This is a genomic window from Sphingobacterium sp. Mn56C, assembly GCF_049319645.1.
Classification (GTDB): Bacteria; Bacteroidota; Bacteroidia; order Sphingobacteriales; family Sphingobacteriaceae; genus Sphingobacterium.
In genome coordinates this window covers 230,686-288,356 of sequence record NZ_JBMOUC010000003.1, presented here as the reverse complement: position 1 = coordinate 288,356, position 57,671 = coordinate 230,686, and the positions used below count along the sequence as shown (strand labels likewise).

The following is a 57,671-nucleotide window of genomic DNA, read 5'->3' as shown; positions in this document are numbered from 1 at the left end:
GTAGGCGTCGTAAAATTACTGCTGTTGATAAGGTACTTTTGCATGTAGGTAGTAAAGGTATAGAAAATTAAAGACCCCCCTGCCGTATACCCCAGAACGGTAAAAAATGCCGCGCTATGTTTTGTGAACAGCTCTTTCAACGTTCCTGCACCTTTATGTTTCTGTGCCTCCTTGGGGGCCGTTTCCTTAAGGTGTCGGCGAAGATAAAGCGATAGTAAGGCCGCCAGAGCGCCCAATACAAAGGGTATCCGCCATGCCCAGCTGTGCATGGCTTCAGAGCTTACGGTGAGCTCCATAATCAATAATACCAAGGATGCTAAAAGCTGTCCGCCAATAAGCGTTACATACTGAAAGGAGGAGAAAAAGCCCCGCTTTTTGGGCAAGGCTACTTCACTCATGTATGTTGCGGTAGCGCCATACTCGCCGCCAACGGATAAACCTTGGATAAGACGGGCGAGCAGAAGTAGAATAGGGGCAAAGACACCAATTTGTGCATGTGTAGGTAAGCACGCAATTAATAAAGAGCCAAAAAACATCATGATAATAGAAGTTACCATGGATTTTTTACGGCCATGCCTATCGGCAATACGTCCAAAAATCCAACCCCCAATTGGGCGCATCAGAAAGCCTACAGCAAAGATGGCGGCAGTCTTTATTAACTGTGAGGTGGAATCTCCTTCTGGAAAAAACAGGTGCGCAAAATATATGGAGGAAAAGGCGTAAATATAAAAGTCGAACCATTCGACAAGGTTTCCAGAAGATGCACTCACTATGGCTATAATACTCTTTTTGCGAAGCTCTTGATAGCTTTGATCAGAATCAGCTGATTTTTTCATCGATGTATAATTTAGTTATGTTGGTGATAAGGAATAGGTACAGAAGTACCAATGCCCGTTTGTGTTGGCAACAAAATTGTAAAAGTTTTGTTGCAAATACAAAGTAGCTAAAAAAAATTAAAACCCGAATACTAGGCCCTTAAAAAGTAATCGCATGCATCGTATGTGGGTTCATTTGTAGTTATTGTTCGGTTAATTATTGCTTCTAATACGATCAAAAATATTTCGGCCGGCTGATTTGTGGGGCTTAAAATCAACAAAATAGGCCTTATCTACGACTTTCCATTTGCGCATTGAACTGTCGACCTAGATATGCTTTTCTATTGGCAAACGGATCTTTTATGAGACTCTTTTTGCTGAACCTTTACATTGGTGCAATGTCTTTGTTGTCATACCTGACCCCTGGCTCAAATTCTATTTTTGCACGCGTTGATATTGTATCACCCGTTTAAATAATAACGGCAGTACTTCTCCAACTATTCGTGCATGTAAGTTAATCTCTCCTTGAAAAAGCTATCGAGGGAATAAATGAACTCGTATTTCTGTTGATCGAGTGTTTAAGGTATTCGAACAAGATGATGTTGTGTCCGTCAATTTTTATTGGATTTTGCCTAAGAAAGTTAGGATCGCAGGTTGCTGTGGTACCCGTTTTTTTTGACGGGTCTTGCTTGCTTTTTTTTCAGGTGACGCATTACAGGGTAAGCTATAAACCCTATCCAGACCAGTTTTCTCGGTCTAAGCTCCGAAATTGTATCGCCTCGGCAAGGTGTTCATTTTTGATGCGCTCAGAGCCGTCCAGGTCGGCAATGGTACGTGCCACTTTGAGGATGCGGTCATAGGCACGCGCTGATAGGTTCAGGCGCTGCATTGCATTTAAGAGCAGTGTTTTTCCCGTCTCCTCGATTTGGCATACCTCGCGTAATGATTTGCTGCTCATATGGGCGTTGCAGTGTACATGTTGCGACTGCTGAAAGCGGGTTTCCTGCATAAGGCGTGCCTGTATCACGCGTGTACGTATGGCCTCACTTCTTTCGGATGTACGGCTGCTGCTGAGCTCGGTAAAGGCTACCGGTGTAACTTCTACATGGAGGTCAATTCGATCCAATAAGGGGCCGGATATTTTGCTGAGGTACCGCTGTACCAACGTGGGGCCACAGACGCAAGAGATTTCCGGGTGGTTATGAAAACCACAAGGGCAGGGGTTCATCGATGCTATAAGCATAAAGCTAGCTGGATACTCGACACTGAATTTGGCTCTTGAAATATGGATATGCCTTGACTCCAGTGGCTGCCGCATCACCTCCAGTACGGTTCTTTTAAACTCGGGTAGCTCATCTAAAAATAAAACCCCATTATGTGCAAGCGATATTTCGCCAGGTTGTGGGTGGGTGCCGCCGCCAACAAGAGCGACATCTGAAATGGTATGGTGCGGCGACCGAAACGGCCTTCTGTGCATTAAAGATTCCGCCGCCGACAGGTATCCCGAAACGGAGTGGATCTTCGTTGTCTCCAGCGACTCTTCAAGTGTTAAGGGCGGTAGTATGGTCGGCAATCTTTTGGCGAGCATTGTTTTTCCGGCACCTGGAGGGCCTATTAATATCACATTATGCCCCCCAGCGGCAGCGATTTCCAAGGCACGTTTTATATTTTCCTGTCCTTTAACATCGGCAAAGTCTATATCATACTTATCAAAATGCTGCTGAAATTCAGCTTCAAGATCTACGATGGTAGGTGTTAATGCCTGCTCCTCCGTGAAAAACTGCACCACCTGTTTAATATGGTCTACCCCGTAAACCTCCATATCCGAAACTATGGCTGCCTCGCGGGCATTTTGTGTCGGTAAAATAATACCCTTAAAACCGTCGGTTTTGGCTTGCATCGTAATTGGCAGGACACCCCTTACAGGAAGTATGCTGCCATCTAAAGAGAGCTCCCCAAGGATAAGGTAATCTGCAGTCTTCGCGCAGGGAATCTGTGCAGAAGCCGCTAAAATCCCCACCGCAATGCCAAGGTCATAGGAAGACCCCTCTTTGCGGATATCTGCCGGGGCCAGATTAACGACAATTTTTTGTCGGGGCATACGGTGCTCTATATTAATTATGGCTGTTTCGATACGCCTTAAGCTTTCTTTTACCGCATTGTCGGGTAGTCCAACAATAAAATATTTTGTGCCAGTGGTGATATTTACTTCAATGGTAATGCTGTAGGCTTCGATACCCTGTACAGCACTGCTATAGGTTTTTACAAGCATAAGGTATATAATGGATGGTCTTTTAAATATAAAGGTATTGCCCTGTATAAAAAAATGACTTTCCTTAGGTGTTTTTGGCCTTAAGTCTTGCGTGAACGGCAGCTTCTAAACCTGTCAAAATGGCGTGCATTTATTCCGCCTTAGGGATATATAAATTGCAAATGTCAGTACTACGCTAAACTTTTACCCATTCCTGCACGCTAAAACTAGAATTATGCCTTCTTTTCTCAAATGCGGAGTTTGGACTTGTTTTTGCTGTTTATTAATAAATCGTTTCCGAAATATTGCAGATAAAGGCAAATTATTCTAAACGTTTTAGACCTTTAGCTGTTATTATAGTGACGCGTTTACTTAAGAAATCGTACATATTAAATTATAAAAAAATGAAGGATAGCGGAAAAATTGTAACAGCATTATTAGCTGGCTTGGCAGCAGGAGCTGTATTGGGGGTGTTGTTTGCTCCAGAAAAAGGAACTGAAACAAGAGAAAAGATCAATGATTCATTGGCTGATTTAGGTGATGCACTTAAAGAACGTGCAGAAGAGCAATTCGATCAGTTGAACGATTTTAAAGAAAAGATTGTTGCTACGTTAAAAGGAAAATTATCGCATGCAGAGTCGATCATCGAAGATGAAATTGAAGAGCATGCTTAACATGCGCTTGAATCTGTGTAATAGTTGTTTTAATATAGTATGCCACAGTACGGTATATAACGGTATTGTGGCATAATTTAAAGGCCTTTTGAATGGACGATAAAAAATTTTCATTATCCGGGAGTTTCCAAAAAACCAAGGAGTATTTAGATACCCAGCTGGAACTTATAAAACTTAAAGTTATTGCTAAAGGCTCGCGCTTAATCGGTGCCATAGTTTTGGATATAACCAAGTTGGTGTTATGCTTAGTGATTGTCTTTTTTCTTTCCCTAGCCTTAGGCTTTTTTCTAGGCGAATTATTGCATAGCAATGCTTTAGGATTCTTAGCTACTGCAGGAATATTTATGCTGCTTTTAGTTATCATTCGTGCTATAGAACCTAAATTGGAAGCTAAATTTATGGACCTTTCGATAAAAAAAATATTGCATAAATTGAGTGATGATGAAGCGGAATTAAATCCGCAAGATGCTAAGGCATCCGATGCCGATACTTCGGTCCATAATCATAACCATAACCCTAACCCTAACCCTACGCCTGAAGCGGCTAAAGAGAATACTGCACCCTAATTATTTTAAGATAGAGGATTTATTATTATGAAGGTTAAAGTTAATAACATGCGTGAGTTAAGAGCTGAAATTGCTCGGTTGAGTGTACTTAAGACACAGCAGGAGGCTTATCTTTCCGATCAATATAGACTATTGGCTGAAAAGGTGGAGACGCCGTGGCGTGTTGTTAATAATATACTATCTAATGTCCCTGGGGTGGGTATAGTACGCGGCATTGCTTCTTCCTTAGGGGCCATAAATAAGCCCACTGCTGGCGGTAAACGCGACTGGCTTACACGTATAATGCAACTGGGGCTGCCCTTGGTACTGAATAGAACCATGCTTAAAAATGCAGGCTGGTTAAAAAAATCACTTGTACTGCTGGCTTCCGAGAGTGCTGCAAGTCAAGTTACGACCGATCGGGTCGATTCGGTATTAAGTAAAGTCGCTAATTTTATTAGACCTAAAAAGAATAAAAAAAAGCATAAAGATATGGATGCTCTGAAAGATGAGGATGCTGCCTTTAACTTCGGTGTTACCCCCAACGAGAAATCTTAGCTTAGCTTAGCGCTGAAATCTAGCGCTATCGGGTCTTAAATCTCCTTTAGTTTTCTTATTTTTGCCTCATAAATTTTAGTATGGGTAAAGATAAATTAAGAAAATTTGCGGAGGTTTCTACGTTTAAAAATGTAGTTCAACTGGATGCCGGAAAAGAATATAAAGGCCAATGGTCGTCAAAATTTTTTGGAAACGATAAGCCTTTAATCTTAGAACTAGCCTGTGGTAAAGGCGAGTATACGGTAAACCTTGCCAAGCAATTTCCGGATTATAATTTTATTGGAATAGATTATAAGGGAAACAGAATTTGGCGTGGTGCCAAAACGGCCTTGGAAGAGGGCATTTCGAATGTTGGTTTTTTACGTATTCAGATTGAAACGATTTTGGAGCATTTTGCGGCACAAGAAATTGCTGAAATTTGGATTACCTTCCCGGATCCGCAGCCACAAGACAGTCGTGAGAAAAAAAGACTGACCAATCCTAAGTTTTTAGAGCGTTATAAATATATCTTAAAAGATAACGGTATTATGCACTTAAAAACCGATAGCGATGGTTTTTATGCCTACACCATGGAGCAGATTGAGGCCTTAAAGCTGCCTGTACGTAAACAAACAACAGACCTATATCATTCTGATCTGGTCGACGACGTGTTGTCCATAAAAACATATTACGAGAGAAAATACCTCGCCGTAGATAAAAATATAAATTACGTGTCTTTCACATTTTAAGCCAACTAAAAAGGAGCTTTGTATAGGATGAAGCTCCTTTTTAGTTATTTTATTGCCAGCCACCCCCTAAGGATCGATATAGGTTAACATACGCTTCCAATTGCTTTTGCTCCAACTCTACCAAAGCCAAATCACTGTTTAAGGCATTACTCTGTGCAGTTATAACCTCCAGGTAGGTTGCATAACCACTGCGAAATAAAAGGCCAGCATTGCGTACCGCCAGCTGTGCATTATTCACTCTTTTCTTGGCATAGTCTAATTGCTGATGCTGTTTGCTGACGGTGATAATCGCATTGGATACCTCGTTTACGGCTTCCAATACCGTTTGCTGCAAACCAAGCTCTGCCTTCTCCCGGTTTAATTTGGCAACCTCATAATTGGTTTTTAAGGTTCTATTTTTGAATATCGGAGCGGTAAGGCTTCCGGACACATTCCCTAAAAGCGCCCCCGGTATATTGAACCAATTTTTAGGAAGCATGGCATTGACACCCAATGCACCACCTAAGGCCAGTGTGGGGTAACGCAGGGCTTGATTGATATTGGCATCGGCATTTGCCGAAATTAGGGCCAGCTCAGCACTACGGATGTCAGGGCGATTGCGTACAATAGCCACAGGCGAGCCTAAGGAAAGGTCAAAATTTTCCTTATTGCCAAAGATGCCGTCAAAGTCTTTGATACGCGATACCCGGTCCGGTAGGCGGCCGGTTAACAGCTGTAAAGTATTTTCCTGTATCAGCATCTGTTTTTCCAGTTCAGGCACCAGCGACTCGGCTAATAAGCGCTGCGATTCAGTTTGTTGTATCGCCAAAGCCGATATTTCTCCTGATGCATATTGCAGCTGTATCATATGTAATGTACTGTCGTTCAACTGCACATTGCGTCGTGCTACCTCAATTTTAGCATCTAACATCAGCAGGTTAAAATAGCCCTGAGCAACCTCCGTAATCAGCTTTGTCTGTATGGCTTTCCGCGCTTCATGGGTATTTAAGTATGCCGCATTCAGCTTATCGCTGTTGTTGCTGATTTTGCCCCAGATATCCAGCTCCCAGCTAAAATTTAACTGCGTACCAAATTGCGATACATAGGTATACATATCCTCGGGAGCATCCTTTCCTTTATGCCCATACCAGCGCGTAGAAGGACCACTATTAAAATCAGACGACCGCCATTGCTTATTTGCCGAGGCGATATCAGCCGTCACCGTAGGGAAGTAATTGGCCTTATTCTGGAGCAACTGCCGTTGTGCAATAGTAATATTCAATAGCGCTGTTTTCATGTCGTAATTAAAATGTAGCGCCGAGTCGATAAGGGCTATTAAGGTACTATCCTGAAAAAAATCCCGCCATTTTATTTCCGCAATACCCAGCGTATCATCCGCGTTTGTTAGGGTACTATCCGTTCGAAAACGCTCGGGCAACTGTAGCTGCGGTTGTTTATATTTTTGCCCCACCTTACAACCATGTAATAGGATCAAAATGGTTAAAATACCCAAAAGGGGTAGTAATGTGTTATATTTTTTCATACGTTAATCCTCCTCCTCTTGTAATTTTTCTTTTATTTTTTCGTCCAACCCTTTAAATACGATAAACAGAACGGGGATAATAAAAATGCCAAAGGCGACGCCAAACAACATGCCTCCTGCGGCCGAGAAACTGATCGAGTGGTTACCAATGGCCGAAGGCCCTACAGTCCACATCAAAGGCACCAAACCCGCGATAAAGGCTAAACTTGTCATAAGAATAGGGCGCAAGCGCAGCCTGGCACCATTTAGGGCTGCATCTACCAATGAAGCGCCCTTCTGACGTTCCTGTAAGGCAAACTCAATAATTAAAATTGCATTTTTTGCCAATAGTCCAATCAGCATAATAAGGCCTACCTGCACATAAATATTATTTTGCAGTCCGACCAAGGCGATCGTCGTATATACCCCCAGCAAACCGACAGGTACCGATAATAAGATGGCCCAGGGTAAGATATAACTTTCATACTGCGCGGCCAATAAGAAATAAACAAACAAGATACTGAGCACAAATATTAAAGCCGTTTGCGATCCAGACTGGCTTTCTTCAAAACTCATACCCGTCCATTCGAAACCATAGTTTCCCGGTAGCTTCTCCTCGGCATGCTCCTGAATAGCCTGCATAGCATCGCCCGTACTAAAGCCCTTTGCCGGCGTAACATTTATCGCAATAGAATTATACAAATTATAACGCGTAATGGTTTCGGGGCCTACAACTTTTTCCAGCGTTAATACCGTGTTTATAGGTACCATTTTACCCTCATTGTTCCGTACAAAAATAGAATTAAAAGACTCCGGATCTTTTCTGTAATCGAAGTCCGATTGCACATACACACGGTACTGTCGGCCAAAGCGGCTGAAATCCCCCGCCTGCACACGCGCAAAATACGAACGTATGGTCGACATGAGCACATTAATACTTACGCCAAGGGACTTTGCTTTAACCACATCGATATTTACCTCATACTGCGGGAAGTTAGCCTTGAAAGAAGTATAGGCCGATTCAATCTGTGGGAGCTCATTCAATGCATTGATAAAGGTATCTGCGATGGTATTAAAGCTGCGGATATCGCCCCCCATACGATCTTGCAACACCATTTCTATGCCGGCGAAATCGCCAAAGCCCTGCACTGTTGGTCTCGGAAACACCGTAAACTTAGCTTCATTAATTTGCGCTAAATCCTGCCGTATGGTATCCATAAAGGCCTGAATATTTTTTATTTTCTTGCGGTCAGCATGCGGGTATAAATTAATATACCCGGCAGCAAAAGCAGGGCTCGAGCCACCATCAAGGGCGTTATAACCCGATACGGTGGTCATACCCATGATATCCTCCCGTTTTTTTAAGATGCTATCCGCACGGTGTAGTACCTCGGTGGTACGGGCCAGCGATGCGCCTGGCGGCATAGCCAATGCATACGTTACAAAACCATCATCCTCGGTAGGGATAAAACTCTTTGGCGAGCGCAGCATTAACAACACACCCAACGCCGTTAATACAAAGAGACCGGTCCAAGCATACGATTTGCGGGCTATTAAAAAACGGACCACAGAAATATACCTGTTGGTTAGTCTATCAAAGGAGGTATTGAAGTGTTGGAAAAAGCGGTCTTTAAACTGTGCAACCCTATTCTTTTTAGGTAGACCCGTAGCATCCAGCCCATGCCCATGGCCATGGGTTGGTGCTTTTAACAGCAAAGCACAGAGGGCAGGGCTCAGCGTTAAGGCATTGATAGCCGATATAAAAATCGCTGTCGCCAGGGTATACGCAAATTGGCGGTAAAATATTCCTGCCGGGCCCTCCATAAAGCCTACCGGCAAAAAGACAGCAGCCATAACCATCGTTATGGATAAAATAGCTCCTGTAATTTCCGACATTGTAGCTAATGTAGCCGCTTTAGCCTTCATGCCAGTATCGTGCATCTTTTGGTGTATGGCTTCGACCACGACAATGGCGTCATCCACCACAATACCGATGGCCAACACCAAGGCAAACATGGTTAATACATTTAAGGAAAAACCAAATAGCTGCAGGAAGAAAAACGTACCCACCAACGATACCGGAATGGCAATCGCGGGTATAAGTGTAGACCTAAAATCCTGTAAAAAGATAAAGACAATAATAAATACTAAGATAAATGCTTCAAATAAGGTATGTTTTACCTGACTGATGGAAGCATCGATCTGGTCGCGAACAGAATAGGTTACCTCATAATGAATACCCTCTGGAAATGTCTTCGCCTGCTCTTCCAATACCTTACGAACGGCTATATCAATATCATGCGCATTGGAACCACTCGTTTGAGTAAGATTTAGTGTAAGGCCTGGAAAGCCATTCACCTGGTTGTCGCTACTTAAATTAGTTGCACCAAACTCTACGCGGGCAATGTCGCGGAGGTACAATACCGATCCGTCTTTATTGGTTTTTATAACAATATTCTGAAACTCCTCGGGTTCACTTAAACGCCCTTTATGCTTAATAACTGTTTCAAAGGCCTCATCCGAAGTTTCGCCGAATTTTCCGGGAGCAATTTCAAAGTTCTGGTCCTTGATAGCATCCAGCACATCCTTAGGCACAAGATTATACAAAGCCAGCTTTTCGGGATTCAACCATAAACGCATGGCATAATCGCGGGCGCCAAGGCGCGACACCTGCGCGACACCGTCGACCCGCAGCAAGGGGCGCATTAAGTTAATCTGCGCATAAGCCTGCAGAAAGGTCTCGTCGTATGCGCTATCTTGATGGTCGGAGAATAGATTGATGGTCATAATAACACCACTCTGTCGCGGCATCACCGTAATTCCCGACTCGTTGACCTCGGCAGGAATGGAACTTATGGCCTTAGATATACGCGTTTGTACATTTACCGAGGCAATCTCTGGGTTTGTTCCCGTTTTAAAGAAAACTTGAACCGAACCCGCGCCAGAGTTGCTTGCCGACGACTTAATATAGGTCATATTTTCGACACCGTTTATGGCCTCTTCAATGGGCAGTAGCACCGACTTCGCTACTGTCTCGGCTGTTGCACCCGGGTAACTTAGCGACACGATAACACTCGGAGGTGCAATCTCGGGAAACCGGGTAACAGGCAACATCTTTAGGCCTACAATCCCTAACAATACCAAGAGTATGGATATTACGGTGGCGAGTACAGGTTTTTGTATAAACGTTTTAAGCATATGTATTTACGGTTTGTAGACAATATAAAGCCTTGCCACATCCATTGGGGATGCAGCAAAGCCGTGAAAACATGATTTAGCGATTAAATAGGAGTGATGGTCGAGCCATCGGTAAGTTTGTCAAAACCAGATGTGAGCACACGATCTCCTTCTTCCAAGCCCTCGGCCACGATATAGTTGGCCTGGCTTTTGCCCACGATACGGATATTCCGTCGTTGCACTTTATTGTTGGAATCTAGTATATATACAAACGTACGGTCTTGCAATTCATTGGTTGCAATCTGAGGAACCTGAATAACATCCTTCTTGATTTCGGTAACCTTTAACGTACCACTACTTCCGGAGCGAAGGATATTATCCCGATTCTGGAAGGTCGCCCGAAGCGATATAGCGCCTGTGGTGCGGTCTACCTGTCCGTTTACAGCATCGACGATCCCTTTTTTAGGATACTCCTCGCCATCGGCCAACACTAAGGTTACCTCTGGAAAGGTAAGTTTATTATGCTGGTTGTATACAATACCGGCAAGGCTGTCCTGTTTGGCTTTGGCCTTGGAGAAATACAGGTAGTCAGATTCGTTCATCGCAAAGTAAACATACACATCCTGTATATCGGATAAGAAGGTTAAAGGCTCCTTATCCCCTTTGCTGACTAAGTTTCCTATACGTTTCGGAATACGACCGATATAGCCACTAACTGGTGCTGTAATAATCGTGAAATCCTTGCTTATCTGGGCACTGCGCACTGCTGCCGACGCCTGATCTAGTGTAGCTTTCGCCACCTGGTAATCCGATTCTGCGGCGGCAAGTTTGACGCTGGAAATTACGTCATTTTCCACCAAAGGTTTTAAACGGTCGATTTCTAATTTTGCATTTTTTAGTTTAGCTTTTGCAACCTGCTCGGTGGCAATGGTATTGTTAAGGCTCTCCTGGTAAGTCGAAGGGTCAATCTTAAATAGCTTTTGCCCCTTCTGCACATAAGCACCCTCATCCACATAAATCTCCTGCAAAAGACCCTCCACCTGAGGACGTATCTCTACGTTTACTTTTCCTTCTATAGTGCCAATATAATCTTTTACCGTAACGGCATCTGTTCTTTTAACTTGGTATACGGGTAATGCCAAAGGTTTAACCTTATTTTCATGGTTCTTAGACAGCCCCGAAGAGCAGCCTATCTGGGCAATAGCGCTTCCTAAAATTGTCGATATAACAAGTATTCTAATAATTTTTTTCTGCAGTCTAAACATAGTGGTTATGTAATATGTAAACTTTGTTTTGTAACTCTTATGTTACATTGAGCTTCTTTATTACGTCATTTTAAACCAATTATTGTGCCATTCGCTTAATTTTAAGGTTTTTTCACACTTTGGCTGCGCAGGCAAATGGAATTTAAACCGCTTGTTTTTAGTGGTATAGGTCCATTTTTAAAGGCCGTGTAAAAATAAAAAACCAAACTCCGGTACGCGGGATTTAAAACATCAATACATCATAAAACAGGCAATTTATCCCTGAAAATCCTAAAAATTAGCGGTTTTGCTGGCGAAAAATATGTCCCGTAAATTAATTTAAAAGAAAATAACACTTGTTATTTGATTTCGTTACTAACGGATTAATTTATTTTTCAAGTTCTTTTATCCATTGAAGAACTAACAAAGAGCCTGCACCATAAATTGCGCCGTGATCAAATCCCTCAAGCTGTGCCAGTCTAGTTTGCCGATGTCCCACCTGTTTTAATACCGCGGCTAAGTGTGCATTCTCTTCATAGCGTGCGGGCAGTTCCAACAGCCGATCCCCAGTAATCAATAAAATCGGTGGGGCATCATTACGGGCATAAGTTATGGGGGCATACAGATCAATCTGCGGGATAGCTATATCCTGTCCGCGTTCCTTTTTAATGGTATAATGCGTGTTCGTTTGCCCACTAATTGGCGCCAGTCCCCTAATCTTATTCGCATCGACGCCATATTTTTGGAGGTACCGCTTATCTAAGCCCACCATTAGGGCTAAGTATCCTCCGGCAGAATGCCCTGATACATATATTTTGGACGCGTCGCCGCCGTAAAGGCTAATATGAGAAAATGCCCAGGCCACGGCTTCTGCCGCATCCTCCAAATATCCTGGTGCTTCAGTATGAGGACTAAGCCTATGATTTACGGCAATTACTGCAATGCCCTTTTCTTTAAGTTCTTCTGGTATATACTTATTCCCAGCTTCGAGGCCGCCGCCATGGAACCAAATAACTGTAGCGAAGCCTTTCTGCGCGGTAGGCATATACAAGTCAAGTTTGCATCGCTCTTTTTTGTAGGCATCTGTATCGCTTGCAGTGCCGTAATAGATATCGGTAATAGTTTGGTACGGCTGTGCAAAAGTCAGATACGGCGAAAGCCCCAAAAAGAGTACAAAGAGGAATTTGGCATACATAAAATAGCGTTTAGGTTTATTTCAGCTTAAATATAACAAAACTATGGTAAACTTATCCCCTTTGACTAAATTAAATAGTCCCCGATAAATTGGTGCAGTGGCTGAGGAGGGTTACGGTACCGGCGGTACCTAAAAAAAGGCTGTATCCAATTTACTTGCGGATACAGCCTCTATATTATGCTTCAGATTTTACAATCTTTTTATGCTTACGTTTCGAGATTTTATCTGCGTTTACCGGTTGCGGTACCTTAACATAGTATCCGGTACCATCATATGTACGGTTATTAGGGTTTTCTTTACAAGCATCCGAACAACAGCCTTGCATCTCCCAACCACATGCATCACATTGCGTGAAGTGCTCGTTACAAACGGGGTTGGCACAGTTAATCATTTTGGAGGTGGTTTTACCACAGTTTTTACAGGTTGAAACGATATTGGGGTTTACCGAATTAACGTCTACGGTAACGCGGTTGTCAAAGACATAACACTGCCCCTCAAAATCTTGTCCGCCAACCTCTTTGCCGTATTTAATAATACCGCCATGCAATTGGTAAACATCCTCAAAACCCTCTTTTAAAAGTAAGGCCGAAGCTTTTTCACATTTGATACCACCTGTACAGTACGTCAATATTTTTTTTCCTTTGTATTGTTCCAGCTCTTTAATCTTTTCTGGAAACTCCCGAAAATTATCGATATCAAGGGTAACGGCATTTTTAAAGTGCCCGACATTATGCTCGTAGTTTGATCGTACATCCAGAACAACAACGTCGTCGCTATCTTTCATCGCCAGAAACTCTTTCGGCTCCAGGTGTACACCTGTTTGAATATTCGGGTCGATAACCTTAGGATCGCGTAAACCAGAGTGTACAATTTCGGGTTTATAACGGCAGTGCATTTTTATAAATGACGGCTCTGCAACATCGTCGATTTTAAAATCAGTTTTAGCAAACCGTGGATCTGCATGTATGGCATCCATATAAGATTTGCAGGCATCTGCAGTACCTGAAACGGTGCCATTTAAACCTTCATCGGCAACGATAATACGGCCTAAAAGTCCTAGAGATTTACAAAATTCTAAATGATCTTCAGCAAATTTCTCTGCATTTTCGATAGGGCTGTAACAGTAGTACAGCAAAGTTTGATAGTGTGTCATATGTGCATTGATACCGCTGCAAACGGCGTTTAATGGTAAAATTATTCGACAAAGATAAGCAAATTGAAGAAATAAATATGGACGGCAATCACTTTTTGATTAAGGGGTTAAGCAGGTATTCCAAACCGTTCAGTTTTATTTCATATAATGTGGCCAACAGCATTCCTAATTTACCTGCCGGAAAGCCTTTCTGGTTAAACCATACCAGGTACGATTCGGGTAAACGGCATAATAACCAGCCCTGGTATTTGCCAAAAGGCATTTTGGTATTGGCTAAGGCTACCAATATTTCCGGATTTAAGCTGTTATTCTCTGGTTTTGCCATGACGTATGCGGTAAAAGAGTAAACGGAGGGCAATAATGCCGTGGTTAATGATATTGCGGAAACTGCCGTAATGTTTTTTGAAGATGCTGTACCGCTCCTGCAGACTTTGCTGATGTCTTTTTTGCGACATCCCTCCAACAAGGTATCGGGCCACATAATGGTCTACATATTGGCTACTTTTCGCAGCCTTGGCCGACCGTATTACCCAATCGATATCGGCGGACAGCTGATACTGTAGATCATAGGCAGGGGCAATATTGCGTTTAACATAAATTGCCTGGTGGCATATCGACATCCCATACTGAAAAGACTGCCAATTGAAATGCCGTGGTGCCTTATGTCTGCGGTCGCCGATAATGTTTCGGTTTTCATCGACTAATTTTGTTTCACCATAAATAATATCCGCCTGATTGCCGCGGGAAACCACCGTTGCTAGGGTGTCGCTATCGTATAAAGCATCGCCAGAATTTAGAAAAAGAACATAGTCGCCGGTAGCTAAAGCCAAGCCTTTGTTCATGGCATCATAGATGCCCTTATCCTTTTCAGAAATCAGGGTGGTAATATAGTTCTTATAGCGCGCTATAACCGCCATGGTGCCATCCGTAGAAGCGCCATCGATAATAATATATTCAATATTAGTGTAAGTCTGTTGCACAACAGACTGTAGGGTATATTCAATGTCGCGGACATTGTTGTATACAATGGTGATAATAGATATTTTGGGTTCCAACACAATTACATTCCAATATTTTTCAAGCGTTTTTTTGCATAACGGATACTACGCTCTAACAGCGAGCCCTTGCGATTTTTGTAAAAGTACTGAATCGCTTGATAAGCAGCGGTATTTTCTTCCAATTCTTTTGGGAAAGCAGTAAGTGCCTTGTTGGCAAGCTCCACCTGGTATACCGTGTCGGCGTCGGAGTGCGTGCCAGACCCATCGGTGCCCATATTCTGTATCATCGACTGCCGTGGGTATAAAACCAAACCCTGTTGGTTAAATATCGAAAGATACCATCGTATAGCCCAGGAGTTAATTTTACCGGCTTTAAACTGCTGCACCTGTTTCCAGAAGTTTTCGCTATGGTCTAGGGTAAAGCGTTTTATGTCTGCCTTGGTAAAATCTTTTGTCAGGGCTTCAATATCGGGGTTAAAGTGCTTCCATGCGCGGTCCCAGGTTGCCCAACCCCAGCTATTGGCGACGCGGAAAAAAAATGCTTCGGGCAGCTGATCTGCATCTTTTACCGGGTACATATACCCGCTGATCTCCATGACCTGCTCCTGTGTACGGTAGGTTTCCAACGCGTCGTTAAAGTACTGAAGGCCATAGGTGCTGATTTCTAAATCATCTTCTAATACAATGACCTGACCATACCTCTCGATAACCTGTGTTACCCCTGATATAATGTTTTGGGCAAGGCCAAAATTTCTCTCCCGTTCAATAATACTGACCTTTTGAAAGTGCCATGGTTCCGCGATTAGTGCCCTTACTTTATTTACGTTGTCGACATCAGACGCACTTTTTGCGCCATCAGAGAATATAATTACATGGCTGTCGGCAGCTAATATGGCACGCTCCAAAGCAGCTAATGTTTTGCGTGTATGTCTAGGTCGATTATATACAAATAATACAATAGGGGCGGTAGTGGGCATTTTAAATATTTAAAATATTATTGGATCTGTAAAAAACTGTCGTACATTTTCTATGTATAGCTCCGATGGCGATACCAGAAAAGGGCAGCTGTTTAAAACCTTCGGTATGCATAAACGTAAAGGCCTCGCCATACTTCGTTCTTTCCGAGTCGTCTAAAATAATAACCCCTTGCGGGCTTAATTTTTGTATGGCATTTTTAATACAAGCCACTCGGTTTCTGCCATCGATAAGGATGATATCAAAATAGCCCTCTTCGGCAAGGATAGCTTTTTCATAGACCTGATTTGTTAAGGGGAGCAAGGAAATATGCACATTTTCTGCGAAAGATGCTTTTACCTGCTCGTACCAAGCCTTATCATGCTCTATACTGCGTACAAAATTAACAATTTTAGAAAAATATAAGGTAGAATTTCCGGCGCCATATTCAAACAAGCGCATATTGGCCTTTAAGCGGCCATCTAGAAAATCCAAAAAAGAGTAGGTAAGCCAGGGAATAGGGCTGTTGTCTAGTGCTAATGCCTGCTTTTTTTTATAAGAGAGAAGCCATCCCGTCTGTATAAAATAACCTTTTGCACTTAAGGATAGCAGTCCTCGAAGTATGCGTGCGTTAAATAACGTTTGATAAGAACCCTGTTTTTTCATGCGTAATTGGTTAGTTACCTAAACTTAGCAATTATTTTGAAAAGGATTTTGTAAAAAAATTTAAAAAGTGAAATAAAAAGTAAAGCGCGTACTAACAGAAGCCCTTGATAGCGTGTAGGTTTGAAGAGCAATAGTGCAAAGGTCGACATAAACTGTGCCATAACATTGGCATAGGCTACACCCATAATACCGTAGCGCGGTATAAGGTAAATATTGAGCAAAATAATGGCTATGGCGCCAATGAGGGTGCGTAGCAGCGTAATGCGTGTTAGTCCTTCGGCAATAAGATACTGCCCACTGGCTAAGCCTAGAAATACGAAAACTCCAGCCCATACATTTACGGCCAAGGCGGATGCACCAATTAAAAATTCAGGCCTTGTGCTGTAGATAAAGTCGAACAGATGCGGTGCCAGGAGGGTGATACCTAAGGCGATGCAAACACTGATGCCAACCATTAGATCGTATAGATTTGCCATACGCTTTAGGTACAGGTCAGGCTGATTTTTACGGAAATTCATAATGGCCGGGAATAGGGACGTACATATAGCAACGCCCACAAAATACCAGCTTTCCGTATACTGTAATACCGTTGAGTAAACCCCAGAGCTACTATTGCCTTGGTAGGCATCCAGCATGGTTTGCCCAATGCGCATATACAAGCTTATAAAGATGGCCGAAAAGGCCAATGGCCAGCCCATCCGCAAAAGGTTGACCGCAATTTTGGGGTCGAATCTCCATCGTAGTATTGAAGAGCCATTTTTTTTGTAAAAGAAAATATAACCTAGCTGCAGCAAGGCGACATCGATAACCAGCATAAAGATGAGTGCTGTTAAGCCGGCGTCTAACCATACCAGGACAGCCTTTATCGCTGCCGACAGGAGGTTTGCAATTACCTGCACAAACATGATGTATTTGCCTTGGGCCTTACTTTGGAAGTAGGAGTCGATAATCTGCGTAGACTGCACCAAACATATTAAGGTCATGATGCAGACCTGATTAAATGAAGCTGCCGGAGCGTGGCTTGCGTACTGCGCAATAAGGGTGTAGGTAAGCAGTATAAGCGGTATAGCGACCAGGCCACCGTATAAGCGTAACCGGAAGGCAGAGCCCATAATCCTGTTTTCCTGCTCGGGATGCTGCAGCAGCTGCCGCGTAACAAGGCTGTCGGTACCGAGCGTACATATCCCGGTAAAGAAAAATATCAGCGGATAGTTTAGTGCTCCGGTTTGCTCGCCGCCAAGGTACAATGGAATAAGAATGGCAGACACCATCATCTTTATTCCCAAGGTACCGACACGTGCTAACAGCAGCCAGCCTGTATTTTTGAAATATTTCTGAAAGGCTTCTGTACTAAATCCGGGTAGTGATGGTATGCGCATGATATGGATACAAACGTAAGCAAAATTTCGACAGAAGAGCTCCGCTCTTTATAAAACTTTTAATTGTTCGGCGAAGGCTTTCAGGGAGGGGTCTGAAGGATGCAGATCCGTAACCAGGTACCCAACTTCCTTAAGTGGAGCGACGCGCATTTTTTGATTGGAGTTTAGTTTTTCCGCTATACTCAAGATCGCGAGATTTTTGGCACAGCGTATCATCGCTCGTTTTACTTGCACTACCTCCCAATCAGAATCGGTAATCCCTTCCTCCAAAGATAAGCTGTTGGTTCCGAGTAAGCATAAGTCTACGCGGATATCGGCCAATTCATTGATAACCTGTGCCCCTGTCACAATATTGGTGTTGCGCGCCAAACGGCCGCCCAATAAGATAACATCAACATTTTCTTTTTCCGTTAATTCCAAGGCAACTAGCGGACTGATGGTGAAGAAGGTGCACTGTAGATCATTTGGAATTAAACGGGCCAACTCAATCATGGTTGTACCTCCTCCAATCAGAATGGTCATGCCACTGCTTATTAGCGAAAGTGCTTTACTCGCAATCTCTTTCTTTGCCTCTTTTGCATACACATTGCCCTCCTGAAACGGAAACTGGAAAGACTTGGAAAGTGCTCCTCCATATACTTTTATGACCTGGCCATTTTCTGCCAATTCATTTAAATCCCTGCGGATAGTGTCTTCAGATACATTTAGCTGAATGCTAAGATCTGAGGATAACACTTTATTGTGCAGGTTTATCTGATGAACGATATAGGCTTGTCTTTCTTCTTTTAGCATAATTTGTTGGTTTATATTGGTTTATGTATTACGGTTGTTTTTAGTTTATTCTTCACCTGGAGTTTGGGAATCATTTTTTTTAACAGTTTTTGTTAAGCCCGCTTTAAAACGAGGTTTAAAACCCGTAGGTTTCGCTGCTGCAGGAGTTGTTGTAGCTGTTGTATCTGTTGTTTCCTGTGCTTCTGCTGCTGGCGTTGTAACTGGTGCAGGGTTAGTCGCATCAGGCGGGGCAGTTTTTGTTAAGCCCGCTTTAAAACGAGGTTTAAAACCCGTAGGTTTTGCTGCTGCAGGAGTTGTTGTAGCCGTTGTATCTGTTGTTTCCTGTGCTTCTGCTGCAGGCGTTGTAACTGGTGCAGGGTTAGTCGCATCAGGTTCTGCAGTTTTTGTGAGTCCCGCTTTAAAACGAGGTTTAAAACCCGCAGGTTTCGCTGCTGCAGGAGTTGTTGTAGCTGTTGTATCTGTTGTTTCCGGTGCTGCTGCTGCTGGCGTTGTAACTGGTGCAGGGGAGTTCGCATCAGGTTCGGCAGTTTTTGTTAAGCCCGCTTTAAAACGAGGTTTAAAACCCGCAGGTTTCGCTGCTGCAGGAGTTGTTGTAGCCGTTGTATCTGTTGTTTCCTGTGCTGCTGCTGGCGTTGTAACTGGTGCAGGGTTAGTCGCGTCAGGTTCTGCAGTTTTTGTTAAGCCCGCTTTAAAACGAGGTTTAAAACCCGCAGGTTTTGCTGCTGCAGGAGTTGTTGTAGCCGTTGTATCTGTTGTTTCCTGTGCTGCTGCTACTGGCGTTGTAACTGGCGCAGGGTTAGTCGCATCAGATTCGGCAGTTTTTGTTAAGCCCGCTTTAAAACGAGGTTTAAAACCCGCAGGTTTTGCTGCTGCATCTGCTGGAGCTGAGCTATCCGGTAGGATTGCTGATTTTCCTGACGAATCGTTATCGGCATTATTTTCTGTAATCGGCTTTGAGTCCTTGTATATGGCCGCTGTGGTTTTAAAACGAGGTTTGAAACCCGCAGGTTTCGCTGCTGCATCCACTGCAGCTGTGCTAATAGCTGCTTTTTCAGCAGCGGGAGAGCTACTACTACCAGATTTCACCTCTTCGGATAGCCTGTAATTTTTGCGTAAGCGATTGAACCAAAATTTTTTGGAATGGTCAAAACTTTTTTCACCCATTGCCTTATAATGCATTTCAAACTCCCGATAGAGGGATTCATCTGCTATTCGTAAGGCGGTGAGGTCTATTTTTTTCTTAATAAAAAAATCTTCAAAACTCAGCATTTTCAAATTTAATGAATTGTAAACACATAAACCTATTAATTTGCGCGAACATGTAAAGATGAACGATCTGGGCTGCAGCAGTGAGCTTTGGTTTATAGGCTAGGTTCTAAACAACGATAAGCTACCCCAAAAGGTAGCTTATCGTTGTTAGGAAGGGTATTACTTTTCTAACCTTATTTTTTAATCCATATTATGGTAAACCGCTTGAACGTCGTCGTCCTCCTCGATTTTATCAATCATCTTAAGAACATCAGCAGCCTGTTCTTCCGTTAGCGTGGTATGTGACAGGGAGATACGCTCTAATTTTGCAGATTTAAGATCTACACCTTTATCCTCAAGCAAACGTTGCATATTTCCGAAGTCTTCAAATGAAGTCTGTACCACAACAATATCGTTGCCTTCTTCATCTGCCTCCACATATAACTCTTCCAAACCAGCGTCGATAAGCTCTAATTCCAATTCCTCGACATCTAAATCCTCTGTTGCAGCAAAGCGGAAAATAGACTTACGTTGGAAAATAAAGTCTAAAGATCCTGTTTTTCCTAATGAACCGCCAGCCTTAGTAAAATAACTACGTACATTACCTACCGTACGGTTGGTGTTATCGGTTGCTGTTTCAATAAGTACTGGAACGCCATGTGGGCCATATCCTTCGTATACATATTCTTCATACCCCTTAGCATCTTTTTCTGAGGCTCTTTTAATCGCTGCTTCCACGCGATCTTTTGGCATGTTTACGGCCTTAGCATTTTGGATAGCCGTTCTCAGGCGGGAGTTGTTCTCAGGATGAGGACCACCTTCTTTTACCGCCATAGCAATCTCTTTTCCTAAGCGTGTAAACTGAACCGCCATTTTGGCCCAGCGCTTAAATTTTCTTTCTTTTCTAAATTCAAAAGCTCTACCCATTGTTTACGAGTTGTTATTTTTAAGATTTTCGATCATGTCCTTGGTCATTGCAGGCAGGTCAAAATGGAGACTCCAATCCCAATCTTGTTGGGCATAGGTATCGTCAATACTTTGCGGCCACGAGTCGGCAATAGCCTGTCTAGGGTCACCTTGTGCGTAGGACATGTCAAAATTAGGAAGAATTTTTTTAATTTCTTCAGCGATCTCTGCAGGGGTAAATGAAATTCCTGCTAAATTATAACTCGAGCGAATACGTAACTGTTCTGCTGGAGCATCCATCAGCTGCAATGTAGCCCGCACAGCGTCGTTCATATACATCATCGGCAAGGCTGTATTTTCCGACAGAAAGCTTTGGTAAGCACCCTTTGCCAGCGCTTCGAAAAAGATATGTACCGCATAATCTGTTGTTCCGCCACCAGGGGCCGTTTTCCAGGATATAATTCCGGGATAACGGATACTACGAATATCCAATCCATATTTAGCATGGTAATATTCGCATAAACGCTCGCCCGACAGTTTGCTGATACCGTAAATACTGTTGGGATCCATCACACAATACTGTGGGGTATTAACTTTTGGGGAGTGTGGGCCAAACACAGCAATTGAACTTGGCCAGAATATTTTTTTTATGCCCAACTCAACGGCTAAATCCAGCACATTTAGCAGGCCATTCATATTTAAATCCCATGCCTTTTGCGGATACTGCTCGCCAGTAGCCGAAAGCATCGCCGCCAATAAGTAAACTTGTGTAGGTTTATACGTTAGAAATAGCGCTTTTAAGGCCTCTTTATCCAATACATTTATGGGGTGGAAAATATCATGGGAACCTAAATTTTGAGGTTCTCTGATATCCGTTGTGACAACATTTTCTACGCCAAATTTTTCGCGTAGCGCAATAGCCAATTCTGTTCCGATTTGGCCATTTGAACCTAAAATAATAACGGTCTCTTTCATCGGTACAAAGATATATTTTTAAACCCTTTTTAGCAATTCCCTGGCATGGGTACAGATTTCATGTTGTCGGCGTTTCTGCGCCTTAAAAGCCACATTATCGGCTGTTTTTGCCCGCCATTTCGTCCCATTTTTGCCCCCTTTTTTGAGCGCTTAACGTCTTATTTTCTAAGCCCAATTTTTAGGGTCTTTTTTTTACGATTAAACTCACATGTGTGGTCCTAAGGAAGAGGTATGAAGAGGAAATGTTGGTTTTCTTCACATGAATATAGTTTTAGGGCATTTATTTCAACCAGCTATTGCAGCAGAATTACAAATGGGATTCAAAAGATACCTCCTAAAAAAATAAATTTTCAGGGCGTTTTTTATATATATTTTAATTCCAAAATTCACTTCTTCTGTAGATCCTATCTATGCCTGAATTATTGTTGCTCATTGCAGGTGTTGTGAATTGAAAATTCGGAATAAATAACTTTTATAATTAGTAAATTGTTAATCATATGGTTGTAAAAGGTGTGCTTGATGTAATATATAGGGGTAAAAATTAAGAAAAATATAATTTTTATATAAAAATATGTTGTTTATTTATTAAGTTTGAAAATCTTAAACGGATAAATTTAGAAAATCATATTAAATTAAATTTTAAAAACATGAAAGTAGCAGTAGTTGGCGCAACAGGTTTAGTTGGGTCCGAAATGTTAACAGTATTGGCGGAAAGAAACTTCCCCGTAACAGAATTAATTCCGGTAGCCTCAGCGAGAAGTAAAGGTAAGGAAATTGATTTCAAGGGTAAGAAGTATAAGGTAGTTACTGTTGATGAAGCTATTGCTTTAAAACCCGATGTAGCGTTGTTTTCTGCAGGCGGAAGTACGTCTACAACCTATGCACCTTTATTTGCTGAAGCTGGGATTACTGTTATCGATAATTCATCGGCATGGCGTATGGATCCGTCGAAAAAATTAATCGTCCCTGAGGTGAATGCAGATGTATTAACAGCCGACGATAAAATTATTGCCAACCCAAACTGTTCCACCATTCAAATGGTTGTGGTATTAAAGCCATTGCATGAGAAATATAAAATTAAACGTGTTGTAGTTTCTACCTACCAATCTGTAACCGGTACCGGTGTTAAAGCGGTGCAACAGTTACAAGACGAACGCGCAGGTATCGATGGCGAAAAAGCATACCCATATCAAATTGACTTAAACGTTATTCCACATATCGATGTTTTCCAGGATAATGGATACACCAAAGAGGAAATGAAAATGATTAAGGAAACGAATAAAATTATGCAAGACGACAGCATTAAAGTTACCGCCACTACCGTTCGTATTCCGGTAATGGGTGGACACTCTGAAGCTGTAAATATTGAGTTTGAAAACGATTTTGACCTTAACGAAGTACGCGAGATATTGGCGCAAAGTGAAGGTATTGTTGTGGTAGACGATCCGACAAATCTGAAATATCCTATGCCAAAAGATGCACACGGTAAAGACGAAGTTTTTGTTGGACGTATCCGCCGTGATGAGTCGCAAGCTAAAACCCTTAACCTTTGGATTGTGGCAGATAACCTTAGAAAAGGTGCCGCGACAAATGCTGTTCAGGTGGCAGAGGTGTTAGCTAAAAAAGGATTAATATAATCCGCATATACGTAAAATTTTATAACCTAAATTCTATACAAAGCCGCCCATTTTAGGGTGGCTTTTTTTATGCTGTCCTCGACGAGGATCGGTACTGAGCTTTAACTACCCTGTTGTGGGTAAATGGAAGGCTAGCAAAAAGCGGAGTCAGGTTCGTTAGAATGCTCTGGGGTTACTTCTAGCTTACTGCATTTCCTAGTATAGCCTTTACTAGCGACCTAAGGCCATCTCTTAATACAGGCTGTATTAAGAGATATGGACCACGAAAAAGGGCTGTTCTACATGTAGAACAGCCCTTTTTATTTAAAAAGTTTTATATATAGTTATTATCTAACTTGTGTAAATCTCCAAGTATCGTATAATTTACCTGCAGAAGTTTCACCTGTAGTAATAAATCCTTTACCATCGATAGAGAAGGCTACAGCACCTGTTCTAGCATTTTGTGGTAAAGCTTGGTGTTTATTGTCCCAAGAGTTCGCTGCGATATCATATTTCCACACATTAGCCAAGAAAGAACCTTTTCTTCCACTAACAACATAACCATAGTTGCCGATAACAAATGTTGAAGCACCCTCACGCGTGATATCGTAGGTATTATCCGTATCCTTTAAGTCAGCACCTCTAGACCATTTTGTACCATCAAAGATATAAAACTCCTTCGGGTAAGACTCGGCACCACCTAAGCTGTTACCGCCACCGATATACGCTTTACCATCTTTAACGAAAACAAATGCATTATACATTCTGTCTGTTAAGTCAGAGTTTATGGCTGTCCACGTGTTGGTTTTAGGGTCATAACGGTAAAAGTCTTTGTAAGGTGTTCTATCCTTGTCGGCACCTAAACCCACATAACCATAACCACCTAAAGAAAAGCCGATAGCACCATAGCGTGCAGACGCATTATCTGGAAGTGGTGCAATAGCAGTCCATTTTTTTGTTGCTGGATCATACTGGTAAAAATCTTTGAATACATCTGTACCGTTAGTACCTGTACCAACATAACCCTTGCCATCGATCTGGAAACCTACCGCTGCATATCTTGCATCCGGGAAGTCAGCACCTTGGATTCTAGACCAAGAGTTGCCATCGAATGTCCAAGTATCATTAACACGGTTATTATTGTTTGATAAGCCACCTACTAAATATCCAATTTTATCGATTTGAAAAGAGGCTGCGCCACTTCTAGCTGCACCGTCGAAACCAGAAACTTTTTCCCATTCTGTAGGTCCGTTGTCTACACCATCGGTATCGCTACTTTTTTTACATGAATTAAATGCACCTAACGTAATAACGGAGGCTACGATAAGGTATAGCCAATTTTTCTTATTCATAAATTATTTGAATTTAGTATATACAATGTTTAATTTAATTTTTGGTCTGTTTGCATCATCAACAGCAATCGCTGTTCTATTTAATGCATTAAATAAATCTGAATTTGAGGCTGAAATTAATAAACTTCTGTCAGCATTCGCTGGATTATTTACAGTTTTTAAGTACTCGATCAAATCAAAGGTATATGTCCCGGTAGTACCCAGCTGGTTTCCAGGGATAAAGTTTGCCGTTAATATAGCCCCTCTAAACGGGTCAACAACATAACTAACAGGAACATCCGATTTATTTGCAATCATCAGCGATAGCTGTGGAGCCGTTGGAAACGGTCCTTTATTTTCTGAGGTGGTCTCCACAATCAGCTGTGCCTTATTTATAGCCATATTTTCTTGCTCTATAAACTTGGATAACGATGGAATCACAATTTTTGCTACAACACCTGTACCCGATTGTATAAAAACCCTACCTGCAGTTTCTGCACTAGGAATGGTCCTTTTAGTTTCATTTAGTGTTGCATAAGGCGTTCCGGAACGATCGTAGGCAATATTATTATAGTTCATGCTATTAGAAGATACCGCAACAGTTTTAGCCTCTTTTTTTCTAAAACCATCGGCGCCAATATACGAGTAATGTAGACGTACGTTTATGGTATCATTAAGGCCAAGAATAATTTTATTCTTAGCATCTGGAATCAGGCTAAGCCCCTGGATATAACGTTGAAACTCGTCTTGCGTCTTCAGGCGGTAATCTCCAGTTTTGATTTTATCAAATAAATCCTTCCCAAAATTATCTTGTAGTCGAACCTTGATGGTATCGATTACCTGTAAACCCGCTTTTGCCGTCACCTTTCCTAATGCTGTTGCATTATAAGCAAAAGTGTCGTGGCTAAAAATGCCAGGTGCGGTAACATAAACAGGACGGTTATATTGGTCGATAGCCGTGGTTAAATCCGTTGTTTTAATCTCCTCGGTTACCTGATGCACCGAGAAACTTAAGGCCGTTGTAGTATCGCCAAAGTAGTAGCGAGAGTGTGCCGGTTTTATTTCCAGATTTACAGAGTCAAAAACTGCATCCGTAGGGAAGTCGTTGGTAACATTCTGTATCTGAAGTCTAAAATAAGCAGATGCTATGGCCGAGCCGATATCCTGTGGAGATGCTTTACCTACAAGCAGGACGCCTTTTCTGTCTGTTGGGAGATGAAGTAATTGATGCGTAGACGCATGTACTGTCATTGTGTCGTTTACCAGAATCCCCATATTCTCGTCCGGTGGATTTAAGGAAACACTTATATCTTTATTACAGCTTGTTATAGCAAATGCTGTAAGTAGCGTGAATGATAAAAGTAAAAAGTATCTTGTGCCTAATCGTATCCTCATATTTATTTGATAACATGCAAATTTAAGTAATAGCTATTGTTAATATGTGTTATAATATGTTAAATATAGCTTTGCTTAGTTTGAGTAGCAAATCTAAGCAATTAAATTTGTTTTAATCATGTTAAAAAAGTATAAAATATTGGTCTTTATGATCCTGCTTTCCATGCTTGGAATGCTGGCTATTGTAAGCCTATGGCTATATGACGGCTATGTGAATAAGCGTGAGGGCTTGGTGCTGGAAGTCGAGCGTAGTTTCTTCAATAGCATCCAGAGCTATTACGAAGACCACCAGGAAGCTATTGATGAAAAGCGGAAGCAATATTTTTCCCGCGAAGGGGATAAGTTTATTCAAGAGCTCAAGAAAGTGTACCCCCATATTAATGAGGAAGCCTATCAGTCGATTTGGGATAGCTTGATTTTGGAAAGAATGAAAAAATATCAAGTAAAAAGAGAAGCCAAAATTGAACCCACAGAACCTTCCACCCTAATACCTTCTTTTTTATTGCAAAACATTGATTTCACGCCGGAGACAATACAGCGGCTCGATGGTTTACTCCGCGAGTCTTTACGTAGAAAGGGTATTAATACCGATATATCCGTAGAATTGGTGGTGTTAACCGAAAAACCCAAACGCAAAGGATCTACCATTGTACAAATTGATGCCGATGGCTGTATGGTAACCCGTCCTGTCTTGGTAAATCCGATGCAGCAGCAGTACCTTCTGGCAAGATTTGATCAGCCTGTTTTGTATCTTTTAGGGAAGCTATGGACACAGCTGGCATTGGCTATGCTCTTGCTGCTGGCGCTGTTAGCGACATTTGTCTATGTGTTGTGGACCATACAGCGGCAGAATAAAATGGCCCTGTTGCGTAAGTCCTTTGTTAATAATATGACCCACGAGCTGAAGACCCCTGTGGCGACGGTAATGGCGGCCATTGAGTCGGTGCAACGTTATGGTGCTAAAAACGATAAGTTTAAGATGGAGCGTTATTTAGAAATCTCTAAACAGGAGCTCGAGCATCTAACGACTATGATAGAGAAAGTTCTGCAGCTTGATATAGATGAAATGAAGGGCATGGTATTACAGAAAGTGGATATAGACCTGATTCCATTGCTGCAGCAATGCCTGGAGACGGCCCAAATATCAGCGCGCAAGAAGACAAGCATAACCCTGGTCGACTCACCGGAGTCGGTGTATATCCATGCCGATGCAGCTCATTTAAAAAATGTGTTTAGCAATTTGTTGGATAATGCGTTAAAATATGCCAAGGAAGAGGTGCAGGTACAAATATCGGTAAAAGTAATCGGAAAGGCTGTAGAAATACGGGTGCAGGATAATGGCATTGGTATAGCGTCTACGTACCATAATGATATTTTTGATATGTTCTTTCGGGTGCCTAATGGTAACTTGTACGCTGTAAAAGGGTTTGGACTAGGCCTTGCCTATGTTAAACAGGTGATGTTACAACATCAGGGTAGCGTAAAGGTGAGCTCTGTTGTTGGCGAGGGAACTGTATTTATTCTTAACATTCCAATTCGGTAAGTATGATTAATGTGTTGTATGTTGAAGATGAACAGAGCTTGGCCTTAATTGTTGCCGATAGTCTCGAGGATCATGGTTTTCAGGTCGTGCACCGTGAAAATGGGCAGGATGCCTTAAAGTATTTTAAAAAAGAGAAGGTAGATGTTTTGGTGCTGGATATTATGATGCCGATAATGGATGGTTTTACCCTCGCCACGGAAATACGCAAGTTGGATGTTCAGGTGCCCATTTTATTTTTGTCGGCAATGACGCAGACAGACGATGTGGTAAAGGGTTTCCACCTGGGGGCAAACGATTATATCCGCAAGCCCTTTAAGATTGAAGAGTTAATTGTCCGTATCGAGGCTTTGGTGAAAAGGGTGAAGCGTGTGGGGCCACAGGTTTTCCATATTGGGGATTATATTTTTGATGCCAATAAAAACACGCTGCAATATAAGGATACCCTCGAAAAACTCTCCTACCGCGAAATGGAGCTTATCCGCCGTTTATTTGAAAATAAAGAACAGGTTGTGCCCAGGGAGGACATCATAAAAACCTACTGGGGCGATGATACCTATTTTACAGGGCGTAGTTTAGATGTTTTTATCAGTAGAATAAGAAAATACTTTATCCATGACGAGCGTATAAAAATTACCAATGTACGTGGTATTGGCTATGTAATGAATATTGGTTAATTTAAAGGCATGAAAGCACTAATTATTGTTGACTTACAAAAAGATTTCCTTCCCGGCGGTGCCTTAGAGGTGCCACAGGGAGACGAAATTATTCCCTTAATAAACGGCTTAATGCCGAAGTATGACCTGGTCGTGGCTACCCAAGATTGGCATCCGCTGAAACATCAGAGCTTTGCTGCGCAGCATCCCGAGCATAATGTTTTTGATGTTATCGCATGGCATGGGCTGGAGCAGACTTTATGGCCTAACCATTGTGTACAGGGTACGGTAGGTGCGGAGCTGTCTGAGGCTTTACATCAGGAGCGTATTGAAGCAATATTCCGCAAGGGTATGGATGTGGCGGTAGATAGCTACAGTGGGTTTTACGATAACGACCGTCGCAAGAATACCGGCCTGCATGGATATCTGCAGAATCGCGGTATTTCTGAAGTGCATATCTGCGGCCTGGCGGCCGACTTTTGTGTTTTCTTTACCGCCATGGATGCCTTAAGTTTGGGGTATAAGACAGCCATTGTTTCTCGTGCAACAAAGGCCATAGATAAGGATAGTTATATGTCGAAAAAAGAACGCTTTATTCATGGGGGTGGACTTTTTGTGTAAACGTCTGCAGCTATGTTTCCTAGATCACGGCTTTTCTATTGGATATTTATAATAAAATTTGCTGTTTTTTGATATTTATGAAGTATTGTGTAAAAAATAATACAAAATAGGCAATTTAAAAAAATGAATATATTTGTAGCTGTAATGATAGTCGCATGAAAGAATCCGCTTTGAGTAGAAAAGAAAAGATTATGCAAGCTGCTTTAAGTTTGTTTGCCGAGAAAGGGTATGGTGATACTTCAACCAAAGAAATTGCTGCGGAAGCAGGCGTCTCCGAGGCACTGATATTTAAACATTTTGGCAATAAGGATGCCCTGTTGTCGCATCTTATAAAATCAGGGTACAGACGTATTCTTCAACATCATCGCGGTATGATGACCTATGTTAATGCCAAGGATTTTCTCCGTAATATGATTGTGCTGCCCAGTAAGCTGGTGGCCGAAGAGCCCTTATTTTGGAAATTGCAGGAGCGGCTGTCTCATCTGCAATTTTCTAAACAACAGCATGAGCTGTTTATGAAGCCTGTGCAGCCAATTATTACACGTGCTTTTGCCGAGCTTGGGTATACTAACCCTGAAATTGAAACCCATTTTCTGCTTTTGTTAATCGATATGCTGTGGAAGAAAGAGGCCTGTGGGGAGCTCGATAATTCTTTAGATATCGCGCGCCTCTTGGAAGGGAAATACAATTTATTGTAGTGCGGTTTTATGCGGTTTGCTTTTTTGTTTTGAATAAAATATAAGGCTGATACCCTAAATATTTGTATTTTAGAGCACTAAATTACGATAATATGTTTAGAAATATGGTATTAGGTGCGCTTTTGTGCCTGTTTTCGGGGTCTGCATTGGCGCAGAAGCGTCCTGATTTTGTTCCCTTTATCAACCAGCAGCATGCATGGGTAGACTCTGTATTTAATAGCCTTACGCCAAAGGAACGTATCGGGCAGTTGTTTTTGGTGCGTGCGCATACCAATTTAGGGCCAGAATATATCGATTCAGTCGCTCGTGTTATTCAGGAAGAACAGTTGGGCGGGCTCGTGGTATTCCAAGGGGGCCCTGTGCGTCATGTGGATATGTTTAACCGGTACCAAAAGCTTAGTAAAGTGCCCTTATTAATTACCTTCGATGGCGAATGGGGCTTGGGAATGCGGCTTCCCGACTCTACGTTGTCGTTTCCTTATCAAATGACATTAGGTGCGATTCAGGATAATAGGCTGATTTACGACATGGGGCGTGAGGTGGCCAAAGACTTCTTACGCTTAGGGATGCATTTTAACTTTGCCCCTGTTGTTGATATTAATAATAACGCTAAAAACCCCGTTATTGGCTTCCGCTCCTTTGGCGATAATAAGTTTAATGTTACGCATAAGGCTAAGGCGTACATGCAGGGGATGGTGGATGGGGGCATTATTGCTTCCCTTAAACATTTCCCGGGGCATGGCGATACAGATGTGGATTCGCACCACGATTTGCCACAGCTTAATTTTACGAAGGAACGCTTGTATAATTTGGAGATGTATCCTTTTAAAACATTAATTCAGGAGGGTGCTCCGGCAATAATGGTCGCACATATGCATATTCCGGCATTGGATAATACCGCAAATATTCCCTCTTCAATTTCTAAAAAAGTCGTGACCGATGAATTGCGGACAGCTCTCGGTTTTAAGGGGCTTACCGTAACGGATGCCATGGATATGAAAGGGGTGAAGAAATTTTTTCCCAACGGTGAGGCTGATGTTATGGCAATTGAAGCGGGTCATGATTTGTTGGAAGTTTCAGAAAATAGTGCCCGGGCTATTGCACTTGTTGAGCAGTCTATTGCCTCAGGAAGACTATTGCAAGGAGATATTGACCAGCGTGTAAAGCGGGTGCTGGCAGCCAAATATTGGTTGGGCCTGGATAATTACCAACCTACACCTGTACCTCATCTTTTTGACGACTTAAACCGCCCTTCCAGCATGTCGCTGATACAACGGTTGGCAGATGCTTCTGTTACGCTGTTAAAATCCAAAAAAAGGATCCATAGTTTTGATACCAAAGTGGCAACAGCGGTCGTAAGTATCGGCATAACGGAGCCACAGGATTTCGAACTGGGCTTGGCGCAACAATTGCATCAGGGTACTGCTTTCTATATCAGTGGTTTGGAAACGCCGGATGAACTTAAGGCCCTGGTAAAGCAGATTCGTGCCCATAAACAGATTGTCCTGGCCATACATGATAACCGTTCGCGTCCGCGTAGTGAGCTTCCGCTAAACGATGCTGTTAAAGGTTTTATGGATGCTATCGCTGGGCGAAAGACCATCACCTGTATGTTTACGACCCCTTATGTGCTGAATACGGTGCCGGTAGGGCATAGTGCAAGCCTTATTATGGCCTACCAAAATGAGGCATTTATGCAGCGTGCTGCCTTAAAGGTGCTGCTGAAACAGATTAAACCTACAGGTAAGCTGCCGGTTACGGTATCAAAGACATATGCCTACGGGAAAGGTCTTTAGGCCCTGATATGGGTTTTTCCGTTGTCCTGCGCGGGGATGTGGTCTGCTCTTATAGGTGGGGGCAATATCCCCGCCTAGCCGCTGCAATGTAGGCTTGCTTTCATTGGGGTATTCCGGGTAATAATCACGTTTATAAGGTATAAAATATAGGCGCTATTTTAGGTGGCTTCTTCTTTTCGTTTGCAATTTGCTTTGCTATGAAATAGTGATAACTTTGACTCAAATAATTTAGACTTAAATCGTAATGGCTAAAGAGCAGATTTCAATATTCGATATGTTTAAGATTGGTATCGGACCGTCGAGTTCGCATACCTTAGGCCCTTGGCGTGCCGCACAGCGTTTTGTGGAGGTATTAAAAAATAAGGGGGAACTGGCTCAGGTTGAGCAGGTGAATATTCTGCTATATGGATCTTTAGCAAAAACAGGCGTTGGCCACGGAACTGATATTGCCGTACTTTTAGGTCTTAGTGGCGATGACCCGGTGACCTTTGATGTGTATCAGGTTATGCCAAAGGTGGAGCAGATTAAAAGGCAGCAGCAGCTGACCTTGGGCGGCGTGCATGAAATTTCTTTTTCCTATAGCGAGCAGCTGATGTTTTTGTTTGATCAGAGCTTACCTTACCATCCTAATGCGGTTACTTTCCAGGCTTTTATGCATAATGGTACGGCCGTTAGTGAAACCTATTATTCTATTGGTGGTGGGTTCGTTGTGCAGGAGCATGAGGAGGCCGGGGCCTTGTCGGAAATCGATCTCCCTTTTCCGGTAGATACCGCAACCGAACTCATGAAGTGGTGTATGCGAACGGGGTTGAAAATATCGGAATTGGTATTGGAGAACGAGCTTTCCTGGAGACCTGAAGCGGAAACGCGCGCGGGTATAATGGCTATTTTCAATGCCATTAAAGCGTGTATATATAAAGGCTGCCATAGCCAAGGCGTGCTGCCGGGTGGTTTACATGTGGAGCGTAGGGCCGCGAAATTGAATAAACGTATGCTGCAGGGGAGAGCCTATCAGGATTACGATACCTGGGTGGAGGCGGTATGCGCGGGGGGCAAAGACTTTGGCTATATCCTTGATTGTGTGAGTTGCTTTGCGCTTGCCGTAAATGAGGAGAATGCCTCCTTTGGTCGTGTGGTTACGGCGCCGACGAATGGCGCTGCCGGCGTTATACCGGCAGTATTGCAGTATTTTATAACTTTCTACGATTGTTATAATGAGGAGAAGATCATACAATTTATCGCAACGGCGTCGGAAATAGGCTCGATTTTTAAAAAAGGAGCTACCATCTCTGCCGCAATGGGGGGCTGCCAGGCAGAAATCGGTGTGTCGTCGGCAATGGCGGCGGGGGCATTAACAGAATGCTTGGGCGGTTCGCAACGGCAGGTGCTGATGGCTGCAGAAATCGCTATGGAGCATCACCTGGGCCTTACCTGTGACCCCATAGGTGGTTTGGTGCAGATCCCTTGTATTGAGCGCAATACAATGGGCGCTATCAAGGCCATTACAGCGGCGCAGCTGGCTTTGCAATCGAACCCTGATAAGGCGAAGGTTAGCCTAGATGCTGTGGTTAGCACCATGTGGGATACCGCACAGGATATGAACGTTAAATACAAGGAAACTGCCGATGGTGGCTTGGCCATTAAGGTACCCTTAAGTTTGCCAGAATGTTAGTTTTTTTATCTTTGCCTTTATGATGAATTATTGTGCTTTGGCATCGGGCAGTAACGGCAATAGTTATTATATCAGTACAGCAAATACAGCGGTATTAATTGATGTAGGTATAAATAGCAAACATATGCACCTGCGTATGCACAAGCTGGGCTTAGCGCCTGAGGCTGTACGTGCCATTTTTATTACCCACGAGCATACCGATCATATTCGGGGCCTTTCGGTTTTCGCCAAGAAATATAATATTCCTGTGTACATAACGCAAGGGAGTTATGCGGGTAGCAGGCTGCACCTGCCTCCACATCTAGTGCATATTATTGCGGTAGATCAGGTGGTGCAGGTAGATGATCTGACGGTTACGGCATTTCCTAAGGTGCACGATGCGAAGGAGCCTTGTAGTTTTATGGTGACCGATGGGATTACAAATTTGGGTATCCTAACCGATGTTGGGCATGGTTGTGAGCAAGTGAAGTCGGCAATAGCGCAATCGGATGTTTTATTGCTCGAGAGTAATTACGACGAACAGCTGCTGCAGACCGGGAGGTATTCCTATTATTTGAAGAATAGAATCAGCGGTGGCTTCGGGCATATTTCTAATGCAGCAGCATTAGAGCTTTTTGTAACACACCGTACGCCACGGTTAAAACACCTGATTTTAGGGCATTTATCGGGGGAGAATAATTCGGTGGATCTGGTGCGTGAAACCTTTGAGCTACATTGTACGGATATTCGGTTATCTATTGCCACACGCGAGCAGGAAACGGAGCTTTTTACGGTATAGCCGATTCCCTATTTATGGGGATATTAATTTTCGAAAAACTGGTATAATTTTGGTGAAATCTTTCAACAGATTTTACCTTTTTTTATTTTACTATGAAACATAAGCTTTTTATATGGCTATTTGCGGTATTGGGATTGACGTTAAACACTGCTGCTTGGGCACAAACTGTCGACTGGTCGCCGCAATACAGCACGCGTTGGGGTTACTTGTATAAGAATCGGGATGCTAAGACAGAAAAACTCGGCGTCTTTAGTACCGAAGCTTCCCTGATGCTACTGGATTCCACAAAAACACAGTATTTCGTGCGGGTAAGCAATGGGGATGAGGGATATATCGATAAACAGAGGCTTACAAAAGCTATGTTTGGTAAAACTTCTCCCGGCGAGCCTCAGCAATATTTTTATCGCGGTAAGGCAGGCCAACAAGGGGCACATTTGTATGTACAGGCTACCGAGCTGCGTATACGTTCGGCACCGACCACCGCAAGTAACGCCGTAGGGAAGCTAAGCTTGAATGCTATGGTACTGTACGACTATATGCCGCTATATCCGGAGGGATGGGTTTATGTAGGCGATCACTTTCATGAGGATGAGCAGTTTATTATGGCAAAGTTTCTCGGTCCTGAACTAACCTATGATGATTTGTATAAAGCGTACCTAGACGTTAAGGATGGAGATAGGACGCAAGCCCTGGTGCAGGTAGGTAGGTTGCGCGATTTAGCTTGGCAGAACGAAAAGTTCGATAAGCTACAGCAGAGCCTAACGTTGTGGAAAGAGGCCCATGTTAAGGCCGGTGAGACCAATGCAAAAGTCGACATTGAATTGGAGCTCCTATTGGCAAAAAAGTTGGCCCAGAAGCCATCTTTTGCGGTTATAGAAAAATCCGTGAAGGCCTTGAATATCCGTTATCAGCTTGGCGACCTAACCTTAATAGATGGTAAAATCACGGAAAAACAAGCACAACAGCTGCAATGGAAGCGGGTGAAAAATATCCCCGATTTCCCGGAATGCGGCTGGGATCCTGTATTCTATTACAGCGCTGATGCTGGGGTTATTGCATTCGAAGCTTTCGGCCGCAGTGTGTTGGGCACAGTCGAGACCCTGAAAATTAAGGAGCAGCAGTTGCTAATTTTTGGGGACCAAAAAATGGATAATAACTATACGGAAGAACAGTTTATTCGTCAATTTGGCCATTTGGCGGAGGTGTCGTGGATAAGTAGCCCGCATGCCTACCGAATCCCAGTCGGCGATGCTGGCTTTTACCAACTGGTTTTTAAATCGGGCCTGCTGGTCGAAGTAAAAATGATCTATTACTGCTAGCAGCAATAGGTCATTTTTAGCCAAAAAAAGGTTACACTGCAAAAGCCAAAACCTATATACCTAATTACAGCAATTCCATGTGGAACAACGCTGCGATATGGTTTTTAAGTTTTGTCTTTACCTCCTCGATATCGACCTTAAACCCCAGTTCGCGTTCTAAGGACGTCACATCTTTGTCGTCTATGCCACAGGGTACAATATGCCCGAAATAACTGAGGTCCGCGTTAACATTAAAAGCGAAACCATGCATCGTTACCCAACGGGAGGCACGAACGCCCATAGCGCAAATCTTGCGCGCCGTTTCCTTATCGGCATCAATCCAAACGCCTGTGAACCCCGGGTATCGGCCGGCTATAACACCATAATCTGCCAAGGTTAAGATAACCGCTTCCTCTAGGGTACGTAGGTATAAATGTATATCGGTAAAAAAATTGTCCAAGTCTAAAATTGGATACCCCACAATCTGGCCAGGGCCATGGTAGGTAATATCGCCACCACGATTTATTTTGTAGTAAGTAGCCTCCTTTTCTTTAAGCCCTTCCTCATCCAACAGCAGGTACTCCTCATGTCCACTTTTCCCTAAGGTATATACATGTGGGTGCTCGGTAAAAATAAGATAATTGGGGGTAGGTAAAGCCGTTTGATTGATTCTGTTCTCCTGCTTTAAGGCCAGGATAGCAGCAAAAACCTCCTCTTGTCGGCGCCAGGCATCCTGGTAGTCCAGCAATCCCCAGTCCATGAAATTAACATGTTTATTCATTCGATCTATTGTTATGGGCAGCAAGGGGCTGCAGCCACATTTTGTACGCTACTGCCCTTTGATGCCATCCTGATAGTCTGATACTCTGATAGTTTTATGCTTTGTTATGCTTTCTGCTGTTAGTACAATAGGTTGTTATACGGGTAACGTGCATTGTGCAGCTTCGAGATTATGGCATATAATTTCTCCTTAAACTCTTCCACATTTGTTTTTTCGGTAGCGGAGAGAAAAATTGCCGGATCCGCATTTTTTGCCATCCACGATTTACGGAAGTCCTCCAAAGTAACCTTAACTTCTTCGCCCTCCTCATCGACTTCTACCGGTGGTTTATAGGCGTCGATTTTATTAAATACCGTGATAATAGGTTTATCCAAAGCATTAATATCTTTTAAAGTTTCGTTTACGGCAAGGATATGGTCCTCAAAGTTGGGATGTGAGATATCAACCACATGGATTAATACATCTGCCTCGCGAACCTCATCCAAAGTAGATTTAAAGGACTCTACCAAATGATGCGGTAGCTTACGGATAAACCCTACCGTGTCTGACAGTAGAAAGGGAAGGTTATCGATAACCACTTTTCTTACGGTAGTATCTAAAGTAGCAAACAGCTTATTCTCAATTAAAACATCCGACTTAGAAATCATATTCAATAGGGTTGATTTCCCGACATTCGTATAGCCCACTAAAGCGACACGAATCATCTCGCCCCGGTTTTTACGCTGCGTCTCGTTTTGCTTGTCGATAACCTTCAAGCGCTCCTTCAACAAGGAAATTTTGTTCAGAATTATACGCCTATCGGTTTCAATTTGCGATTCTCCCGGGCCGCGCATACCAATCCCCCCGCGTTGCCGCTCCAAGTGGGTCCATAAACGCGTTAAGCGCGGCAATAGGTACTGTAACTGTGCCAGCTCGACCTGCGTTTTTGCCTGTGCCGTCTGCGCATGCTTAGCAAAAATATCCAATATAAGGCTAGAGCGGTCTAATATTTTCCGCTTCAGCTCACGTTCAATATTTCGAAGTTGAGAAGGCGACAGCTCGTCGTCGAAGACCACCATATCAATCTCTTCAGCCTCCACATACTCCTTTATTTCCTGTAATTTCCCTGTACCCACAAAAGTGGCATGCTCAGGTTTCGCCATTTTCTGTGTAAAAATTCCTTTGGTTTCTCCCCCTGCGGTTTGCACCAAAAACTCCAATTCTACCAAGTAATCTTTGGCCATCTGCTCCGAAATATCCGGTGTAATAACGGATACCAAAATAGCAGTTTCTGGCTTTACGGCGGTTTCGTATATTTTAGTTTTTCCCATTTGTATGCAATAGTTTATTCCTGTTATTTTACAAATAACAAGCCAACAAAGGTAATGGTTTTTTTGTAAGGCTAACTAATCTTATCCCAGGATATTCCTGGCGACCGTTGGTTGAGGTACTGCAGCAACAATGCATTCTCCGGCGTACTTAAGGAAGCATCTTTTTTGAAAATTGCAATAACAGTCTCGCGCGCTTCCGCAAGGATCTGCTGATCCTTGGCGATATCGGCAATCTTCATATCCAGCACCCCCGATTGTTGTGTCCCAGAGATATCACCAGGGCCACGAAGCTGCAGGTCAACCTCTGCAATTTCGAAGCCATCGTTTGTGCGTACCATGGTTTCCAAACGCGTGCGCCCCTCTCTACTTAATTTGCTGCCCGACATTAACACACAGAAAGACTGCTCGGCACCACGGCCAACACGACCACGCAGCTGGTGCAGCTGCGACAGGCCAAAGCGTTCTGCATTTTCAATAACCATGACCGAGGCATTCGGCACATTAACGCCAACCTCAATAACCGTGGTGGCGACCATAATCTGCGTTTCGCCTTTTACAAAGCGCTGCATCTCAAAATCCTTTTCCTTTACCGGCATTTTTCCATGTACAATAGAAATTTTAAACTGCGGCAGCGGAAATTCGCGCTGTAAGCTCTCTAAACCCGCCTCTAAGTAGAGAAGGTCCATCTTTTCACTTTCCTTAATCAGGGGGTACACAATATAAACCTGACGGCCTTTGGCAATCTCTTCCCGCATAAATCCAAAAACCCGTAACCGCTGGTTTTCGAAAAAATGTACCGTTTTAATGGGTTTACGTCCTGCAGGAAGTTCATCGATAACAGAAATATCCAAATCTCCGTACATAGTCATAGCCAGTGTGCGCGGAATTGGGGTTGCCGTCATCACCAACATATGCGGCGGAATAGTGTTTTTACGCCATAACTTAGCACGTTGTTCAACGCCAAAACGATGCTGCTCATCGATGACGACAAAACCAATATTTTTAAACCTTACTTTATCTTCAATTAAAGCATGCGTACCGATAAGTATATCCAGGGAGCCATCCTCCAGCTGTTGGTGTATGATACGGCGTTCCTTGGCAGAGGTAGATCCGGTAAGCAGTTTTATGCTGCACACCGCATCGCCCAACAGCGCTTTTAAACCGATATAATGCTGGGTGGCAAGAATTTCTGTCGGCGCCATCATACAAGCCTGAAAGCCATTGTCGACCGCCAGCAGCATACTCATCAAGGCCACAACCGTTTTCCCCGAGCCAACATCACCCTGCACCAAGCGGTTCATCTGTGCACCGGTATTGGTATCGATACGGATCTCTTTAATAACCCTTTTTTGTGCACCCGTTAAAGGAAAAGGAAGCTTGTCATTGAAGAAAGTAAGGAATTTCTCGCCAACAGCCCTAAACCGATGGCCACGGTATTTCTGCGTGTTTAGCTGCTTATTGCGCAAAAGACGCAGCTGAATAAAAAACAGCTCCTCGAATTTTAAACGCCTTACTGCGGCATTTAAATCCATAACATGCTGCGGGAAATGGATCGTTAATAGCGCGGTTTTATAATCCATAAGGTCATGCTGCGCTATAATATAAGGCGGTAGCGTTTCTTGCAGGTTGTTGTATAAGGTCTCTAAAGCAGTTTGCTGCAGCTTTTGTATACCCTTGGAATCGAGGTTGAACTTTTTAAGCTTCTCGGTTGATGAATACACCGGTTGCATCGTCATATTGCCGACCCTTTTTTCGCCGCTATTATACAAATCCATCTCGGGGTGGGTCATAGAAATCTGACCGTTAAATTCTGTCGGCTTTCCGTATATAATATATGGAGCCCCTACCTTAAGACTCTTCTTTAGCCAGGCAACCGATTGGAACCATACCAACTCCATACTACCCGTTTCATCGCGGAAGGTGCCGACAAGGCGTTTGGCCCTTTTGTCGCCAACCTCCTGCAGCGACAGGAGCCGCCCTATTACCTGAGCGCCGACCATATCGCTATGCAGCTGCCGGATTTTATGAAACTGTGTACGATCGATATATCGGAAAGGGTAGTACTGCAAAAGGTCTAGCATCGTAAAGAGCTGCAGCTCTTTTTTGAGCACATCGGCCTTTTGCGGACCTACGCCTTTCAAGTATTCTATAGGAGTTATTGTCGTAATCGTTGCCATTCCTTATAAACGGCTAATTTACATAAATTATACTGTTTTACTGAAATGGACATCGAATTCACGGCGGTATTACTTCGCCAGGCGCTTATTTTTAGTTTTGCTTTTGAACAGCGAAAGAATAGGTTTAGCGTTAAATAAGGCGATGGCAAAAAATAATAAGGTATAGGCCATGTATTTCTGTGGCGATACCGGTTCATGGAAGTAAAATATAGCCAGTACAAAGGCTATAATGGGGTTCACATAGAGCAGCACACCGGTCGTGCTCGACGAGATACCTGTAAGGGCATACATGCTTAAAAATAATGGGATAATGGTAAACAGCACCGCAATAAGCACAATGGTAGACCAGAAAATATAACCCTGAGGAACGGGATGCCCCTGGATAAATAATATAGGAATTATAAAAATGCTACAAATAGTTAACTGCACCGCTAGGCTATTGAGTTTGTCATACCCTTGTACACTACGCTGGATAATAAGATATAAGGCATACAAAAGCGCAATAGCAAACGACCAGGCAACCTCAATAAGGGAACCAGTAGCCAAGAGGCAGGCGCTGATAAAAGCAATCCCTAAGGCTAGCCATTTTAACGGTGTAAGGGCTTCTTTTAAGATGACGCGTGCAGCAAATGTGGTTATTAAGGGGCAGATAAGATAACCAAATGCTGCCGATTGTACGCTGATATTGTTTATTGCATAGATATAGGTATACCAATTGCCGAAAATAAATACCGAGCATAAAAATGTCAAGACCAATACCCTGCGGCGTTGTTGCGGTTTTTGGCTCGTAAAAGTGTTTATATCTTGCTTTACTTTGTGTATTCTGAACAACAGAATAAATACCCACAAAGACACTAATGCCGATAGTATTCGGAAGTTTAAGATATCATCGGCTGGCCATCCCTTAATCCAGCGTACAGGAATAGACATAAAGCCCCAGATAAAAGGGGCTAAAAAAGCCGCAAGAAAATAATCTCTGCGGCTTTGATGTTGTGCTGTTTGCTGTTCCACAGATTAGGCTTTCCAAGCGATTACCGAAATCTCCACATTTACCTGTTTAGGCAGCGTTTTTACTGCGACACATTCACGTGCAGGTTGGTTTTCAGTAAAATATTGGGCATAAATTTCATTTACTGTAGCAAAATCGTCCATATTACTTAAGAATATAGTAGCTTTTACCACATCCGAAAAGCCGTATCCTGCATGTGTAAGTATGGCTTCTAGGTTTTTTAGTACCTGCTGTGTCTCGTCGGCCACCCCCGTAGTAACGAGGTCTGTCGTGCCTGGAATCAAAGGAATCTGTCCGGAGACATATAATGTTTTTTCTACTTTAACGGCTTGATTGTAAGGGCCTATTGCGGCTGGAGCGTTGTCGGTGTTTAGAATTTCTTTTTGTGACATAATATATTATTGCGGTATAGTGGTATGTTAATTATTTTAAACGCTGTGTATACGATAAACGATAAACTTTTGGTATAGTGGCTTCCTACATTCCTGCTGTAGCTGAGGACAGCTTCAGCGTTCCTGTGAAGTTAATAACGAAGTTACGACGCAGGCTTTAGATATGCAAAAATTGAGGCGATAAATTATTTACCCCAAGAATGGAGCACACAAAAACGTACTTTACCCCAGGAAAATGCAGGGCAGGTGTGTGGGCTAGATAAGCAAAGCGAGAGGGCCTGCATATGGCGTCTTTATACCCGGTATATATATATACAGCAATAGCAGGCTAGGGCAAGTCTGGGAGCCCCGGTTTGAGGTAATATAGTTATCTTCAAAGAAACTTTTTTTACTGGTATGGTTTTTTGAAGGTAGATGCGGTTTAGAAGCTCCTTTTTGTAAAAAAGTTAAGATTCATACAATCTTTATGCGACTATCTCTTTAAGATTTAACGAAATAACGTAGTTTTGCAAACTATGAGATTAAATGCAATAAGAGTTTTTGCCCTTTTGGGAGTGTTTTCTTTCGTGTTTTTTGGCTGTTCATCGAAGCGCAGCAAAGAAGCGAAGCGGTCTACTACGGCTGCCGTTTTGGTAAACCCTGTACACAACGAAGTTCCGGAACAGGTGTACGACCGACAAAAGCGTTCTGCAGTGGACGATACTAAAATTCAAGTTACGGCGGCAAAAGAAGAGCCCAAAGAAGAAAGCATTCGTGTAGACTTGCCTCTTGTAAAGCGGGAGTTTCGTGCAGCTTGGGTAGCTACCGTTGCAAATATCAATTGGCCCTCCAAACGTAATTTAAGTACAGAACAGCAGAAGCAGGAGGCAATAGCGTTATTAGATTTGCTGAAGAACAATAATTTTAATGCCGTTATTTTCCAAGTCCGCCCTTCGGCCGATGCGATGTACAAAAGTACATTCGAGCCCTGGTCGGTATTCTTGAATGGCGAAATCGGCCGTCAACCTTATCCATACTATGACCCTTTAGAATTTTGGGTTGACGAGGCACATAAGCGAGGGTTAGAGTTACATGTTTGGTTAAATCCGTACCGGGCGCATCACTCCAATGGGGGCACGGTAACGTCGGAATCTATGGTACGTAAAGCATCGGATTATGTGGTACGTCTAAAAAATGGTATGTACTGGTTTGACCCGGCCGATCCGCGTACGCAAGACCATGCCTCACGCGTGGTGAATGATATTGTAAAACGTTATGATATTGACGGGGTGCACTTCGATGATTATTTTTACCCTTATGCAACCTACAATGGCGGAGCAGATTTTCCTGACGATAAAACGTGGAATGCCTACCGCAATGCAGGCGGGAAGCTGTCGCGTGCAGATTGGCGTAGGGATCATGTAAATAATTTTATAAAACGAATTTATACCGAAATCAAAGCCGAGAAAAATTTCGTCAAATTTGGATTAAGTCCGTTTGGCATATGGAAGCCCGGTTATCCAGCAGGTATAACAGGCTCTTCCCAATACGATGAGTTATATGCCGATGCCAAACTCTGGTTAAATGAAGGCTGGGTAGACTATTTTACCCCCCAGCTATACTGGCCTATCAGTCCGGCAAAGCAGAGTTTTACCGCCTTGTTAAAATGGTGGCAGTCGGAAAATACCTACAACAGGCATCTATGGCCTGGCCTAAATACGGTGGAGGTACGCACGGCAGATCGCCCTACAGAAATTGTAAATCAGGTTAATGCAACCCGAGAACTCGTACCCAATAGTCCGGGCGAAGTACATTGGAGTATTGCCGGTTTAACGAAGAGTCCCGCCATGTTACAGGCCTTGGTCGATGGTCCCTATAAAGAGGAAGCGCTGGTGCCTAAAAGTTTGTGGTTAAACGCCAACCCACTGCTTAAACCTACCTTGTTATTGACGACAGAGAAAAACGCAGTCTTTGCCAAATGGTTACATAAGCAGCCCGATCAAATCAGACATTGGGTATTATATGTGCGCTATGGCGATGAATGGAGTACCGAGATTCTAACCAAGGATATTACCTCGAAAGAACTTCCTCGAATGAAGAACAATAAAACACTATACGATGTTGCCGTGCGTGGTGTTGACCGTTTAGGTAATGAAAGTGACTATATTGCAAAGCGTGTTCAGCGCAAATAAAATTTTAACCGTTTGGGTTTTAGTTTGTGTTTTTGTAGGTACCCTACGGGCACAAACTAAGCCTGATATGGTACAGATGCCTATACAGTGGGATGCAGACCGCGAGCGACTGTCGTTGGAGTATATGCTAAAACGACATAACGTAAGCATGGACTCGGCTGTTATAGCGCCCCGTATTATTGTGGTACACTACACCGAAAATAATAGCGTACGGGCAACATTCAAAACCTTCGATCCTGTTTTTCTTCCCGGGCGCCGAGATTTGCAGTCGGCCAGCTCATTAAATGTTTCTGCACAATATGTCGTTGGCCGCGAGGGTACCATCTATCAACTAATGCCTGAAAATCGTTTTGCGCGACATACCATAGGTTTAAATTACTGTGCCATTGGTATCGAGAACATCGGGTCGTTAAAAAAACCACTTACAGCGGCACAACTGCAGGCAAATTATCTCCTAATAGCCTATTTGCGTGCTAAATATCCGATTGCATATGTTATAGGGCACCATGAATATACGGTATTTCGTAAAACGAAGTGGTGGAAGGAAACCAACCCAACCTATATAACCCGCAAACGCGATCCAGGCGATACGTTTATGCAGGCTTTGCGTAAAAAATTGGGCCTTCCGGAAAGACTTACAATTTCGCAACTTCCTTAAATTCAGCTTGCCGTATTAAGAAGCCTATGCAGCCAATGTTTGCGAGCGTATGCGCTTTGTTGCTTATTTTCAATACCATTTCTTAATTGTAACAAAAATATTGCAATAAAATCTTTTACGCGCACAAGGCGAGACTTTGGCTGCTGTTTTGTGCGTTTAATTAATTTCCACTTTCATTTTATCGTTTCTTAACGGGAATTTTATTCAGCTTTCTGCGTTTCCTTTTTTTAAAGATGCTAGAATTTGGGCTTTTTACGCTTGTTTATGCTGTATTGTGCGGTTTTTGTATTATTTTTAGCTCACATCTAAATTTGTGATAACTAATTAAAGATTAACGTATGAAAAAAGCTTTACAATTGCTTATGGCCATGCTATTGTTTATGGGGGTAAATGTTTACGCCCAAGAACAATTGGTGGTAACTGGGCTGGTTCTTTCTGCTGCAGATAAACTGCCTATTGTCGGGGCTTCTGTCCGCGTAGAGGGGACGATCAGCAGCAGCACCACCAACGCAAACGGTAAATATGAAATCAAAGTATTGAAAGGTCAATCTTTGGTCTTTTCGTATATCGGTATGGTGCCTATGAAGAAGCTTGTGGAGGGGCAAACATCAATTGATGTAAATTTGGAACCCGAGGAATCGTCGATTGGTGAGGTGGTTGTAACGGCATTGGGTATTGCTCGAAACAAGAAAAATTTATCGTATGCTGTACAGCGCGTTAGTGGCGACGATTTAAGGTCTTCCAATCAGGGAAATATCTTAAATGCATTGCAGGGGCAGGTTGCTGGGGCACAAATTTCTTCTTCTGGTGGGTCACCAGGGTTGCCGACGGAGATTATTTTAAGAGGCTCAACAACATTGTCGGGGGATAATCAGCCGTTAATGATTGTAGATGGTATCCGCGTAAACAATGCATCTACCAATGGAACAGTAAATCGTATTGCGGATATTAATCCGCAGGATATTGAGGATATTTCAATCCTGAAGGGAGCGGCGGCGGCGGCGCTTTATGGTATTGACGCGGCCTCGGGTGCAATTATTATAACCACAAAAAAGGGGAAATCTGGGGTTATGCAAATTGATGGTTCGTATAAGGCATTTGTGGAAACTGTAGGTCGCCTGCCACGCCAGCAGATGGTGTATACTACCGGTACCGGAGGGACGTATGATGAATCTTCGGGCTCTTCGTGGGGCAGAAAATTTAGATTCGATGAGGAGATCTACAATAATCTAGCGCGTTTTTTCCAAACGGGAGTTTCGCATGATGCGAATGTCAACATAAACGGCGGGTCTGAAAAGCTACAGTATTATATGTCTGGAGGTTACCGTAAGGGAGGCTCTATGATTCCGAATACCAAGCAGGATAAAATAAACTTCTTAATGAAGGGGACGGCAAAATTATCCGATAAAATTAGTGTTACCGCCTCTGCCAATTATATTCAGAATAATATACAAGAAGGTTTAGCGGGTGCGGCTGAGGGTGGATGGATTAACCGTATTTTAAACTATCCTTTGCGTTATGATATCCGTGCCTATGAAAAACCAAACGGCGAGCCACTTTATGTTTATAAGGAACAGGAGGATGATGGCCGTAATGCCCGTATTTCTCCGATGTGGGGGGTAATGCGGAACCCTAGAAATAATAATGTAGATCGTTTTGTGGTTAATGGGAATATTGACTATAAACCGGCAGACTGGGTTACCTTATCGTATCGCTTGGGGCAAGACTTAACGGCATCTACATACCGTACTGTCGTAACACCAGGTACTCCGGGTTCCTTTTTTGAAGGTCGGGTATCTCAATCAAATTCCACTTCGAAGTATATCACCTCGACTTTTAACGCTACCATGCAGCAGAAGCTGTACAACGATTTTAACCTTTCCTTGATACTGGGGGCGAATAGTGACTATTATACCTCGGATGGACACGCTTATTTCGGGGAGGGTTTTTTAGTGCCCGATATTCCATCGCCAAATGTTATTGATCGGAATAACATTTTTTTAACAGAAAATAAATCTGCACGTCAACGCTATGCTGTTTACGGTGATTTTAGCGTAACCTACAAAAATATTGCGTCTTTGGGTGTTACCGGGCGTAATGATTGGACCTCAACATTATCTCCGCAACATCGCCAGTTCTTTTCTCCTTCGTTTTCGGGAAGTTTTACATTCAGTGAACTTATTGCTCCGGAAAGCTGGTATGGAAAACTAAGAGCCAGTTATGCTAAAGTGGGTAAGGATGCGCCGATCTACCGTACCAATACAAATCTGGTGCGGACATTTACGCCGGGGGCTGGTTTTGTCGTTAGTTCCACCGGAGGAAATCCAAATTTAAAACCCGAGCGTACCGCAGAGTTTGAGGTGGGCACGGAATTGGGTTTCTTGAAGCGCCGCTTGAATATCGATCTTACCTATTACGAGCGTAAAAGTGAGGATATGATTATGACACCGCGTGTGCCCTTACCTTCGGGTTTTGTTATCATGACTTTTAATGCGGGGTCTTTGCGCAATAGAGGCTATGAGGCTTCTATAAATGCTATACCAGTAAAAACGGACCATTTTACCTGGAATACAACGGTTAATGCTTGGAAAAATACTTCCAAGATGCTTGCTTTCGCCGGCGATATTGTAACCTTTAAGTATTCCAATGCACAATTAAATGCGGGGTCAGCAGCTACAACGTTAAATGATCATGTGTTGGGGATTGTCGGCAAAGACTACAAACGTACTGCTGAAGGTTATGTTATTGTCGACGACCAAGGTTATCCTATTGTGGATGGGACCGATAGAAATATTGGAAATAGGGAGCCGGAGTTTAATATCGGCTGGCTCAATAAGTTTAGTTATAAGGGTTTTAACCTTTCTTTTATGTGGGATTTTAGGTTTGGAGGTGATATTTTAAATGCTTCCCGCCAAAGTATGATGTCTACAGGTACGGCCTATGATGTCGGAGAATGGAGAGATAAGGTGTTTGTTTTTAATGGTGTTGCTGCTCAGCAAGATGGCTCCTTCCTTAAAAATGATAAACCTGTGGTCTTGAATTACAGTTACTTTGCGAACAACTATTATCAGGTCGGAACTAACTTTGTGGAAAAAGTAAATTGGGCGAGGGTACGTTTTATTACCTTAAGTTATACGGTGCCTACCGCTATGGCTACCCGTTTAGGGGTGAAAAGATTAGGCCTGGAATTCTCGGCACAAAATCCTTTCGTGATAACCAATTATTCTGGAGGTGACCCAGAGGTGAATAGTGCTGGCCCTAATGCGGGGGGTAGTGGTGCGAGTACGATGGGGGTAGATAATGGGGCTATTCCGTTACCTAAATCTTTTTCTTTTGGTTTAAATATTAGTCTATAAAGAGTACGTTATGAAAGTATATATAAAGATATTCTGGGTGTTTATAGCCGTTGTTACGCTTACAGCATGCCATAAACTAGATATGAACTACAATCCGGTGCAGCCCGTAACGGTGCCTTCCAGTCAACGTCTGCCTGCTATTCAAGCTAATTTGGCGTATTCATTATACGCACAGGCGCGTTTTGCCGCTTACCATAGTTATTACCTTACCTCAAGAACGGGGAATAGTAACGCACAAACGGATACCTGGAATTACAATTCTATTACCCGTATGGGGGCCTGGCGCTGGCATTATTTTGATGTGGGGTCAAACATTGCTGGCCCTGCGGGGATGTTGATCCGTTCGAATGAGGATGGCGACAATAATTTTACTGGTGTTGGTAAAATATTATTGGCATTGAGTTATTTGTCGGCAACGGATGTGTTTGGAGATATGCCATTTGAACAGGCGTATACAGGATCTTTTAACCCGCTGTACGATTCTCAAGAAAAAATTTATGCCGGTATTGGCAAGTTATTAGATGAAGGGATTTATGAGTTACAGCATGTGAGTCCGACGGCTAGAACGATGAATGGTACGGCGGATTTGATTTATAAGGGCGATTATACCAAGTGGATTGCTTTGGCGAATGGCATAAAAGCACGGTTAAAATTGCATACCGCCAATTTTACGGATGGCTATTCGGAGGTGGTATCGGCCGTAAATGCGGCATTATCGGATTTCGATGATGCCTTATTCAGGTATCCTGCTCAGAGTACATTGAATTGGGAAAAAAACCTTTGGGGCGAGGCTAGGCCGAATCCGGAGTGGCAGTTTGCTGATATCCGGAATGATTTATTAAATTCCTTACCTACCGACGTGCTGATGAAAGCGCTTACCGTTGATCAGCAGTCCAATACCTTCGATCCTCGGTTGTATAAGTTAACCACGCCTGGAGCTAATAAAAAGTATCTCGGCGCTAAGATGTCGGAGGGGTTACGGGATGTTAATCTGCCTTCAGGTACGGTATATCAGGATTTTGCTAATTTGTACAACGGCTTTTGGACTGCCGACAGCTCGCCTTACCCGTATATGATAAAAGAAGAATTGTACTTTATTAAAGCGGAGGCTTTGTTTTACCTGAATGATATACATGGCGCGTATAATGCCTACAAAATGGGCGTGGAAACGAACCTGAAAAGACTAGAGGTGGAGCCTGGATTGATAACGAGTTTCTTAGGCTCTACAAAAATTGTGCAGGACGCCGGCAAATTGAAGATTGCCGATATTATGATGCAGAAATGGGTGGCTTTGTATTTACAAGCGGAAAGCTGGGTTGATATGCGCCGGTATAAATATAGCCTTAATGCGTACCCTGATCTTTATTACCCGAAATATGCTTTAGCAGAATGGGGAGGCCGATATATTCAGCGCTTTGTTTACGATCCTCAAACGGAGTATGTATATAACCCGAAGGAAATCGAACGCTTGGGGGCTGCTGCTCGCGATTGGGTGTTTATGCCTTTATGGTGGACAGAAAAATCTTTATTAAAGTAGTTAGGAGGTCATGATGAATACGATATTACGCTATATATTATGTGCTTTGCTTCCCATCCTGGTTTTGGGCTGTAAAAAAAATAATCCCATTACCGAATTAGGTAGTACCACGAACGAGTTTTCAGCACAGCTGACTGTGAGTTACAACAATACTAGACCCCTGTTTGGCGATACCGTTGTGGTGACGGCGTCAACCTGGCAGAAGGATGATAAAATTGATCGGGTTGTATTTTTTGAAACGCTGTATGAGTCTTTTGGTATTGACCTTTCCTTACCCAAGGGTACGGCAATAAAAACGAAGGATGTAACCCTGCCTGGTGGTACCGCAAAATTTTCAACTTTAGTTTTAAGTGATACCCTGAAAAGTAGGGCCATCTGGCAAACGGTTCTTGCTCAAAATTTGGATAGCTATTGGGAAACCTTAACGAATAACTATGTCATCCGGCAGCCTTATATTTTAACACCTGTTACGGGGAAATATCCCGATGGTACGGCTTTAATTCATGCTTTGTCGGAAACAGATTTTGGAATCTTAAAAAGTTTGTTGGCCTATTCTATTTTAAAGGAAGATTATTTAGCGCTATTTCCTGATGCCCCTGCCGCGCATTTTGCCACTGCAGGGCCTTATGTGCTCTCTGCCGTGGGTATAAGTTACCTTAAGGATAGATTGACACGAGATAATCTGATCAAAAATGTGCAGGCTATTTCTAAATATGGAACCTATAGTGTGAAAATCGATGTGGATGCGGTTACGCCTTCTGGAACTGTAACGTCAGCGCCATCGCGTATTTTTTTAAATAATTTGTAAGACCATGAAAAGCTTAAATTTTATATATCTGCTGTGTATAGCCTTTTTTCTTGTGGGCTGTTCGAAGACTGATATTACCCGCATTGGCCAGCAAGGTGATTATGTCGCTAATTTTGATTTCCCGACTACAGCTGTATTTGCGCCAGGGAAGGTGGGTATTACAAACCGTACAAAGAATGCGGATAAATTTTTATGGGAATTTGAGTCTGCAAAAATGATAACGCCAAAGGGGGATACCGTAGCGTATACGCAGTCGGAGAAAATGGCCCCTGATTCTGTGTTCTATGATCTTCCAGGGGAATATACCGTTAAATTGACAACCTGGAGTAACGGCGAACAGAAGTCTGTGTCGAAGAAGCTTGTGGTTAATAAACAGCAACCTCAGATTATCTTGCCCGAAAATGTGGGTGTCTTTATGGAGGTACTGTTCGCGGCAAAGGTTTTTCAATATCCGGGCAAAGCTATTTCTTATCGATGGGATTTTGGGGAGGCGGGAACGTCGACCTTGCCTAATCCGAAAGTAGCTTTTACAACGGAAGGCTCTCATGTGGTGAGGTTAACTGTCGACGACGGCCAAGAAACGTTAACGACTGAGGCTGTTGTAAATGTGTTGGGCGAACTGGCGAAGACTATTTATTTTACCGATGCCTTTACGAATCGTGTTTATCGGTATAAATTAACTACGCAGCGCCCGGCTACCGTGGAATGGATAGGTGTGTCTACGGGTTACAATGCTTTCGGTTTGTCGGTACGTGGTACGAAGCTTTACCTCTCGGAAACGGGCTTGGGAACACGTTTCTCTACGGGGGATGCCGTAAAAGCGGATGGCGTATTAAAGTCTTATAATCTGGACGGTACGGGCGAGCAGATTATTACCAAACCTGTGGCTGCAACATTGGATTATCGCGATGACCCTTGGATGCATACGCTGGATAAATTTGGAAATATTTGGTGGACCTGTAGAAACTATGGCGTTCGCGTGCTGAATGCTTCGGCATCGGAAGCGACCTACCCTGCTGTTAAGTTTAACATCAATGCTACGATTGCTGGCGAGGGGATAGGGACGTATTTTGCATCGGATATCAAAGAGGTGGATTCGGAAATATGGGTTTCCTATGCTGGAACAACGGGCAAAGGGATTTATAAGTTTAATTACGATGGTTCTTATATCGGGAAATTTAATACGGCGATTCAGAACCATGCAATCCGTGCTTTTGTGGTCGACCAAATCAATGGATTTATCTACTTCGCCACAAATAGAGCCGACGCCGGACGTACAGAGGGTGTTTATCGCGCAAATATAGATGGTTCAAATGTTATTGCTATTGATCATGCTGCTTCGATGTTAATTGGCACTGCCGGCGGTTATAGTAACCAGGGAGCGGCTGGGGAGTATATTTATATTACGAATATGGATATTGATGTTGACGAGCAGGGGAATGGTTATTTGTATTATGGTTATCGCGCTAACACGGATATTTTTGGTGCGGGTAATCCGGCAACTTTAGGTCCTTCGGCAGCAAATTCTGGTGTTAAACGTTATAAACTGGATGGCTCTGCGGCACCCGACTTTTTGTTTAAGGGTTACGCGCCATTGGGTTTGGCTTTAGATCAAGTTAAACGCTAAATTATTAGTTCAGCAGGCCTGCAAAAGTGTTGCCTGCTGTTTTTTTGGTTTTATTATACTCCTGTTATGAAGAAGATTTTAATTGTATGCATGGCGGCTTTATCCTTTATGGGGGCGTGCAAAAAAGATATAGTTTGGGTGCCTGATGACTTTGGTGCTGAGCTGGTCAAAAAACCAGAAGGTCCTTATATTGCGGATAAAAGTTTTAAAAGTGTGGCTTATGCGTATCATAACGCAAATATAGCAACATTCGATACGGCGAAACTCCAGTATATTACGCACCTGCATTTTGCGTTTTTAACCCCTAAGGATGATGGTACGCTTCAAACCTTAACAAATCATGGAAATTTTGAAAAGCTGAATACACTGGCGCATGATAATAAGGTGAAAACGGCCATTTCTATACAGGGGGATGAGGTGCTTTTCCGTACGCTGGCGGCAAATGAACAGACGCGAAAAAGATTGGTGAAAAGCCTTGTCGACTTTGCTGTGCGTTATCAGCTGGATGGTGTTGATCTGGATTGGGAATACCCAAGGGCTAATTATGGTAGTGATGTTGCTTTTGAGGTGTTTGCACAGGAATTGGCTGCGGAGTTGCATAGCTGGCATAAGTATTTAAGTATGGCGGTGACGCCTGGGTTGTATGCTGGACCTGTAAAAGATGGTATTACGAAGGGGGCGATGGAGGCCCTGGATTTTGTTAATTTAATGGCTTATGATGCGAAGGGGATTGATCTGGATGATCCTAACCATCATTCTACGTATCTTATCGCACAGAAAACATTGGATGTTTGGTTGGACGATAAGGGTTTATCGCCCGAGAAGGCGGTTTTAGGCGTGCCGTTGTATGGCAAAAATGTGGATAACCTAGCGATGTCTTATATTTCTTTGGTAAAGGCTGGTGCAGACCCGAATGCGGATATGTTTGTAACATCGGGAAAGGCTTATTATTACAATGGTGTGAAGACTATGAGGGCGAAAGCAGCTTTAGCAAAGCAACGTGCCAACGGTATTATGTTTTGGGAGTTTGGACAAGATGATTTGGGTCAGAATTCTTTAATAAAGGCAGCTTTTGATGCTTTAAAATAAAAGCTTATGAAAATTAACCTGTATTTTTTTGCTTTAGCAATCTGTTGTGTGTTTAGTAAGGCTTATGCTGGTTACAGCACCATGCCTTTGGGTAAGGCTCAATTCGGTAATCCTGCTGTGGGTGGGGGTACTGAAATTCTTCCTGGTGCGGATCAATTACCTATTTATCTGCCCTTATTAAAAGGCAAAAGGGTTGGGCTTATGGGGAACCAAACGTCTATTGTGGGGGCAGATAAAGCGCATCTTGTGGATGTGCTCTTGCAAGAAAATGTGAATTTAAAATTTGCCTTTGCTCCTGAGCATGGTTTTCGGGGCGATGTGGAAAGGGGGGAGCAGGTGCATAATGCTGTAGATCGTAAAACCGGCTTGCCGCTTTACTCTTTGTATGGGGGTAATGAAAAGCAGGATTCTATTGTGCAGTCTATTGATGTTATGATTTTCGATCTTCAGGATGTTGGTGCTCGTTTTTATACCTATATAACGTCTTTACATCGGGTAATGGAGTTGTGTGCCAAACATAACAAGGAACTGATTGTTTTAGACCGCCCTAACCCTTGTGGGGATCAGGTGGATGGGCCTGTACGTAAGCAGGATGCTTTTAAATCTACGGTGTCGTATCATAAAATTGCTATGCTACACGGGTTAACCATTGGCGAATTGGCCAGGATGATTAATGGGGAAAAGTGGCTGGATAGGGGGCGTAAGTGTAAGGTGACTGTCGTGCCGGTAAAAAATTGGGATCATAGTATGTCGTATGATCTTCCTGTAATCCCGTCGCCTAGTTTACCAAACCATCTTTCCGTTCGTTTGTATGCATCTTTATGCTTGTTCGAAGGAACAGATATTTCGGTAGGGCGCGGAACAGAGTGGCCGTTTCAGGTGCTGGGCTTTGATAGTCCGGTTTATGGCGACTTTTCTTTTATGCCGTCCGAAAAGATGGGTATGGCGAAACATGTGGAAGGAAAGGGGCAGCTGTTGTATGGCGTAGATCTGCGTAATTTGGACCCGGATAAGCAGCAGTTTTCTTTACAGTATATTTTAGATTTCTATGCTAAAATGCCTGATAAGTCTAAATTCTTTACCCGTGCAGAGTTTTTTGATAAATTGGCCGGAACCGACCTGTTACGTAAACAAATTATCGCCGGTAAAACGGAAAATGAAATTAGAGATTCGTGGAAAAAGGATTTAAAAGCGTATAAAAAAATGCGCAAGAGGTATTTGCTTTACCCTGATTTTGAGTAGACATGAATTGTCTTTCAGATCGTGTAGTTTATTAATCCATATTTAATTTAAATAGTATAAATTCGCAGAAGTAATAAATTTGTTATGCGTTTTCTTGCATGTTTTTGGGAAAAGTCGCATATTTACGAAAAGTTGTCAGCTATATAATGATTTCGAAACCAATGATTAATACTACAGAAAGAGATTCGAATTACCAAGATTTAGACAAGATGTCTGTGCAGGAGTTGCTCGTTAATATTAACCGGGAGGACCAAACGGTTCCTTTGGCTGTTGCGCGTGCTATTCCGCAGATTGAGGCCTTGGTAAAGGTTGTTGTGGATCGTATGAAGCGAGGAGGGAGGCTGTTTTATATCGGTGCCGGAACGAGCGGGCGTTTAGGGATTTTGGATGCTTCGGAATGCCCTCCGACTTATGGTGTTCCGTTTGACTGGGTTATTGGCCTTATTGCTGGTGGCGATACTGCCATTCGTAAAGCGGTGGAGTTTGCGGAAGATAATACCGAGCAGGCTTGGATAGATTTGTCGGAATATGCGATTAATACCAATGATGTGCTTATTGGTATTGCTGCATCGGGGACCACGCCGTATGTTATTGGGGGCCTTGAAGCGGCCAATGCGCAGGGGATAGCTACGGGTTGTGTGGTGTGTAATAGTGGCTCGCCAATTGCCAGCTTGGCCAACTATCCGGTTGAGGTGGTGGTAGGGCCTGAGTTTGTAACGGGCTCCACGCGCATGAAGGCGGGTACTGCACAGAAGTTGGTGTTAAATATGATAAGCACCGCAGTAATGGTGCAGCTGGGCCGTGTTAAAGGAAATAAGATGGTGGATATGCAGCTTTCTAATCATAAGTTGGTGGATCGTGGTGTGCGTATGATTATGACGGAGACGGGGGCGACGGAAGAGGAAGCAAGCCACTTGTTGGAACATCATGGCAGCGTAAGGGCCGTAATTGATGCGCTGAAGAAAAATATATAACCTGTATTAATCCTAAATTATGTCTCCTAGTATTTTGTTATCCTTCTTGGTCGTTTATTTTGGCGTACTCCTGGTGGTTGCCCATTTTACCGCTAAGGGCGCGTCGGACAATGCTACATTTTTTGTGGCCAACCGGAATTCTAAATGGTATATGGTTGCCTTCGGCATGATTGGGACTGCGCTTTCTGGCGTAACATTTATTTCGGTGCCTGGTGCCGTGGGGGTATCTCAATTCGGCTATTTCCAGTTTGTATTGGGGAATGCGGTGGGCTTTGTTATTATCGCTTATGTGCTGCTACCTTTGTATTATAGGATGAAGCTTACGTCTATTTATACCTATCTAGAAGAACGCTTTGGTTATTTGTCGTATAAAACTGGGGCTGCCCTATTTTTGGTGTCCCGTACGGTAGGGTCGGCTTTCCGCTTGTATTTGGTGGCCATTGTTTTACAGCATTTTATATTTGATGCTTGGAATGTGCCTTTCGCTATTACGGTAATTATTTGCTTGGTATTGATTTGGTTGTATACGAATAAAGGTGGCCTTAAAACAATTATTGTTACGGATACTTTGCAGACGACTTTTCTGATTACTGCGGTGCTGTTGTCGATTTACTTTATGGCCAAGGGATTGGATTTTGGTGTTGTGGATACTTTTGAGGCCGTAAAAAATAGTTCGTATGCCAAGATTTTTTTCTGGGATGATTTTGTCGGTGCGAAGGCAAACTTCTGGAAGCAGTTTTTAGGGGGTATTTTCGTAACTATTGCCATGACTGGACTGGATCAGGATTTGATGCAAAAGAATCTTTCCATGGGAACCATCAAAGAGGCACAGAAAAATATGATCACTTTTACATCGGTATTTGTGGTTATCAATATCTTCTTTCTCGCTGTCGGGGCCTTGCTGTATATTTATGCCGAACGTAATGGGATTGATGTTACGGCGCTTGCTACGCGCGATTACCTGTATCCGGAGATTGCCTTGAATAGGTTGAGTATTGTGGCTGGAATTATTTTTATGATGGGCTTAACAGCGGCAACATTCGCCACGACGGATTCGGCTTTAACGGCTTTGACAACCTCGTATTGTGTGGATTTCCTTAACTTCAATAAAAAGGAAAACCCTAATGATCCACGTCTGATTAAACAACGTAACTATGTGCATTTTGGCTTTTCTGTGCTGATGTTATTGGTTATTCTGGTGTTTAAGTTAATAAATAACGATTCGGTGGTGAATGCCATCTTTACGGCGGCCTCTTATACTTATGGCCCTTTACTGGGGTTATTTACTTTTGGTATACTAACGAAGTATGCTGTAAGAGATAGGTTAGTGCCGTATATCTGTGTGGTATCGCCGTTATTGTTATATGTTTTGAACCAATTTGTGATTTCTGTATATACCTCTTATGTTGTTGGTTTGGACTTGATTATTTACAATGGCTTAATCACATTTTTATTGCTGTGGTTTACCTCGCCTGGAAAAGCTTCAGCTAAAGCGCTTTCGCATGGTTAATGTAGGGGCCTGATTTGTGGGTGCAAAAAAATAACATTATGTTTGAGTAACTAGTTTTTTGCACTTATGTATCATTTAATCGATGAAACCGTATCCGCTATTCGCCGTAAAATTGGCGATTTTACGCCTGAATTTGGTATAATTTTAGGAACAGGCCTTGCCAAACTCGTGAACGAGATCGAGGTGGAGCAGCAATTGATGTATGCTAATATTCCGAATTTCCCCATATCAACTGTAGAATTTCATACCGGAAAATTGATTTTTGGAACCCTGGCGGGGCGTAAGGTCGTCGCTATGCAGGGACGCCTGCATTATTATGAGGGCTACTCGATGCAAGAAATTACTTTTCCCGTTCGGGTAATGAAGGCTTTGGGTATTCAGAAGTTGCTGGTATCGAATGCTTCGGGCTCCTTAAATCCTGCTATTCAAAAGGGAGATATCGGTATTATCGACGATCATATTAGTCTCTTGCCGGATAATCCTTTACGGGGCTCCAACGACGATGGCTTTGGTCCTCGTTTTCCGGATATGAGCGCTCCTTATGATCGGGTTATGGTGAAACAGGGCTTAGATATTGCCCTTAAACATGGTATTAAAGCACATAAGGTGGTTTACGTTTCGGCGCCAGGGCCAAACTTGGAAACGCGTGCTGAATATCGGTATATGCGCGTTATTGGTGGCGATATCGTGGGAATGAGTACGGTTCCTGAGGTTATTGTGGCCAACCATATGGGCTTACCGGTGTTTGCGATTTCGGTTATCACCGACGAGGGGTTTCATGAGGATTTGAAACCGGTGTCTTTGGATGAGATTGTTCAGGTGGCGGCTGAAGTGGAGCCTAAAATGACTACAATTTTAAAAGAATTGATCTCCATGCAGTAAAGTCTAATTTATACTTTATTTTTGCCTTGTATTTTGACAAACTTCATGAATAGTATTTTACGTTGCCTTTTTTGTATTGTTTTCCTTTCGACTGTGGCCTTTAGTGCTCATGCCCAGATTGAAGAAGAGTTTAGTAGTGCTTTGGATTCGGCCAGAGCGAAGGAGGATAATAAGGTTGATTCTGTAGTTTTTACGGCCCGGTATGTGCGTTATACGACTTTAGCTATGCTGAAATCGGCTACACATACCCGTATGCTGGATACTACGCATCGCAATTTCCAATATTATAACAAGCAGAATTTACCGTGGAACCCTAGTGTTAACTTGGGTTCGTATGGTTTAGCAACGCGTGATTTATTATATACGCCGGATAAAAGTATTGGTTTTCAAACGGGCTTCCATGCCTTAGAAAGGTACCTTATCCTTTCAGATTCGGTCCAATATTACCGTGCTCGTGCCCGGTACTCGGAATTGTATGCGGTAGGGTTTTTCTTTAATGATCAGGTATTTCGGGCTAAAATGGCCCAAAATATTAATCCACAATGGAATATTGGTGCGGAGTATCATGCTTCTAATACGGATGGGTATTACCTCAATCAAAAATACTCGGATCGTAAAGGGGCGGTTTTTTCCTGGTATGAATCCAAGAATAAACGCTATAATATGTTGGTAAACGCTACGTTCAATAAGCTGGATGCCAGTGAAAATGGTTCCGTACTTAACGATACCATTTTTAGAAATGATGGCGGCACATCTGCTTTAGGGCAACCTGTTCGTTTACGCGGGCAGCAGGCGAACCGACCGTATACCAAGTGGAACGATAATGGTTTGTTTCTGCGTCAATCATTTTTTATTGGGCGCTTGGATACTGTGAATGCCGGTACACCGGAGATGGAAATTCACCCGACAAATGCTTTTGCCCATAATTCTTCCATTCGTTCCCGGAAGTATATCTTTTATAAGAATGAAGCCGATTTAAATGGTGCTT

General features: G+C 43.0%; 48 protein-coding genes (2 of these 48 only partly in view). 25 read left to right on the top strand and 23 right to left on the bottom strand.

The features are described 5' to 3' along the window. Together ACL9RF_RS10815 and ACL9RF_RS10810 are read right to left on the bottom strand one after the other, a co-directional pair. A protein-coding gene (locus tag ACL9RF_RS10815; protein WP_422800641.1) for an MFS family transporter crosses the window boundary here: on the bottom strand, positions 1–836 show its 5' portion. 472 nt of this gene lie to the left of the window's left edge; the window shows 836 of its 1,308 coding nt (coding positions 1–836); the start codon lies at positions 834–836; its stop codon lies beyond the left edge, outside the window. Positions 837–1,548: 712 nt separating this feature from the next. Beyond that, complete coding sequence (locus ACL9RF_RS10810; protein WP_422800640.1) at positions 1,549–3,087, bottom strand: YifB family Mg chelatase-like AAA ATPase; 1,539 nt, start codon at positions 3,085–3,087, stop codon at positions 1,549–1,551. A gap of 383 nt (positions 3,088–3,470) precedes the next feature. On the opposite strand from ACL9RF_RS10810, the gene ACL9RF_RS10805 reads away from it, so the two are divergent. The 4 genes from ACL9RF_RS10805 to trmB all read left to right on the top strand — a co-directional run bounded on the left by ACL9RF_RS10805 (position 3,471) and on the right by trmB (position 5,571). Then, positions 3,471–3,740 (top strand): YtxH domain-containing protein, encoded by a 270-nt coding sequence (locus ACL9RF_RS10805; RefSeq protein WP_422800639.1) that lies wholly within the window; start codon positions 3,471–3,473, stop codon positions 3,738–3,740. A gap of 92 nt (positions 3,741–3,832) precedes the next feature. Then, positions 3,833–4,306 (top strand): phage holin family protein, encoded by a 474-nt coding sequence (locus ACL9RF_RS10800; RefSeq protein WP_422800638.1) that lies wholly within the window; start codon positions 3,833–3,835, stop codon positions 4,304–4,306. 27 nt (positions 4,307–4,333) lie between these two features. Next, entirely contained in the window at positions 4,334–4,843 is a 510-nt protein-coding gene (locus ACL9RF_RS10795; RefSeq protein ID WP_422800637.1) for a hypothetical protein, read from the top strand. Between the two features lie 80 nt (positions 4,844–4,923). After that, positions 4,924–5,571: a tRNA (guanosine(46)-N7)-methyltransferase TrmB gene (gene trmB / locus ACL9RF_RS10790; protein ID WP_422800636.1), complete on the top strand. Its 648-nt coding sequence runs from the start codon at positions 4,924–4,926 to the stop codon at positions 5,569–5,571. A gap of 49 nt (positions 5,572–5,620) precedes the next feature. Here the strand turns inward: trmB and ACL9RF_RS10785 are convergent, their stop codons facing one another. The 14 genes from ACL9RF_RS10785 to ACL9RF_RS10720 all read right to left on the bottom strand — a co-directional run bounded on the left by ACL9RF_RS10785 (position 5,621) and on the right by ACL9RF_RS10720 (position 21,759). Then, positions 5,621–7,093, bottom strand: coding sequence for an efflux transporter outer membrane subunit (locus ACL9RF_RS10785; RefSeq protein WP_422800635.1), 1,473 nt, complete (start codon positions 7,091–7,093; stop codon positions 5,621–5,623). A gap of 3 nt (positions 7,094–7,096) precedes the next feature. Further along, entirely contained in the window at positions 7,097–10,270 is a 3,174-nt protein-coding gene (locus ACL9RF_RS10780) for an efflux RND transporter permease subunit (RefSeq protein WP_422800634.1), read from the bottom strand. Between the two features lie 83 nt (positions 10,271–10,353). Next, entirely contained in the window at positions 10,354–11,514 is a 1,161-nt protein-coding gene (locus tag ACL9RF_RS10775; protein ID WP_422800633.1) for an efflux RND transporter periplasmic adaptor subunit, read from the bottom strand. 367 nt (positions 11,515–11,881) lie between these two features. Next, a complete protein-coding gene (locus ACL9RF_RS10770) occupies positions 11,882–12,688 on the bottom strand; it encodes an alpha/beta hydrolase (protein ID WP_422800632.1) in 807 nt (268 codons plus the stop codon). A gap of 175 nt (positions 12,689–12,863) precedes the next feature. Continuing rightward, positions 12,864–13,841, bottom strand: coding sequence for a rhodanese-related sulfurtransferase (locus tag ACL9RF_RS10765; RefSeq protein WP_422800631.1), 978 nt, complete (start codon positions 13,839–13,841; stop codon positions 12,864–12,866). Positions 13,842–13,929: 88 nt separating this feature from the next. Beyond that, on the bottom strand, positions 13,930–14,166 hold the full coding sequence (locus tag ACL9RF_RS10760; protein WP_422800630.1) for a DUF3820 family protein: 237 nt from the start codon (positions 14,164–14,166) through the stop codon (positions 13,930–13,932). Then, entirely contained in the window at positions 14,147–14,899 is a 753-nt protein-coding gene (locus ACL9RF_RS10755) for a glycosyltransferase family 2 protein (RefSeq protein WP_422800629.1), read from the bottom strand. The genes ACL9RF_RS10760 and ACL9RF_RS10755 overlap by 20 nt, the downstream gene beginning before the upstream one ends. A gap of 2 nt (positions 14,900–14,901) precedes the next feature. Further along, positions 14,902–15,816 carry a glycosyltransferase gene (locus ACL9RF_RS10750; RefSeq protein WP_422800628.1) on the bottom strand — a complete coding sequence of 305 codons (915 nt, stop codon included), beginning with the start codon at positions 15,814–15,816 and terminating at the stop codon, positions 14,902–14,904. Between the two features lies 1 nt (position 15,817). Further along, on the bottom strand, positions 15,818–16,459 hold the full coding sequence (locus ACL9RF_RS10745; RefSeq protein ID WP_422800627.1) for an FkbM family methyltransferase: 642 nt from the start codon (positions 16,457–16,459) through the stop codon (positions 15,818–15,820). 14 nt (positions 16,460–16,473) lie between these two features. Further along, complete coding sequence (locus ACL9RF_RS10740) at positions 16,474–17,838, bottom strand: flippase (RefSeq protein ID WP_422800626.1); 1,365 nt, start codon at positions 17,836–17,838, stop codon at positions 16,474–16,476. A gap of 48 nt (positions 17,839–17,886) precedes the next feature. Continuing rightward, positions 17,887–18,630, bottom strand: coding sequence for a DeoR/GlpR family DNA-binding transcription regulator (locus tag ACL9RF_RS10735; protein ID WP_422800625.1), 744 nt, complete (start codon positions 18,628–18,630; stop codon positions 17,887–17,889). A 45-nt stretch (positions 18,631–18,675) separates the two neighbouring features. Next, the gene (locus tag ACL9RF_RS10730) at positions 18,676–19,899 is read right to left on the bottom strand and encodes a hypothetical protein (RefSeq protein ID WP_422800624.1); all 1,224 of its coding nucleotides are present in this window, start codon (positions 19,897–19,899) and stop codon (positions 18,676–18,678) included. 180 nt (positions 19,900–20,079) lie between these two features. After that, positions 20,080–20,805, bottom strand: a complete 726-nt coding sequence (locus ACL9RF_RS10725; protein WP_422800623.1) for a YebC/PmpR family DNA-binding transcriptional regulator — start codon at positions 20,803–20,805, stop codon at positions 20,080–20,082. 3 nt (positions 20,806–20,808) lie between these two features. Beyond that, positions 20,809–21,759, bottom strand: a complete 951-nt coding sequence (locus ACL9RF_RS10720) for an NAD-dependent epimerase/dehydratase family protein (RefSeq protein WP_422800622.1) — start codon at positions 21,757–21,759, stop codon at positions 20,809–20,811. A gap of 647 nt (positions 21,760–22,406) precedes the next feature. Here ACL9RF_RS10720 and ACL9RF_RS10715 point away from each other — a divergent pair. Next, entirely contained in the window at positions 22,407–23,396 is a 990-nt protein-coding gene (locus ACL9RF_RS10715; protein ID WP_422800621.1) for an aspartate-semialdehyde dehydrogenase, read from the top strand. Positions 23,397–23,722: 326 nt separating this feature from the next. Here the strand turns inward: ACL9RF_RS10715 and ACL9RF_RS10710 are convergent, their stop codons facing one another. After that, a complete protein-coding gene (locus ACL9RF_RS10710; protein WP_422800620.1) occupies positions 23,723–24,727 on the bottom strand; it encodes a Kelch repeat-containing protein in 1,005 nt (334 codons plus the stop codon). 3 nt (positions 24,728–24,730) lie between these two features. Further along, the gene (locus ACL9RF_RS10705; RefSeq protein WP_422800619.1) at positions 24,731–26,101 is read right to left on the bottom strand and encodes a hypothetical protein; all 1,371 of its coding nucleotides are present in this window, start codon (positions 26,099–26,101) and stop codon (positions 24,731–24,733) included. A 118-nt stretch (positions 26,102–26,219) separates the two neighbouring features. Between ACL9RF_RS10705 and ACL9RF_RS10700 the strand changes: the two genes are divergently transcribed. The 8 genes from ACL9RF_RS10700 to ACL9RF_RS10665 all read left to right on the top strand — a co-directional run bounded on the left by ACL9RF_RS10700 (position 26,220) and on the right by ACL9RF_RS10665 (position 35,181). Further along, entirely contained in the window at positions 26,220–27,644 is a 1,425-nt protein-coding gene (locus ACL9RF_RS10700; protein WP_422800618.1) for a sensor histidine kinase, read from the top strand. A gap of 2 nt (positions 27,645–27,646) precedes the next feature. After that, entirely contained in the window at positions 27,647–28,318 is a 672-nt protein-coding gene (locus ACL9RF_RS10695; RefSeq protein WP_422800617.1) for a response regulator transcription factor, read from the top strand. Positions 28,319–28,327: 9 nt separating this feature from the next. Beyond that, positions 28,328–28,918 (top strand): bifunctional nicotinamidase/pyrazinamidase, encoded by a 591-nt coding sequence (pncA, locus tag ACL9RF_RS10690; protein WP_422800616.1) that lies wholly within the window; start codon positions 28,328–28,330, stop codon positions 28,916–28,918. Between the two features lie 155 nt (positions 28,919–29,073). Then, positions 29,074–29,616, top strand: coding sequence for a TetR/AcrR family transcriptional regulator (locus tag ACL9RF_RS10685; RefSeq protein WP_422800615.1), 543 nt, complete (start codon positions 29,074–29,076; stop codon positions 29,614–29,616). Between the two features lie 92 nt (positions 29,617–29,708). Continuing rightward, positions 29,709–31,412, top strand: coding sequence for a glycoside hydrolase family 3 protein (locus ACL9RF_RS10680; protein WP_422800614.1), 1,704 nt, complete (start codon positions 29,709–29,711; stop codon positions 31,410–31,412). 244 nt (positions 31,413–31,656) lie between these two features. Next, positions 31,657–33,084: an L-serine ammonia-lyase gene (locus ACL9RF_RS10675; RefSeq protein WP_422800613.1), complete on the top strand. Its 1,428-nt coding sequence runs from the start codon at positions 31,657–31,659 to the stop codon at positions 33,082–33,084. Between the two features lie 19 nt (positions 33,085–33,103). Then, a complete protein-coding gene (locus tag ACL9RF_RS10670; RefSeq protein WP_422800612.1) occupies positions 33,104–33,862 on the top strand; it encodes an MBL fold metallo-hydrolase in 759 nt (252 codons plus the stop codon). Positions 33,863–33,954: 92 nt separating this feature from the next. Beyond that, the gene (locus tag ACL9RF_RS10665) at positions 33,955–35,181 is read left to right on the top strand and encodes a hypothetical protein (protein WP_422800611.1); all 1,227 of its coding nucleotides are present in this window, start codon (positions 33,955–33,957) and stop codon (positions 35,179–35,181) included. Positions 35,182–35,245: 64 nt separating this feature from the next. Here ACL9RF_RS10665 and lipB read toward each other — a convergent pair whose 3' ends face one another. The 5 genes from lipB to ACL9RF_RS10640 all read right to left on the bottom strand — a co-directional run bounded on the left by lipB (position 35,246) and on the right by ACL9RF_RS10640 (position 40,829). After that, complete coding sequence (gene lipB, locus ACL9RF_RS10660; RefSeq protein ID WP_422800610.1) at positions 35,246–35,941, bottom strand: lipoyl(octanoyl) transferase LipB; 696 nt, start codon at positions 35,939–35,941, stop codon at positions 35,246–35,248. A gap of 119 nt (positions 35,942–36,060) precedes the next feature. Then, a complete protein-coding gene (gene hflX / locus ACL9RF_RS10655; protein WP_422800609.1) occupies positions 36,061–37,251 on the bottom strand; it encodes a GTPase HflX in 1,191 nt (396 codons plus the stop codon). Between the two features lie 71 nt (positions 37,252–37,322). After that, positions 37,323–39,428, bottom strand: coding sequence for an ATP-dependent DNA helicase RecG (recG, locus tag ACL9RF_RS10650; protein WP_422800608.1), 2,106 nt, complete (start codon positions 39,426–39,428; stop codon positions 37,323–37,325). A gap of 69 nt (positions 39,429–39,497) precedes the next feature. After that, positions 39,498–40,439 carry an EamA family transporter gene (locus ACL9RF_RS10645; RefSeq protein WP_422800607.1) on the bottom strand — a complete coding sequence of 314 codons (942 nt, stop codon included), beginning with the start codon at positions 40,437–40,439 and terminating at the stop codon, positions 39,498–39,500. Positions 40,440–40,442: 3 nt separating this feature from the next. Beyond that, the gene (locus ACL9RF_RS10640; protein WP_422800606.1) at positions 40,443–40,829 is read right to left on the bottom strand and encodes a RidA family protein; all 387 of its coding nucleotides are present in this window, start codon (positions 40,827–40,829) and stop codon (positions 40,443–40,445) included. A gap of 515 nt (positions 40,830–41,344) precedes the next feature. Between ACL9RF_RS10640 and ACL9RF_RS10635 the strand changes: the two genes are divergently transcribed. From ACL9RF_RS10635 to ACL9RF_RS10580, 12 genes are all read left to right on the top strand, one after another. Next, positions 41,345–43,000, top strand: coding sequence for a glycoside hydrolase family 10 protein (locus tag ACL9RF_RS10635; RefSeq protein ID WP_422800605.1), 1,656 nt, complete (start codon positions 41,345–41,347; stop codon positions 42,998–43,000). Further along, positions 42,960–43,658, top strand: a complete 699-nt coding sequence (locus tag ACL9RF_RS10630; protein WP_422800604.1) for an N-acetylmuramoyl-L-alanine amidase — start codon at positions 42,960–42,962, stop codon at positions 43,656–43,658. The genes ACL9RF_RS10635 and ACL9RF_RS10630 overlap by 41 nt, the downstream gene beginning before the upstream one ends. 338 nt (positions 43,659–43,996) lie before the next feature. Then, positions 43,997–47,014: a SusC/RagA family TonB-linked outer membrane protein gene (locus ACL9RF_RS10625; protein WP_422800603.1), complete on the top strand. Its 3,018-nt coding sequence runs from the start codon at positions 43,997–43,999 to the stop codon at positions 47,012–47,014. 10 nt (positions 47,015–47,024) lie between these two features. Beyond that, entirely contained in the window at positions 47,025–48,551 is a 1,527-nt protein-coding gene (locus ACL9RF_RS10620; protein ID WP_422800602.1) for a SusD/RagB family nutrient-binding outer membrane lipoprotein, read from the top strand. A 10-nt stretch (positions 48,552–48,561) separates the two neighbouring features. Beyond that, positions 48,562–49,359 (top strand): hypothetical protein, encoded by a 798-nt coding sequence (locus tag ACL9RF_RS10615; protein WP_422800601.1) that lies wholly within the window; start codon positions 48,562–48,564, stop codon positions 49,357–49,359. Between the two features lie 4 nt (positions 49,360–49,363). Continuing rightward, entirely contained in the window at positions 49,364–50,986 is a 1,623-nt protein-coding gene (locus tag ACL9RF_RS10610) for a PKD domain-containing protein (protein WP_422800600.1), read from the top strand. Positions 50,987–51,052: 66 nt separating this feature from the next. Further along, a complete protein-coding gene (locus ACL9RF_RS10605; RefSeq protein WP_422800599.1) occupies positions 51,053–52,075 on the top strand; it encodes a glycosyl hydrolase family 18 protein in 1,023 nt (340 codons plus the stop codon). A 6-nt stretch (positions 52,076–52,081) separates the two neighbouring features. After that, positions 52,082–53,317 (top strand): exo-beta-N-acetylmuramidase NamZ family protein, encoded by a 1,236-nt coding sequence (locus ACL9RF_RS10600; protein ID WP_422800598.1) that lies wholly within the window; start codon positions 52,082–52,084, stop codon positions 53,315–53,317. Positions 53,318–53,478: 161 nt separating this feature from the next. Continuing rightward, positions 53,479–54,291 carry an N-acetylmuramic acid 6-phosphate etherase gene (murQ, locus tag ACL9RF_RS10595; protein ID WP_422800597.1) on the top strand — a complete coding sequence of 271 codons (813 nt, stop codon included), beginning with the start codon at positions 53,479–53,481 and terminating at the stop codon, positions 54,289–54,291. Positions 54,292–54,310: 19 nt separating this feature from the next. After that, positions 54,311–55,801, top strand: coding sequence for a sodium:solute symporter (locus ACL9RF_RS10590; RefSeq protein ID WP_422800596.1), 1,491 nt, complete (start codon positions 54,311–54,313; stop codon positions 55,799–55,801). A 66-nt stretch (positions 55,802–55,867) separates the two neighbouring features. Then, positions 55,868–56,683, top strand: a complete 816-nt coding sequence (locus ACL9RF_RS10585) for a purine-nucleoside phosphorylase (protein ID WP_422800595.1) — start codon at positions 55,868–55,870, stop codon at positions 56,681–56,683. Positions 56,684–56,728: 45 nt separating this feature from the next. Then, a protein-coding gene (locus ACL9RF_RS10580) for a putative porin (protein WP_422800594.1) crosses the window boundary here: on the top strand, positions 56,729–57,671 show its start. Its footprint extends 1,040 nt past the window's final position; 943 of the gene's 1,983 nt are visible here — the first part of the coding sequence; it begins with the start codon at positions 56,729–56,731; its stop codon lies off the right edge, out of view.

What these genes read in the sequence shown, in the direction of transcription:
- ACL9RF_RS10710 (WP_422800620.1), bottom strand. Translation starts at nt 24,727, where the DNA reads ATGAATAAGAAAAATTGGCTATACCTTATCGTAGCCTCCGTTATTACG.
- ACL9RF_RS10635 (WP_422800605.1), top strand. Translation starts at nt 41,345, where the DNA reads ATGAGATTAAATGCAATAAGAGTTTTTGCCCTTTTGGGAGTGTTTTCT.
- ACL9RF_RS10795 (WP_422800637.1), top strand. Translation starts at nt 4,334, where the DNA reads ATGAAGGTTAAAGTTAATAACATGCGTGAGTTAAGAGCTGAAATTGCT.
- ACL9RF_RS10765 (WP_422800631.1), bottom strand. Translation starts at nt 13,841, where the DNA reads ATGACACACTATCAAACTTTGCTGTACTACTGTTACAGCCCTATCGAA.
- ACL9RF_RS10715 (WP_422800621.1), top strand. Translation starts at nt 22,407, where the DNA reads ATGAAAGTAGCAGTAGTTGGCGCAACAGGTTTAGTTGGGTCCGAAATG.
- ACL9RF_RS10770 (WP_422800632.1), bottom strand. Translation starts at nt 12,688, where the DNA reads ATGTATGCCAAATTCCTCTTTGTACTCTTTTTGGGGCTTTCGCCGTAT.
- ACL9RF_RS10590 (WP_422800596.1), top strand. Translation starts at nt 54,311, where the DNA reads ATGTCTCCTAGTATTTTGTTATCCTTCTTGGTCGTTTATTTTGGCGTA.
- ACL9RF_RS10615 (WP_422800601.1), top strand. Translation starts at nt 48,562, where the DNA reads ATGATGAATACGATATTACGCTATATATTATGTGCTTTGCTTCCCATC.
- ACL9RF_RS10775 (WP_422800633.1), bottom strand. Translation starts at nt 11,514, where the DNA reads ATGTTTAGACTGCAGAAAAAAATTATTAGAATACTTGTTATATCGACA.
- ACL9RF_RS10640 (WP_422800606.1), bottom strand. Translation starts at nt 40,829, where the DNA reads ATGTCACAAAAAGAAATTCTAAACACCGACAACGCTCCAGCCGCAATA.
- ACL9RF_RS10725 (WP_422800623.1), bottom strand. Translation starts at nt 20,805, where the DNA reads ATGGGTAGAGCTTTTGAATTTAGAAAAGAAAGAAAATTTAAGCGCTGG.
- ACL9RF_RS10620 (WP_422800602.1), top strand. Translation starts at nt 47,025, where the DNA reads ATGAAAGTATATATAAAGATATTCTGGGTGTTTATAGCCGTTGTTACG.
- ACL9RF_RS10680 (WP_422800614.1), top strand. Translation starts at nt 29,709, where the DNA reads ATGTTTAGAAATATGGTATTAGGTGCGCTTTTGTGCCTGTTTTCGGGG.
- ACL9RF_RS10605 (WP_422800599.1), top strand. Translation starts at nt 51,053, where the DNA reads ATGAAGAAGATTTTAATTGTATGCATGGCGGCTTTATCCTTTATGGGG.
- ACL9RF_RS10665 (WP_422800611.1), top strand. Translation starts at nt 33,955, where the DNA reads ATGAAACATAAGCTTTTTATATGGCTATTTGCGGTATTGGGATTGACG.
- lipB (WP_422800610.1), bottom strand. Translation starts at nt 35,941, where the DNA reads ATGAATAAACATGTTAATTTCATGGACTGGGGATTGCTGGACTACCAG.
- ACL9RF_RS10600 (WP_422800598.1), top strand. Translation starts at nt 52,082, where the DNA reads ATGAAAATTAACCTGTATTTTTTTGCTTTAGCAATCTGTTGTGTGTTT.
- ACL9RF_RS10625 (WP_422800603.1), top strand. Translation starts at nt 43,997, where the DNA reads ATGAAAAAAGCTTTACAATTGCTTATGGCCATGCTATTGTTTATGGGG.
- ACL9RF_RS10610 (WP_422800600.1), top strand. Translation starts at nt 49,364, where the DNA reads ATGAAAAGCTTAAATTTTATATATCTGCTGTGTATAGCCTTTTTTCTT.
- ACL9RF_RS10685 (WP_422800615.1), top strand. Translation starts at nt 29,074, where the DNA reads ATGAAAGAATCCGCTTTGAGTAGAAAAGAAAAGATTATGCAAGCTGCT.
- hflX (WP_422800609.1), bottom strand. Translation starts at nt 37,251, where the DNA reads ATGGGAAAAACTAAAATATACGAAACCGCCGTAAAGCCAGAAACTGCT.
- recG (WP_422800608.1), bottom strand. Translation starts at nt 39,428, where the DNA reads ATGGCAACGATTACGACAATAACTCCTATAGAATACTTGAAAGGCGTA.
- ACL9RF_RS10700 (WP_422800618.1), top strand. Translation starts at nt 26,220, where the DNA reads ATGTTAAAAAAGTATAAAATATTGGTCTTTATGATCCTGCTTTCCATG.
- pncA (WP_422800616.1), top strand. Translation starts at nt 28,328, where the DNA reads ATGAAAGCACTAATTATTGTTGACTTACAAAAAGATTTCCTTCCCGGC.
- ACL9RF_RS10585 (WP_422800595.1), top strand. Translation starts at nt 55,868, where the DNA reads ATGTATCATTTAATCGATGAAACCGTATCCGCTATTCGCCGTAAAATT.
- murQ (WP_422800597.1), top strand. Translation starts at nt 53,479, where the DNA reads ATGATTAATACTACAGAAAGAGATTCGAATTACCAAGATTTAGACAAG.
- ACL9RF_RS10630 (WP_422800604.1), top strand. Translation starts at nt 42,960, where the DNA reads ATGAAAGTGACTATATTGCAAAGCGTGTTCAGCGCAAATAAAATTTTA.
- ACL9RF_RS10740 (WP_422800626.1), bottom strand. Translation starts at nt 17,838, where the DNA reads ATGCGCATACCATCACTACCCGGATTTAGTACAGAAGCCTTTCAGAAA.
- ACL9RF_RS10745 (WP_422800627.1), bottom strand. Translation starts at nt 16,459, where the DNA reads ATGAAAAAACAGGGTTCTTATCAAACGTTATTTAACGCACGCATACTT.
- ACL9RF_RS10735 (WP_422800625.1), bottom strand. Translation starts at nt 18,630, where the DNA reads ATGCTAAAAGAAGAAAGACAAGCCTATATCGTTCATCAGATAAACCTG.
- trmB (WP_422800636.1), top strand. Translation starts at nt 4,924, where the DNA reads ATGGGTAAAGATAAATTAAGAAAATTTGCGGAGGTTTCTACGTTTAAA.
- ACL9RF_RS10675 (WP_422800613.1), top strand. Translation starts at nt 31,657, where the DNA reads ATGGCTAAAGAGCAGATTTCAATATTCGATATGTTTAAGATTGGTATC.
- ACL9RF_RS10780 (WP_422800634.1), bottom strand. Translation starts at nt 10,270, where the DNA reads ATGCTTAAAACGTTTATACAAAAACCTGTACTCGCCACCGTAATATCC.
- ACL9RF_RS10695 (WP_422800617.1), top strand. Translation starts at nt 27,647, where the DNA reads ATGATTAATGTGTTGTATGTTGAAGATGAACAGAGCTTGGCCTTAATT.
- ACL9RF_RS10670 (WP_422800612.1), top strand. Translation starts at nt 33,104, where the DNA reads ATGATGAATTATTGTGCTTTGGCATCGGGCAGTAACGGCAATAGTTAT.
- ACL9RF_RS10750 (WP_422800628.1), bottom strand. Translation starts at nt 15,816, where the DNA reads ATGCCCACTACCGCCCCTATTGTATTATTTGTATATAATCGACCTAGA.
- ACL9RF_RS10810 (WP_422800640.1), bottom strand. Translation starts at nt 3,087, where the DNA reads ATGCTTGTAAAAACCTATAGCAGTGCTGTACAGGGTATCGAAGCCTAC.
- ACL9RF_RS10805 (WP_422800639.1), top strand. Translation starts at nt 3,471, where the DNA reads ATGAAGGATAGCGGAAAAATTGTAACAGCATTATTAGCTGGCTTGGCA.
- ACL9RF_RS10760 (WP_422800630.1), bottom strand. Translation starts at nt 14,166, where the DNA reads ATGGCAAAACCAGAGAATAACAGCTTAAATCCGGAAATATTGGTAGCC.
- ACL9RF_RS10720 (WP_422800622.1), bottom strand. Translation starts at nt 21,759, where the DNA reads ATGAAAGAGACCGTTATTATTTTAGGTTCAAATGGCCAAATCGGAACA.
- ACL9RF_RS10800 (WP_422800638.1), top strand. Translation starts at nt 3,833, where the DNA reads ATGGACGATAAAAAATTTTCATTATCCGGGAGTTTCCAAAAAACCAAG.
- ACL9RF_RS10705 (WP_422800619.1), bottom strand. Translation starts at nt 26,101, where the DNA reads ATGAGGATACGATTAGGCACAAGATACTTTTTACTTTTATCATTCACG.
- ACL9RF_RS10730 (WP_422800624.1), bottom strand. Translation starts at nt 19,899, where the DNA reads ATGCTGAGTTTTGAAGATTTTTTTATTAAGAAAAAAATAGACCTCACC.
- ACL9RF_RS10785 (WP_422800635.1), bottom strand. Translation starts at nt 7,093, where the DNA reads ATGAAAAAATATAACACATTACTACCCCTTTTGGGTATTTTAACCATT.